Origin of the sequence: Mycolicibacterium chubuense, assembly GCF_001044255.1 — a bacterium.
Taxonomy (GTDB): Bacteria; Actinomycetota; Actinomycetes; order Mycobacteriales; family Mycobacteriaceae; genus Mycobacterium; species Mycobacterium chubuense.
The window spans coordinates 1-55,136 of sequence record NZ_JYNX01000063.1 but is presented as its reverse complement, the minus strand read 5'-3'; the positions used below and the strand labels follow the sequence as shown (position 1 = coordinate 55,136).

The 55,136-nt window shown below is 70.1% G+C and carries 55 protein-coding genes and 2 pseudogenes (1 of these 57 running past the window's edge); 29 read left to right on the top strand and 28 right to left on the bottom strand.

Going from position 1 to position 55,136, the window contains the following annotated elements:
- The 8 genes from esxG to MCHUDSM44219_RS23840 all read right to left on the bottom strand — a co-directional run.
- Positions 1–117, bottom strand: the beginning of a protein-coding gene (gene esxG / locus MCHUDSM44219_RS23875; protein WP_048420753.1) for a type VII secretion system protein EsxG. Its footprint begins 177 nt before the window's first position; only the first 117 of its 294 coding nucleotides appear in the window; its start codon is at positions 115–117; its stop codon lies off the left edge, out of view.
- On the bottom strand, positions 114–1,694 hold the full coding sequence (locus tag MCHUDSM44219_RS23870; RefSeq protein WP_048420752.1) for a PPE family protein: 1,581 nt from the start codon (positions 1,692–1,694) through the stop codon (positions 114–116). The genes esxG and MCHUDSM44219_RS23870 overlap by 4 nt, the downstream gene beginning before the upstream one ends.
- 1 nt (position 1,695) lies before the next feature.
- Positions 1,696–2,004, bottom strand: a complete 309-nt coding sequence (locus tag MCHUDSM44219_RS23865) for a PE family protein (RefSeq protein ID WP_048420751.1) — start codon at positions 2,002–2,004, stop codon at positions 1,696–1,698.
- On the bottom strand, positions 2,005–6,003 hold the full coding sequence (gene eccCa / locus MCHUDSM44219_RS23860) for a type VII secretion protein EccCa (RefSeq protein ID WP_048420750.1): 3,999 nt from the start codon (positions 6,001–6,003) through the stop codon (positions 2,005–2,007). It lies immediately after the preceding gene.
- A complete protein-coding gene (gene eccB / locus MCHUDSM44219_RS23855; RefSeq protein WP_048420749.1) occupies positions 6,000–7,502 on the bottom strand; it encodes a type VII secretion protein EccB in 1,503 nt (500 codons plus the stop codon). The genes eccCa and eccB overlap by 4 nt, the downstream gene beginning before the upstream one ends.
- A complete protein-coding gene (gene eccA / locus MCHUDSM44219_RS23850; protein WP_082162365.1) occupies positions 7,499–9,337 on the bottom strand; it encodes a type VII secretion AAA-ATPase EccA in 1,839 nt (612 codons plus the stop codon). Before eccA ends, eccB begins: the two co-directional genes overlap by 4 nt.
- 111 nt (positions 9,338–9,448) lie before the next feature.
- Positions 9,449–10,345 (bottom strand): SAM-dependent methyltransferase, encoded by an 897-nt coding sequence (locus MCHUDSM44219_RS23845; protein ID WP_048420748.1) that lies wholly within the window; start codon positions 10,343–10,345, stop codon positions 9,449–9,451.
- A gap of 33 nt (positions 10,346–10,378) precedes the next feature.
- Positions 10,379–11,218 (bottom strand): oxygenase MpaB family protein, encoded by an 840-nt coding sequence (locus MCHUDSM44219_RS23840; RefSeq protein WP_082162364.1) that lies wholly within the window; start codon positions 11,216–11,218, stop codon positions 10,379–10,381.
- An 87-nt stretch (positions 11,219–11,305) separates the two neighbouring features.
- Between MCHUDSM44219_RS23840 and MCHUDSM44219_RS23835 the strand changes: the two genes are divergently transcribed.
- The 3 genes from MCHUDSM44219_RS23835 to MCHUDSM44219_RS23825 all read left to right on the top strand — a co-directional run bounded on the left by MCHUDSM44219_RS23835 (position 11,306) and on the right by MCHUDSM44219_RS23825 (position 13,622).
- A complete protein-coding gene (locus tag MCHUDSM44219_RS23835; protein ID WP_048420746.1) occupies positions 11,306–11,932 on the top strand; it encodes a TetR/AcrR family transcriptional regulator in 627 nt (208 codons plus the stop codon).
- Between the two features lie 107 nt (positions 11,933–12,039).
- On the top strand, positions 12,040–13,080 hold the full coding sequence (locus MCHUDSM44219_RS23830; RefSeq protein ID WP_048420745.1) for a cupin domain-containing protein: 1,041 nt from the start codon (positions 12,040–12,042) through the stop codon (positions 13,078–13,080).
- Positions 13,081–13,127: 47 nt separating this feature from the next.
- Positions 13,128–13,622, top strand: a complete 495-nt coding sequence (locus MCHUDSM44219_RS23825) for a MarR family winged helix-turn-helix transcriptional regulator (RefSeq protein ID WP_048420744.1) — start codon at positions 13,128–13,130, stop codon at positions 13,620–13,622.
- Positions 13,623–13,624: 2 nt separating this feature from the next.
- Here the strand turns inward: MCHUDSM44219_RS23825 and MCHUDSM44219_RS23820 are convergent, their stop codons facing one another.
- Positions 13,625–14,206 (bottom strand): VOC family protein, encoded by a 582-nt coding sequence (locus MCHUDSM44219_RS23820; protein ID WP_048420791.1) that lies wholly within the window; start codon positions 14,204–14,206, stop codon positions 13,625–13,627.
- Positions 14,207–14,270: 64 nt separating this feature from the next.
- On the opposite strand from MCHUDSM44219_RS23820, the gene MCHUDSM44219_RS23815 reads away from it, so the two are divergent.
- The 4 genes from MCHUDSM44219_RS23815 to MCHUDSM44219_RS23800 are packed head-to-tail and all read left to right on the top strand — an operon-like array spanning position 14,271 to position 18,940.
- Complete coding sequence (locus MCHUDSM44219_RS23815; protein WP_048420743.1) at positions 14,271–15,383, top strand: alpha/beta fold hydrolase domain-containing protein; 1,113 nt, start codon at positions 14,271–14,273, stop codon at positions 15,381–15,383.
- The gene (locus MCHUDSM44219_RS23810; RefSeq protein ID WP_048420790.1) at positions 15,380–16,327 is read left to right on the top strand and encodes a 2-hydroxyacid dehydrogenase; all 948 of its coding nucleotides are present in this window, start codon (positions 15,380–15,382) and stop codon (positions 16,325–16,327) included. Before MCHUDSM44219_RS23815 ends, MCHUDSM44219_RS23810 begins: the two co-directional genes overlap by 4 nt.
- A 48-nt stretch (positions 16,328–16,375) precedes the next feature.
- Positions 16,376–18,571 carry an acyl-CoA dehydrogenase family protein gene (locus tag MCHUDSM44219_RS23805; RefSeq protein WP_048420742.1) on the top strand — a complete coding sequence of 732 codons (2,196 nt, stop codon included), beginning with the start codon at positions 16,376–16,378 and terminating at the stop codon, positions 18,569–18,571.
- A 39-nt stretch (positions 18,572–18,610) separates the two neighbouring features.
- A complete protein-coding gene (locus MCHUDSM44219_RS23800; RefSeq protein WP_048420741.1) occupies positions 18,611–18,940 on the top strand; it encodes a hypothetical protein in 330 nt (109 codons plus the stop codon).
- A gap of 7 nt (positions 18,941–18,947) precedes the next feature.
- On the opposite strand, the gene MCHUDSM44219_RS23795 is transcribed toward MCHUDSM44219_RS23800, so the two are convergent.
- Positions 18,948–19,727, bottom strand: a complete 780-nt coding sequence (locus tag MCHUDSM44219_RS23795) for an SDR family NAD(P)-dependent oxidoreductase (RefSeq protein WP_048420740.1) — start codon at positions 19,725–19,727, stop codon at positions 18,948–18,950.
- A gap of 29 nt (positions 19,728–19,756) precedes the next feature.
- Positions 19,757–21,451 carry a long-chain-fatty-acid--CoA ligase FadD2 gene (gene fadD2 / locus MCHUDSM44219_RS23790; RefSeq protein WP_048420739.1) on the bottom strand — a complete coding sequence of 565 codons (1,695 nt, stop codon included), beginning with the start codon at positions 21,449–21,451 and terminating at the stop codon, positions 19,757–19,759.
- Positions 21,452–21,506: 55 nt separating this feature from the next.
- Between fadD2 and MCHUDSM44219_RS23785 the strand changes: the two genes are divergently transcribed.
- The 7 genes and pseudogenes from MCHUDSM44219_RS23785 to MCHUDSM44219_RS31320 form a co-directional block, all read left to right on the top strand.
- A complete protein-coding gene (locus MCHUDSM44219_RS23785) occupies positions 21,507–22,745 on the top strand; it encodes a DNA polymerase domain-containing protein (RefSeq protein ID WP_048420738.1) in 1,239 nt (412 codons plus the stop codon).
- A 150-nt stretch (positions 22,746–22,895) separates the two neighbouring features.
- Positions 22,896–23,303: an STAS domain-containing protein gene (locus MCHUDSM44219_RS23780; protein ID WP_048420737.1), complete on the top strand. Its 408-nt coding sequence runs from the start codon at positions 22,896–22,898 to the stop codon at positions 23,301–23,303.
- Between the two features lie 126 nt (positions 23,304–23,429).
- The gene (locus MCHUDSM44219_RS23775) at positions 23,430–24,629 is read left to right on the top strand and encodes an acyl-CoA dehydrogenase family protein (protein WP_048420736.1); all 1,200 of its coding nucleotides are present in this window, start codon (positions 23,430–23,432) and stop codon (positions 24,627–24,629) included.
- Entirely contained in the window at positions 24,592–25,764 is a 1,173-nt protein-coding gene (locus tag MCHUDSM44219_RS23770) for an acyl-CoA dehydrogenase family protein (RefSeq protein ID WP_048420735.1), read from the top strand. Before MCHUDSM44219_RS23775 ends, MCHUDSM44219_RS23770 begins: the two co-directional genes overlap by 38 nt.
- A gap of 13 nt (positions 25,765–25,777) precedes the next feature.
- Positions 25,778–26,026: a hypothetical protein gene (locus MCHUDSM44219_RS23765; protein WP_048420734.1), complete on the top strand. Its 249-nt coding sequence runs from the start codon at positions 25,778–25,780 to the stop codon at positions 26,024–26,026.
- Between the two features lie 9 nt (positions 26,027–26,035).
- Positions 26,036–27,036 (top strand): annotated as a pseudogene (locus MCHUDSM44219_RS23760) (solute carrier family 23 protein); the annotation flags it as partial.
- Position 27,037: 1 nt separating this feature from the next.
- Positions 27,038–27,439 (top strand): annotated as a pseudogene (locus MCHUDSM44219_RS31320) (NCS2 family permease); the annotation flags it as partial.
- Here the strand turns inward: MCHUDSM44219_RS31320 and MCHUDSM44219_RS23755 are convergent.
- The 4 genes from MCHUDSM44219_RS23755 to MCHUDSM44219_RS23740 form a co-directional block, all read right to left on the bottom strand.
- The gene (locus MCHUDSM44219_RS23755) at positions 27,397–27,999 is read right to left on the bottom strand and encodes a TetR/AcrR family transcriptional regulator (RefSeq protein WP_048420733.1); all 603 of its coding nucleotides are present in this window, start codon (positions 27,997–27,999) and stop codon (positions 27,397–27,399) included. The pseudogene MCHUDSM44219_RS31320 and the gene MCHUDSM44219_RS23755 sit on opposite strands and share 43 nt — an antisense overlap.
- A 153-nt stretch (positions 28,000–28,152) precedes the next feature.
- A complete protein-coding gene (locus tag MCHUDSM44219_RS23750) occupies positions 28,153–29,025 on the bottom strand; it encodes a sugar phosphate isomerase/epimerase family protein (protein ID WP_048420732.1) in 873 nt (290 codons plus the stop codon).
- 5 nt (positions 29,026–29,030) lie between these two features.
- Positions 29,031–30,062, bottom strand: coding sequence for a Gfo/Idh/MocA family protein (locus MCHUDSM44219_RS23745; RefSeq protein ID WP_048420731.1), 1,032 nt, complete (start codon positions 30,060–30,062; stop codon positions 29,031–29,033).
- A 12-nt stretch (positions 30,063–30,074) separates the two neighbouring features.
- Positions 30,075–30,980 carry a sugar phosphate isomerase/epimerase family protein gene (locus MCHUDSM44219_RS23740; protein ID WP_048420730.1) on the bottom strand — a complete coding sequence of 302 codons (906 nt, stop codon included), beginning with the start codon at positions 30,978–30,980 and terminating at the stop codon, positions 30,075–30,077.
- 173 nt (positions 30,981–31,153) lie between these two features.
- On the opposite strand from MCHUDSM44219_RS23740, the gene MCHUDSM44219_RS23735 reads away from it, so the two are divergent.
- Positions 31,154–32,146 carry a LacI family DNA-binding transcriptional regulator gene (locus MCHUDSM44219_RS23735; RefSeq protein ID WP_048420729.1) on the top strand — a complete coding sequence of 331 codons (993 nt, stop codon included), beginning with the start codon at positions 31,154–31,156 and terminating at the stop codon, positions 32,144–32,146.
- 4 nt (positions 32,147–32,150) lie between these two features.
- Here MCHUDSM44219_RS23735 and MCHUDSM44219_RS31565 read toward each other — a convergent pair whose 3' ends face one another.
- Entirely contained in the window at positions 32,151–32,690 is a 540-nt protein-coding gene (locus MCHUDSM44219_RS31565; RefSeq protein ID WP_048420728.1) for a TetR/AcrR family transcriptional regulator, read from the bottom strand.
- Between the two features lie 56 nt (positions 32,691–32,746).
- Here MCHUDSM44219_RS31565 and MCHUDSM44219_RS23725 point away from each other — a divergent pair, with 56 nt between their 5' ends.
- The 3 genes from MCHUDSM44219_RS23725 to bluB are packed head-to-tail and all read left to right on the top strand — an operon-like array spanning position 32,747 to position 35,381.
- Positions 32,747–33,952, top strand: coding sequence for an MFS transporter (locus tag MCHUDSM44219_RS23725; RefSeq protein WP_048420727.1), 1,206 nt, complete (start codon positions 32,747–32,749; stop codon positions 33,950–33,952).
- 32 nt (positions 33,953–33,984) lie between these two features.
- A complete protein-coding gene (cobM, locus tag MCHUDSM44219_RS23720; protein WP_048420726.1) occupies positions 33,985–34,758 on the top strand; it encodes a precorrin-4 C(11)-methyltransferase in 774 nt (257 codons plus the stop codon).
- Between the two features lie 5 nt (positions 34,759–34,763).
- Positions 34,764–35,381 (top strand): 5,6-dimethylbenzimidazole synthase, encoded by a 618-nt coding sequence (bluB, locus tag MCHUDSM44219_RS23715; RefSeq protein WP_201778175.1) that lies wholly within the window; start codon positions 34,764–34,766, stop codon positions 35,379–35,381.
- A 6-nt stretch (positions 35,382–35,387) separates the two neighbouring features.
- On the opposite strand, the gene MCHUDSM44219_RS23710 is transcribed toward bluB, so the two are convergent.
- From MCHUDSM44219_RS23710 to MCHUDSM44219_RS23675, 8 genes are all read right to left on the bottom strand, one after another.
- Positions 35,388–35,912, bottom strand: a complete 525-nt coding sequence (locus MCHUDSM44219_RS23710) for a bifunctional adenosylcobinamide kinase/adenosylcobinamide-phosphate guanylyltransferase (RefSeq protein WP_048420724.1) — start codon at positions 35,910–35,912, stop codon at positions 35,388–35,390.
- The gene (locus tag MCHUDSM44219_RS23705; RefSeq protein ID WP_048420723.1) at positions 35,909–36,649 is read right to left on the bottom strand and encodes a cobalt-precorrin-6A reductase; all 741 of its coding nucleotides are present in this window, start codon (positions 36,647–36,649) and stop codon (positions 35,909–35,911) included. The genes MCHUDSM44219_RS23710 and MCHUDSM44219_RS23705 overlap by 4 nt, the downstream gene beginning before the upstream one ends.
- Positions 36,646–38,118, bottom strand: a complete 1,473-nt coding sequence (locus MCHUDSM44219_RS23700; protein WP_048420722.1) for a cobyric acid synthase — start codon at positions 38,116–38,118, stop codon at positions 36,646–36,648. The genes MCHUDSM44219_RS23705 and MCHUDSM44219_RS23700 overlap by 4 nt, the downstream gene beginning before the upstream one ends.
- Entirely contained in the window at positions 38,118–38,891 is a 774-nt protein-coding gene (cobF, locus tag MCHUDSM44219_RS23695; RefSeq protein WP_048420721.1) for a precorrin-6A synthase (deacetylating), read from the bottom strand. The genes MCHUDSM44219_RS23700 and cobF overlap by 1 nt, the downstream gene beginning before the upstream one ends.
- A gap of 23 nt (positions 38,892–38,914) precedes the next feature.
- A complete protein-coding gene (locus tag MCHUDSM44219_RS23690; protein WP_048420720.1) occupies positions 38,915–39,802 on the bottom strand; it encodes a LysR family transcriptional regulator ArgP in 888 nt (295 codons plus the stop codon).
- Complete coding sequence (locus MCHUDSM44219_RS23685; RefSeq protein WP_048420719.1) at positions 39,795–41,282, bottom strand: flavin-containing monooxygenase; 1,488 nt, start codon at positions 41,280–41,282, stop codon at positions 39,795–39,797. The genes MCHUDSM44219_RS23690 and MCHUDSM44219_RS23685 overlap by 8 nt, the downstream gene beginning before the upstream one ends.
- A gap of 54 nt (positions 41,283–41,336) precedes the next feature.
- On the bottom strand, positions 41,337–42,050 hold the full coding sequence (locus MCHUDSM44219_RS23680) for a cutinase family protein (RefSeq protein ID WP_048420718.1): 714 nt from the start codon (positions 42,048–42,050) through the stop codon (positions 41,337–41,339).
- Between the two features lie 92 nt (positions 42,051–42,142).
- A complete protein-coding gene (locus tag MCHUDSM44219_RS23675) occupies positions 42,143–42,952 on the bottom strand; it encodes a DUF5718 family protein (protein WP_048420717.1) in 810 nt (269 codons plus the stop codon).
- Between the two features lie 43 nt (positions 42,953–42,995).
- Between MCHUDSM44219_RS23675 and MCHUDSM44219_RS30080 the strand changes: the two genes are divergently transcribed.
- Positions 42,996–43,145: a hypothetical protein gene (locus MCHUDSM44219_RS30080; protein WP_157868784.1), complete on the top strand. Its 150-nt coding sequence runs from the start codon at positions 42,996–42,998 to the stop codon at positions 43,143–43,145.
- A 2-nt stretch (positions 43,146–43,147) separates the two neighbouring features.
- On the opposite strand, the gene MCHUDSM44219_RS23670 is transcribed toward MCHUDSM44219_RS30080, so the two are convergent.
- Positions 43,148–43,444 carry a DUF3618 domain-containing protein gene (locus MCHUDSM44219_RS23670; protein WP_048420716.1) on the bottom strand — a complete coding sequence of 99 codons (297 nt, stop codon included), beginning with the start codon at positions 43,442–43,444 and terminating at the stop codon, positions 43,148–43,150.
- Positions 43,428–43,832 carry a phage holin family protein gene (locus MCHUDSM44219_RS23665; protein WP_048420715.1) on the bottom strand — a complete coding sequence of 135 codons (405 nt, stop codon included), beginning with the start codon at positions 43,830–43,832 and terminating at the stop codon, positions 43,428–43,430. The genes MCHUDSM44219_RS23670 and MCHUDSM44219_RS23665 overlap by 17 nt, the downstream gene beginning before the upstream one ends.
- Positions 43,833–43,927: 95 nt before the next feature.
- On the opposite strand from MCHUDSM44219_RS23665, the gene MCHUDSM44219_RS23660 reads away from it, so the two are divergent.
- From MCHUDSM44219_RS23660 to MCHUDSM44219_RS29845, 3 genes are all read left to right on the top strand, one after another.
- The gene (locus tag MCHUDSM44219_RS23660; protein WP_048420714.1) at positions 43,928–45,145 is read left to right on the top strand and encodes a YihY/virulence factor BrkB family protein; all 1,218 of its coding nucleotides are present in this window, start codon (positions 43,928–43,930) and stop codon (positions 45,143–45,145) included.
- Positions 45,146–45,206: 61 nt separating this feature from the next.
- Positions 45,207–46,301, top strand: a complete 1,095-nt coding sequence (locus MCHUDSM44219_RS23655) for a YihY/virulence factor BrkB family protein (RefSeq protein WP_082162363.1) — start codon at positions 45,207–45,209, stop codon at positions 46,299–46,301.
- Positions 46,291–46,482 (top strand): hypothetical protein, encoded by a 192-nt coding sequence (locus MCHUDSM44219_RS29845; RefSeq protein WP_112744714.1) that lies wholly within the window; start codon positions 46,291–46,293, stop codon positions 46,480–46,482. The genes MCHUDSM44219_RS23655 and MCHUDSM44219_RS29845 overlap by 11 nt, the downstream gene beginning before the upstream one ends.
- Before the next feature lie 4 nt (positions 46,483–46,486).
- Here MCHUDSM44219_RS29845 and MCHUDSM44219_RS23650 read toward each other — a convergent pair whose 3' ends face one another.
- Positions 46,487–48,712: a glycoside hydrolase family 3 C-terminal domain-containing protein gene (locus tag MCHUDSM44219_RS23650; protein WP_048420713.1), complete on the bottom strand. Its 2,226-nt coding sequence runs from the start codon at positions 48,710–48,712 to the stop codon at positions 46,487–46,489.
- Positions 48,713–48,735: 23 nt separating this feature from the next.
- Positions 48,736–49,569 carry a GNAT family N-acetyltransferase gene (locus tag MCHUDSM44219_RS23645; protein ID WP_048420712.1) on the bottom strand — a complete coding sequence of 278 codons (834 nt, stop codon included), beginning with the start codon at positions 49,567–49,569 and terminating at the stop codon, positions 48,736–48,738.
- A 109-nt stretch (positions 49,570–49,678) separates the two neighbouring features.
- Between MCHUDSM44219_RS23645 and lysE the strand changes: the two genes are divergently transcribed.
- The 7 genes from lysE to MCHUDSM44219_RS23615 all read left to right on the top strand — a co-directional run.
- Complete coding sequence (gene lysE / locus MCHUDSM44219_RS23640; protein ID WP_048420711.1) at positions 49,679–50,287, top strand: L-lysine exporter; 609 nt, start codon at positions 49,679–49,681, stop codon at positions 50,285–50,287.
- 45 nt (positions 50,288–50,332) lie between these two features.
- On the top strand, positions 50,333–50,926 hold the full coding sequence (locus tag MCHUDSM44219_RS23635) for a TetR family transcriptional regulator (RefSeq protein WP_048420710.1): 594 nt from the start codon (positions 50,333–50,335) through the stop codon (positions 50,924–50,926).
- 84 nt (positions 50,927–51,010) lie between these two features.
- On the top strand, positions 51,011–51,139 hold the full coding sequence (locus MCHUDSM44219_RS31560) for a hypothetical protein (protein ID WP_109777937.1): 129 nt from the start codon (positions 51,011–51,013) through the stop codon (positions 51,137–51,139).
- A complete protein-coding gene (locus tag MCHUDSM44219_RS23630; RefSeq protein ID WP_048420709.1) occupies positions 51,136–52,248 on the top strand; it encodes a YeiH family protein in 1,113 nt (370 codons plus the stop codon). The genes MCHUDSM44219_RS31560 and MCHUDSM44219_RS23630 overlap by 4 nt, the downstream gene beginning before the upstream one ends.
- A 13-nt stretch (positions 52,249–52,261) precedes the next feature.
- Positions 52,262–53,215 (top strand): ABC transporter substrate-binding protein, encoded by a 954-nt coding sequence (locus tag MCHUDSM44219_RS23625; protein WP_162232103.1) that lies wholly within the window; start codon positions 52,262–52,264, stop codon positions 53,213–53,215.
- Positions 53,216–53,227: 12 nt separating this feature from the next.
- Positions 53,228–53,917, top strand: coding sequence for a queuosine precursor transporter (locus MCHUDSM44219_RS23620; RefSeq protein WP_048420708.1), 690 nt, complete (start codon positions 53,228–53,230; stop codon positions 53,915–53,917).
- 216 nt (positions 53,918–54,133) lie between these two features.
- Positions 54,134–55,136, top strand: a 1,003-nt coding sequence (locus tag MCHUDSM44219_RS23615; RefSeq protein WP_109777943.1) for an IS481 family transposase, incomplete at its 3' end; no start/stop codon positions are given.

Sequence of the window (55,136 nt, the reverse complement as noted above, 5' to 3'; positions counted from 1 at the left end):
GGCGGACTGCGCCGCCTGCTCGGCCTGGGCGATGGTGCTGCGCATCAGTGCCGCCTTGGCACCGAAGGCGCTCTCCGAGGCGATCAGCTGCGGAATGTGAGCGTCGAGCAGGCTCATGGGTTTTCCCTTCGGTGGTGGTGGTATTCCTCGGGTGGAGGTTCGTCGGCCGCCGGGTCCCACGACGCCGGCAGCATCGGGCTCGTGGGGCCGCCGCCGAACGGGTCGCCGGCCAGCGTGGTCAGACCGGCCGCCCCGACCGCCTCGGCGTCGAGGGTGCCGGCGAAACCCATCGGCCCTGCCCCGCGCGAGGAGGCGGTGACCTGCGGCTCGTCGGCGCGGGCATCGTCGCGCCCGGGTCCGTCCTCGGCGTCGAGGTAGGCATCGGCGTACCCGCGGCCCACCACGTCGTCCTTCTGCCGGCGGCGTCGGCGGCGCCGCTCGGCGGCAGAGGCGGCGATGCCTGCCGCGGCCGCGGGGATCGTGGCAGCGGGAGCCTGCGCGCCGGTGCGGTCACGCACCGTCGGGGTGAAACCCCCGCCCGGATCCTGACCGGCGACGACGTAGGGCACGAAGGGCGCAGCGGCGGCGGCCGGGGCGGCGGCGGTCGAGACCGGGCCGCCGGTCACCGTGTTCACCACGGTCGCCGCCGTGCCCGCCGGCGCGGGCGAACCGAACGCCAGCGGGGTCGGCTGCTGCTGCTCGGCACGGCCCGCGGGCGCCTGGGTGGCCGGCGCCTGTTCGGCGGGGGCGTCGGCGGGAGCGGCGGGCAGCTGGTCGAGGAGCTGCGCACCGACGCCGAGCACGATGGCCAGCGTGGTGGCCGCCAACGGCAACAGGAACAGCGACGGGTACAGGATCGAGGCGCCGATCCATGACACCGCCTGGTAGACGACGGCCAGCAGGAACGGCCCCCAGGTCACCAGCGCCTGCGCGGGGTTGGTGAGGAAGTCGGTGATCAGCGCGATGGTGTTGCCGATCGGGTCGCGCAGGAAGTCGAAGATCGGCTCGAAGAGGAACCGCAGGATCTCACCGTAGGCCCGGATGAGGTCGGCGATGATGTCGCTGAGGTCGAACGCCGCACCGGCCTGCGCGGCCTGCACCTGCGCGGCGGCACCTGACGTGTCGGCCGCCGCACGGCCTGCTTCCCCCACGCCGGGCAGGAGTATCGACGGTGCCGGCGTGGAGGTCGGGGTCGCGGCCAGTGCGGCGCCCGACACCGCCTGGTAGGTGCCCATGGTGGTGGCGGCCTGGATCCACATGCGCACGTAGTCGGCCTCGTTGAGCGCAATCGGAATCGTATTGACACCCAAGAAGTTCGTGCCCACCAGCACGGCGTGTGTGGCGTGGTTCAGTGCCAGCTCCGGCAACGTCGGCATGGTGGCCACCGCGCTCGCGTAGGCGGACGCGGCGGTCTCGTGCTGCGCGGCGGCGGCCGCACTATCGGCGCTGCGTTGCGCGAGCCAGGCCAGATAGGGCGTGTGTGCCGCGACGTACCGTTCCGAGCTCGGCCCCTCCCAGGCACCCGTCTGCACGGTTGCCAGGACCTCGGTCAGTTCTGCTGCCGCAGTGGCATATTCGACGCTCAGGGAATGCCATGCCGCCGCCGCGGCGAGCAGCGACCCCGGACCGGGTCCGCTGCTGAGCAGCGCCGAGTGCACCTCGGGCGGCAGCGCCATCCACACGGGGGCGGTCATGTCAGCCGCGCGCCATCAGGTAGGCCGATGCGGCCATCGCGTCGCCGCTGGCATAGCTGATCGCGGACTCCCCCACGCCGACGCCGGCGCGCCCCAGTTCGGTGACGCCCTGCGCGGCGGCCGCCTGGTGCTCGGCGCCGTGCGCGCTGAGACCGGCGGCGGTCTGCAGCGACACCGGGTCGGCGGCGGGCGGGACCACGGCGGTGACCGCAGGCGCCGCGGCGGCGTGCACGGCCGCCATCTTCGCCGCGAGCGCCTCGACGGCCGCGGCGGCCGCGGTGAGACCTTCGGGGACCACGCGCAGCGTCATCTACAGTTCCTTTCGTCGGTGTGCCAAATGTGCGCCGGAAGTCGATGAAACCGCCTCGGCTGCAAGCGGATCGACGAGCTGGACGAACATCGGCGCATCGGAGTGGTTGTCGTCGAGCAGCAGAGCGCGGCCGGCGGGGAGCCGGTGGAACCGATGCCCACGAATCTTGCCGCTCTCCTGCGGGTGACCGGACAGCATGAGCGTCGTCGCCTGCAGGTCGTTGAGTCGGCGCAGCAGCGGCGCCGTCATCACCGCGTGGGCCGCACCGGCGGCGCGCGCAGTGACGATCACCCGCAGGCCGAGATCGGCGGCCTGCGCCAGCAGCCCGTTCAACGCCGTCCACGGCCGCTGGCCGACGAAGGGGCCGCCGATGGCGGGCCCGTCCGGGATCTGGTCGACGTCGTCGACGATCAGATAGTGCAGGTGGCCGTCGCCACCGGCGCGGCGGAAATCCCACCCCTGAAGCTGCTGCGGGTTCAGACCCGCAGGGGGCCTGCGCTTCTCGAGCAGCCCCGACAGTCCCAGCATCGCGGGCAGGATTCGGTCGATGTTGGGGGTGTACTCGTTGTCCGGGAAGAGCGGCTCGTCGACGAGCTGCAGGCGCCGGTCGATGACCGTGAACGCCACCTGATCCGGACGCGAATTCTCCCGCAGGGTGCGGATGAGATGACGCAGCAGCGTGGTCTTGCCCGTCCTCGCGTCACCGAGGACCATCAGCAGCGGGTTGGCGGCGAAGTCGACGGTCACCGGCGCGAGGTCCTCCTCCCGCGCACCGATGACGACCCGTTCGGGCGCCGGGTAGAGCGGCCCGAGCTCGCCGGGTGGCAGGCTCGTCGGCAACAACCGCACCGGCGGTGCGCTGCGGCCAGGGTGGCGCGCATTGAGCTGCGGGATGGCGTCCAGCGCAGGTCGGGCGAACAGGAAGTGTTCGGCCGCCATGGTGAGGCCGCGGCCCGGCTGGTCGGCGGGCACGCTGTCGGCGGGCCGGCGCAGCGCACCGGCGACCCGCACATTGCTGTCGCGCGCGTCGGGCAGTTTGAGTTCCAGCCGCAAACCCAGACCGTCGCGCATGGCCAGCGGCAGCTCGAGCCAGTTCGGTGTCGTGACCACGACGTGGATGCCATAGGCCAGCCCGGTGTTGACGAGCTCGGTCACCCTGGCCAGCAACGGGTTTCGGGTGTTGAAGGTGTCGGTGTTGTCGCGGGTGAACGCATACAGGTTGTCGATCAGCAGGAAGACCTCGCCGTATCCGTCTTCGTGGTCGGCGCGCTCGGCGGCGCCGCGCTGCCGGCGCGCCCGCAGCAGCTGCTCGAGTTCGCCGAAGGTGCGCCGGATGCGCTCGGGTTCCAGTGGGGAGGCCACGCTGCCTACGTGGGCCAGGTCCTGGAGGTCGTGCAGCCGGCCGCCGCCGTAGTCGAGGCAGTAGAACGTCACGTCGCCCGGGGCGTGCAGCGCGGCGGCGGACATCACGAAGGTCTGCAGCGCGGTGGACTTCCCGGACTTGGGACCACCGTGGATCACGACGTTGGCCGCGGCGGACGTGGCGTCGAACACCAGGGGGTCGCGGCGCATCTCGAAAGGCCGATCGATCTCGCCGAGGGGCCAGCGCCACCGCCGCTCGCGAACACCGGCCCGGGCGAGCAATCCCTCGAGGGGGATCGGCTCGTCGAGCGGGGCCAGCCACAGCTTCGGCGCGCGGGGACCGTAGCGGGCGAGTTGGGCGCCGATCGTGGCGATCAACTTGCGCGGTGTGGGCACCTCGACGTCGGCGCCGTCGTCGACGATCACGGTGTCGGGCTCCGGCTCCACCCGGTCCGCGGTGAACAGCTGAGGCTGCGGAATCGCATGCACGACAACGGAACGGTCGACCCGCGGCGGCTCGTAGATGCCGTCGACGTACGTGCTGCGGAACTTGACCGGCCGGGCGCCGGGGGCGGGCACGAGGTAGCCGACCCCTTTGTGGTTGCGGCCCGGTTCGATGTGGAACGCGTCCTCCACGCCGATGATCTGGCGTGACACGCTCGGGCTCGCCACCTTCAGCCCGATCCGGTACGACGTGTTCTTGTCGATGTCCTTGATGCGGCCGACGTCGAGGGTCTGCGACGCGAACAGCAGGTGGATGCGGAACGAGCGGCCCTTGCGGGCGATGTAGTCGAACAGCTCGGCGTACTCGGGGTGGTCGGCCAGCATCAGCGTGAACTCGTCGGCCACCACCAGCAACGTCGGCATCGGCGGCAGGTCGACGGCCGCTCCGGCCGCAGAAGTGCGAGCGTTCTCGTACTCGGTCACCGAGGTGAAGGCGCTGCCCTGCACCCGGCGGCCCGCCTCCCTGAGCGCGTGCTCGCGCCGGGCCACCTCGCCGCGCAGCGTGTCGGCGAATCGGTCTGCCAGCGAGCGCTTTTCGGCCATGTTCGAGATCACGGCGACGACCTGCGGGAAATCGCGGAAGATGTCGGCTCCCGCCTCGCCTTTGAAGTCGGCGTAGATGACGATCAGCCGGTCGGCCGGATGCGTGGTCAGCAGCGCGAGCAAGATCGCCATCAGGGTCTGCGACTTGCCCGAACCCGTCATGCCGATCATCAGGCCGTGCGGGCCCATGCCGCCCTCGGCTTCGTCCTTCAGGTCGAAGATCAGCGGTTCGCCGGTCGCGGTGACACCGATCGGGACCCGCAGCTCGTCGTCACGGTTGCGGGGTGCCCACAGCGCCGCGACGTCGAGTGCGGACGCGTCCGGGATGCCCAGCAGTGTCGTGAAGGTCGCGCCGCCGGTGGTGGCGGACCGGCCGTGGCCGGGCTGCGAGTCCCACCGGGACAGGCGGCGGGCGAGGTGCCGCGCCTCGGCCGCGCCGAGCCGGTCCGCGGCGTCGACGAAGGGTGCCCAGTCCCCGTTCTGCCAGCGCTGGATCCGACCGTCGACGATGCGCAGGATCGGTCGGTCCGGGTCCGAATACTGTTCGCGGTGCGGCTCTTCGGCGGATCGATGGATCACGGTCACGCCCGCCAGGCCGCGGCCGACGAACGCGGCCGGGTCGACGTCCGGGTCGTCGAGCACGACGAGCAGATGTCGGGCGTCGGCGGTCCCGTTCCCCGTGAACGCAGGCCGGCCGGTCAGCGCCGGGGCCAGCGTGCGGTGCAGTTCGGCGGCGTCGGACGCGAGGTGACGGGCCGGGCCGACCCCGTCGGCCTGGCCGGGGATGTCGGCGTGCGGCAGCCATTTCAGCCATGACCAGGCATCGGATTCGAGGGCGGCGCCGGCGAACGCGATACCGAGGACCGACGGGTCGTGCCACGTCACCGCCTGCGCGATCCAGGCCCGCAGCGCCTCGGCGACCTCGTCGGGGTCGCCGAGGACGGTGATGCGCGCGATCGCGGCCAGGTCGATCCCGGTGGGGGCGGCGTGCAGCGTGCGCTGGGTATCGAGCAGTCCGCGAAGGGTGCTGTGCGACACCGGTTCCAGGTCGATCTCATCGGCGGTGTCGGTGACCCGCAGGGCCGCATCGAGCGGCTGATCGTGCAGACCGGCGCGCAGCACCAGGTAGTCGGCGTCGTGCGGGTCGCGTTCCCACTGCCGGCGGGTGCCCGGGACGGCGGACAGCGCGACGGGATCGGGATGCGACCACTCCAACGCCGCTCGCTGCTCGTCGGCGTGGGCACGGACGTTGTCCCGGATCACGGACAGGTACCGCAGATAGTCGGCCCGTTCGGCGTCGACCTCCTCGGTGCGCATCTTGTTGTCCGAGCCGCGGTACAGGGCGGTGGCGGCCAGCAGCAACACGAACGGGAAGAACAACGTGGTCGGTGAGATCAGCCGCAGACCCGTCGCGACCAGCGCGACGATCATGCCGACGATGAGGATCACGATGAGATAGGGCAGCGCCCGGCGCAGCAGGGAGGGCGGCACGACGCGCGGCAGTTCCGGCGGCGGCTCGATGGTGATCGTGCCCTTCCGGGTGACCGGTGGCCGCACCCGCTTGCGGTGCTCGAAGATCAACCGGCTCATGGGGTCTCCATCCGGGCCGGCGCGGGGTCGGGCGCCAGCGAGTCGTGGGCGAGCAGCGCGTCGGTGCGCGACAACGTCGGTCCCGCCGCGAACTGCGAGAGCACCGCCCACGGGATGGGCAGCGGCGCGGCCTGAAGCCCCAGTGCCGCGGCGGTGTCCTCGCCCTCGACGCCGAAGCGCACGCCGGTGTCGCTGACCCAGAACTGCGCACCGTCGCTGTCGACGAAGTAGCCGCGGCCCGGGGGCAGCACCACCCTGTCCGCGGGGCCGCCGGGCGTTCCGGAGCTCACCAGCTCCACCGCGCGTAGCCCGTCGGGAACGGGCAGCGCCGCCCCGTTCAACAGCGTCAGCGAACTGGTCTCGGCCCCTTCGGGTTTGGCCCACGACGCGCAGATCACCGGGGCGGACGCGGTGTCGGCCAGGGTGACCGGATCGGACGGGTACACGCTGAGGTCGATGCCGCGGGCAGCCGGCAGGCGTGCCACGTCGTCGGCGCCGAGGCGCGGCGGCTGGTCGAGGCCGTAGGAGTCGGTGTTGCGCAGAATCGCGGCCACCACCGGTGAGACGGGTTGCAGTCCGTCGGCGAGGACGACGTAGTGCCGCAGCGTGTTGTCGGTGTCGTAGGAGACGACCACGGCGCCGACGGGCACGGGCACCGGCAGGGGCAGTGGGGATGGGGCGCCGGCACCGGGGATGACGGGCGCCCTCAGCGGCGGGGCCTCCGGGATGGCGTTGAACAGTCCGCGCGCGATCGGCGCCGGTGCCGTGTCCGTGTCGCCGAGCCCGAGGCCGCCGGTGACCGCGCGGTCGGCGAGATCGATCGCGCTGCGCCTGCCGTTCCACAGCAGCCAGGTGCGGCCGTCGTTCTCGGCGAGCACCGCGTGGCTGCCGGGCAGCGCGGCCGCGCGTTCGCCGCCCTCGGCGGGCGGGCCCGCGATCACGGTGACACCGGTCGACGATCCGGCGGCCGCATCGCACACCGACCAGTACGCATCGCGCGTCTCGTTGGGGGACATGCGTTCTGGCGCGCCGGGGATGCCGAGCATGTTGCCGCGCGGGAACCGGTCGAGCTCACTGGTCTTGACCAGGGCCGGGTTGTCGGGCCTGCCGGTGATCAGCCGCGCGGAGGTCAGGTTCAGCACCGGGTGCAGTTGGTCACCGAGTTTGACGTAGAGCGCCGCGGTTTCCCGGTCGGCCAGCACCGGGTCGGTGCCCACCGCCCCGCCGGGGCGGATCAGCGAGAACAGGAAGCAGCCGATCAGGCCGGTGACCAGGATCAGCGCCCCGACCAGCACGGCGCGTGACTGGCTGCGCAGCGGGTCGACGAGCATCCGGGTGTCGTGCAGCGCGACGCCGGAGGCGATGCGGCGCATGACGAATCGCCATCCGGTCACCTGGTGACGGGTGACGAAGCCGCGCCGGCGCGCGGCGGGATCAGGGTTCTCGCGGGCCGGCGTGCGCGAGGTGAACGAGCGCCGGTCGGGCTGCGGTGAGGTCACGGCGCCACCGTCAACCCGAGTCCGCGCAGCAGTGGCGCGGCGGAGGCGGCGACGTCGGCGGCGGTGATCGTCATCAGATCGTCGTCGGTGAAGTCGTCGGATTCGGCGTGGTCGAGCCGGTATTCGCGCTCCTCTTCGGAGCGTTCGACGAGGTTGCGCACGAACCGTCCGTTGCCGGCGATGTCGAGGCTGCGCCGCGCCACCCCGTTTCCGTCGGGGGTGGTCGCTTGCGCGAGGTGGCCGAACAGGCGTTCCATGTCGGCGCGGGCCTGCTCCTCGAAGCAGGAGTCGCGCTTTTCGGCCATCCGCGTGGCGATCTCGACGAGTTCGGCGGCCGAGTAGGACGGGAAGTCGATGCTGCGGGTGAAGCGGGACCTCAAACCCTCGTTGGTGTCGAGGAACATGTCGAGGTCCCTGCGGTAGCCCGCGACGATGACCACCAGGCGGTCGCGGTCGTTCTCCATGCGGGCCAGCAGGGTGTCGATGGCGACCAGCCCGAAGTCGTTCTTGGCGCCGGTGGACACCAGCGCGTACGCCTCGTCGAGGAACAGCACGCCGTCGAGCGCGCTGTCGATGATCGCGTTGGTCTTGGCCTCCGTCTCCCCGATGTGCTGCCCGATCAGGTCGGCGCGGTGCACCTCGCGGACGGTCTCCTTCTTCAGCAGGCCGAGCCCGCAGTAGATCTTGGCGACGACGCGGGCGATGGTGGTCTTGCCCGTGCCCGGCGGGCCCGCGAACACCAGGTGATTGGTCCGCTGGGCCACCGCGAGGCCGCGCTCCTGGCGCCGGATCGCCATTGCGACAGAGCTTTTGAGGCGCGCGACCTGGTACTTGACTTCCTCGAGGCCGATGAACTCCGCGAGCTCGGCCTCGGCCTCGGCCAGCAGGTGCGCCTTGCGGTCCTTGGCGCCCGGGTCGACGAAGTCGGCCTCCCCCGGCTCGGTCTGCGGATCCCACGGATTGCTGCGGGCCTCGATGCGGGCGGCGGTGGTGGTGACGATGCCGTAGGTCCCGTCCGACAGCGCGTCCTCGATCGCGGTGTTGTCCGGGTTCGCGGCGTAGAGCTCCTGCAGCAGCTCGAGGGCGTCCTCGTCCTGCCCCTGCGCGCGCAGGCACAGCGCCTTGGCGAACGCCCCGTCGACCGCGGCCTGGGCGATCGGCCCTTTCGGACGGTCGAGGTGGGACAGGGCGGGAGCGAACATCCCCAGCCGGGCCAGCGTGACGCCGAGGGCGATCCGCACGGCGTGGCGGTAGGTCTCGTCGAGCGACTCGTCGGCCACCACCGGCGTGAGCAGCCGCACCACGTCGGCCCAGCGCGCCGTCCGGTAGTGCAGCACCACCCGGACCCAGCGAGCCGGCAACCATCCGGGCCGGTGCTCGAGCAGCTCACCGACGAGTTGGTCGGCATCCGCGTAGCCCGCGGCGTCCCCCAGACAGACGGCGTAGGCGAGGGCGAAATCATCGGCAGTGGTGGCACGGAAGCGCAGGTAAAGCCCGGTGTCGTAAGCGAATCCGAGTGCCCCGGGGGCGAGCCCGGTCTCGCGCTGGAGAGCACCTGCTGTGGCGCGGGTCTGCCAGACGTTCGCGATGACCCGCGGCGAGACGTCGCCGGCGGCGGCCAGTCCCGTCCAGGCGTCGCACTGATCGTGGGCCATCCTCGTCAGTGCGCTGAAGCCGGCCCGGGCTGCGCTCAGGTCAGCCGGCCGGCGCCGGTCGTACACGGACAGGCCCAGCGCGCGGCAGCAGGTGGCGAAGCGGCTGACGACCTCCGGGTCGGGCCGGGACGCGAGGACCGCCACCGGATCACCGGCAGCCGCGAGCGTGTCACGTCCCATGTCTCCCCGTTGGTTATGGTTGCCTTAGCTAACTCGCGCTGAAGTTAGCATTGCATAACCTCACTGTCGAGAGGCACGGGGTGCGGTGACCCGGTGAGCCGGGTCACCTCGTCAGCGCGGCTTGACCGCCCTGACCAGGCTGGTCGTGCTGATCATCGAACCCGCCTCGGAATCCGGTGCGGGCACGGGCCGACCGAGCTCGGCAAGCAGCGTGGACAGCGGCGCGGCCGTGGCGTTCCAGCCGTGCTCCCCGAACCACTGCGCCGCGGGCCGGTGCTGCTCGTTGTAGACGAGAGTGAAGAACAAACCGTCCTCGCCCCGGGCGCGTTCCTGATCGCGGGCTTCGCGGAAGGCCTCACTGTCCATCGGGGTGGATTCTTCGACCGCGACCTCACTGCCCGGCGCAGACAGCGCGGCGATGCCGGCGAACAGATCGTCCTGCACGGTGGCGGGCAGATAGATCAGCAGTCCCTCGGCGATCCAGGCCGACGGCTCGGCCGGATCGAAACCGGCATCACGCAGTGCACCGGGCCAGTCGTCGCGCAGGTCCACGGGGACCTCCACGCGGGCGGCCCGCGGCGTGGCGCCGTAGTCGGCGAGCACCTGGCGCTTGAACTGCAGCACCCGGGGTTGATCTAGCTCGAACACCACGGTGTGCGCCGGCCACGCCAGCCGGTAGGCCCGCGAGTCGAGACCCGCCGCCAGCAGCACGATCTGGCGGATACCGGCAGCCGCCGCGGCGGTGAAGTAATCGTCGAAGAAGCGCGTGCGGGCAGCTTGGTAATCGACGAAGCGCTCACCCCACGGCGTCGCGAGTTTGTGGTCGGGTGCGGATCCGTCGAGCAGCGCCGCCCATTCACCGCCGACCGCGCGGCAGAACACCCCCGCGAAAGCGTCCACCGCAACGGGATTCGTCTTGGCGGCCTCCAGCGCGCGGGCGGCCGCGACGAACAGGGCCGTCGAGCCGACGCTTGTGGTGATGTCCCAGGTGTCGTTGTCGCTTCGCACCGGTTCGGTTATACGCCCCGATCCTGACAGAATTCAGACCAGCGGACGTCCGGTGCGGATCCGCCAGTCGACGTCTCTGAGCAGGAGGTTGAACGGGAACTCGCGCACGACGCGCGGGGAGACCGCGGTCACGGTGCGCAGTACCGTGATCAATCGGTCGAACCGCTTCTGGCGCTTGGCATCCCAGGGCAGCCGCATCTCGTCGCGGAAGCGCTGCGGCAGGAAGCCGGTGGTGATCAGCAGGGCCGCGTCCTCCGACCAGCGTTGCAGCGGCCCCGGCAGGCGCACCCCCCGCACGCGCGACGCCGCGATGGGATAGAGGTACTCCCGCACGGTGTCGTCGATGTGCACCTTGTCCAGCGACTCCTGCCAGTAACGGTCGAACGCCGCGCGGTCGGCCGGCCACATGTCCTCGGGCACCTGCAGCATCGTGCCGAGTTTGCGGCCCTGCACGAACAGCCGGTCGGCGGTCTCGTCGTCCAGTTCGCCCACGAAGAGCCGGTGCACGTCGACGACCCCCTTGTACAGGCACGCCCCGACCCACAGCTGCAGGTCCTTGTCGAACGCGTGGTAGGAGACCGGGCTGGAATCGAGCGAGTACACCTGCGCGTGCGCCCGGTTGACAGCACGCCGGAACGCGGCTTTCTGCGCGTCGGTGCCGTTGGTCGAGACCGCCAGGTAGGTGAAGGTGGTCCGCGCCCGCTTGATCGGGTGCAGGTCGACCCGGCCGCTGTCGACCCGGCTCTCGAGGACGCCGTACCCCACGCCGGGCCGCGCGAGCTGCATGATCACGTTCGCGGGACCGGCCAGCAGCCCGAGGCCGAGCATCCCGTCGCCCGTCGTCGTCGCCGTCATCGAACCATGCACAGTCATCGACCGCTCCTCTCGCACCCACGCCGAAACTGCGAACGTGCGTTTCCTGATTCTGGTCGCGACGTCGGCCGGGTGTCAAGATGGGGTATGGCCCAGCTCCGCCCGTACCGCGGCGTCGATGCGCAGCAACGGATGGCGCAGCGTCGGCAGCGGCTGCTCGAGGCCGGTCTCGATCTGCTCGGCGGCGGACCCACCCCCGTGGAACTCACGGTGCGCGCGATCTGCGCGCAGTCCGGCCTGGCGGCCCGCTACTTCTACGAGAGCTTCACCGACAAGGACGCGTTCGTCGCGGCGGTGTTCGACCGCGTGGTGGGCGACATCGCGAGCACCACCCAGGCCGCGATGGCGGCCGCCCCGCCCGCAGAACAGAACCACGCGGCCATGGCCAACATCGTGCGCACCATCGCCGACGATCCGCGGGTGGGCCGGTTGCTGTTCAGCGCGCACCTGGCCAACCCGGTGGTGGTTCGCAAGCGTGCCGAGTCCGGTGCCCTGTTCGCGCTGCTGTCCGGTCAGCACGCCAGCGCCGGACTCGACATCGAAGCCAACGAGCGGATCGCGGCCGCCGCGCACTTCGTCGTCGGCGGGGTCGCACAGACGCTGAGCGCCTGGCTGGTCGACGATCTGCGAGTCACGGCCGCGCAGTTGGCGATTCAGCTCGGCACACTGATCGACCAACTCGCCGACCCGCGCCTCTACACCGAGGACGGATAGTCAGAGGTACCGCTAGCGGTAATCGGATTGGCGGCCAGCGTCCATGACACCAGCGGACGGGTCGGTGAGGGTTGTGGTGGAGGAAGTTCCACCGCAGGAGGATCATCATGACGACACCGCCGACCACCTTCACCACGTCCTTGCACGAGGGCGACATCGTCGAGGAGAACGACTTCGGTTCGATGCGCCGCGTGAGCGCCGAGCACCTGCCGGTGCTGAAGAACCTGTCGATCAAGCGCCTCGTCCTGAACCCGGGTGCGATGCGCACCCCACACTGGCACGCCAACGCCAACGAACTCACCTACTGCGTCGCCGGCATCGCGCTGGTGTCGGTGCTCGACAACCACAGTCGGTTCAGCACCTTCACCGTCACCGCCGGCCAGATGTTCCACATCGACTCCGGCGCACTGCATCACATCGAGAACATCGGCGACGGCGTGGCCGAGTTCGTCATCGCCTTCCGCAACGAACGGCCCGAGGACTTCGGTCTGGGCGCGACCTTCGGGGCGTTCACCGACGCCGTGCGGGGCAACACCTACAGCCTGCCGGCCTCGGACCTGTCGGTGCTCCGGCGCAGCACCGTCGACCGCAAATTGGCCGCCCGCAGCGGTGCTCCCGAGATTCCCGCCGTGGCCCACTTCGACGATCCCCACACGTTCGACATCGAGGCGCAGGCGCCCGGTCTGAACTACGCCAGCGGGTCGGCCCGATTCGCCCGCGACCAGTTCTGGCCCGCCCTCAAGGACATCTCGATGTACAGCCTGCGCGTCGCCGAAGACGGCATGCGGGAACCGCATTGGCATCCGATCACCGCCGAGATGGGGTATGTCCGCCGGGGTGAGGCACGGATGACGATCATGACGCCTGAGGGCCGTCTCGACACTTGGACGATGAAGGCCGGCGACATGTACTTCATCCCGCGGGCCTACCCGCATCACATCGAGAACATCGGCAGCGACGAGTGGCACTTCCTGATCTTCTTCGACCAGCCGTTCCCCGCCGACATCGGTTACCGGGCATCGGCGAGCGCCTACAGCCGCGAAGTGCTCGCCGCGACGTTCGAGACCCACATCGACGATCTGCCGGAGTTCCCGTTCACCCCGGCCGATCCGCTGATCGTCAGCCGCGTCAACCCGGTCGACGCCTGAGCGTTGGCCATCCCCTTGCTTCGGGGTCGAAGCACTAAGGTGGCGGGATGGCGGACTCCCTGAACCCGGAGCAGATGCACACCTACTTCGCGTTGATCGAAGCGGTGAGCCTGCTGCAGTACGCGGTAAGCCAGCAGCTGCAGGCCGAAGGTGGGCTGAGCTACGTGCAGTTCGAGATTCTCGCCACCCTCGCGACCGCCGAGGGCCGTGCGCTGACCATGACCGATCTCGCGGACGGCGTGGTGTACAGCCGGTCCGGCCTGACCCATCAGGCCGGACTGCTCGAACGCGACGGGCTCATCACCCGGCGGGCCAGTCCGGATGACCAGCGCGCGACGGTCGTCGACATCACCGCGGCCGGCCGGGAGCGGGTCGCCGCGGTCCTCCCCGGCCACATCGCCGTGGTGCGCGAATTGCTGTTCGAGCCGCTCTCGGAGCGCGATGTGCGCACGCTGGGCACGCTGATGACCCGCGCCCGGGACCACATGCGCTCGCGGCCGCCACGCTCGGCGGCGCCGCGCAGATCCAGGCGCGCCGGCTGACGTCAGGGCTGCGCGGCGGCGGGCACCCGGCGATCGGCCGCGGTCTTCGGCGTGGCCATCGCGTCGTCCGAGGTGAATTCCTTGGTCCAGCAGGCGAATTCCAACGTGATGCCGTCGGGATCGAGGAAGTAGAACGAGCGCACGTAGACGCCCGGGTGCAGCGTCGCCGACACCTGCGCCGGGCTCTCGTCGTGGTTGAGCACCGGACCGACCCGCACGCCCTTGTCCTTGAGCTTCTGCCGGTAGGCGTCGAACTGCTCGGCCGGCACGTGGAACGCCAGGTGGTTCATCGTGCTCACGGCGCTGACGATGTCACCGATGCCGGGGATCGCCTCCGGCGAGGAGATACCCGGCACCCGGTCGGGCGCCTCGGCGAACCAGAAGAACGCGACGCAGTCACCGTTGCCGGCGTCGAAGAAGAAATGCTGGCCCATCCCGCCGGGCAGATCCAGCGACTTGATCAGCGGCATGCCCAGCACGTTGCTGTAGAAGTCGACGGTCCTGGCCATGTCCGAACACACCAGCGCGACGTGGTTGATGCCGCCGAGGTGGAATTCGGTGTTGGTGTTCTGCGGCTTGATCACGATCACGCCTCCCTCGATCCGCTTCGAATCTAACATCGGGTCAGCGGGAAGGGGCCGGACATCGATGAGCGACATCATCCGCGAGTTCGTCGGACTGGACTCGACCACCGCGCACCGGGCAGGCTCCGGCGGACATCCGTGCCAGGGCCTCTACCACCGGAGCGCAGGGCCGCGACCCACGGTGGCGGTGATCGCGACGCACTACCAGATCGACTTCTCCGAGCACTATCTCGCCGAGCATCTGGCGGCGCGCGGCATCGGCTTCCTGGGCTGGAACACCCGCTTCCGCGGGTTCGAGAGCAGCTTCCTGCTCGACCACGCGCTGGTCGACATCGGCGTCGGGGTGCGCTGGCTACGGGAGGCCCAGGGCATCGAAACCGTGATCCTGCTGGGTAATTCGGGTGGCGGTTCGCTGATGGCCGCCTACCAGGCCAACGCGGTGCATCGGCACGTCACCCCGCTGGCGGGCATGCGGCCCGCTGCCGGACTCGGCGACCTGCCCGCCGCCGACGGGTACGTGGCCAGCGCCGCACATCCGGGCCGCCCAGACGTCCTGACCGCCTGGATGGACGCCTCCGTGGTCGACGAGAACGACGCCGTCACAACAGATCCCGATCTCGACCTGTTCGATGACCGCAACGGTCCGCCCTTCTCCGCGGAGTTCGTCGCGCGCTACCGCGCCGCGCAGATCGCCCGCAACGACGCGATCACCGACTGGGCGGAGGCCGAACTGGCCCGGGTGCGGGCCGCCGGATTCTCCGACCGTCCCTTCACCGTGATGCGGACGTGGGCCGACCCCCGGATGGTCGACCCGACCCTCGAGCCGACCGGGCGGGAGCCCAACTCCTGCTACGCCGGCATACCCGCCAAGGCCAACCGCTCCACGCACGGGATCGCCGCGGCCACCACCCTGCGCAACTGGATCGGCATGTGGAGCCTGCGGCACGCGCAGACCCGGGCCGAGCCGCACCTGAACCGTATCGACTGCCCGGCGCTGGTGATCAACGCCGAGCGGGACACCGGTGTCTATCCGTCGGACGCGGAGCGGATCTTCGCCGCGCTGGCATCGACGGACAAGACGCGGTGCTCGATCGACACCGACCACTACTTCACGACGCCGGGGGCGCGTGAGGACAAGGCCGATACGATCGCCACGTGGAGCGCACGCCGCTGGTGAGAGTCCTGGCCCACTTCGTCCCCGGTGACAAGGTGTCGGCTTTCCTTGCCCCGCATCAAGATTGGCTCGACATCCGGTACTGCGCCGAGGACGACGACGCGACGTTCTACCGCGAACTGCCCGAGGCCGACGTGCTGTGGCACGTGCTGCGTCCGCTGTCCGCGCAGGACATCGCCCGGGGCACCCGGCTGCGCCTGGTGCACAAGCTCGGCGCGGGGGTGAACACGATCGCCGTGGAGGCCGCCACCGAACGCGGGATCGCGGTGGCGAACATGCCGGGCGCCAATGCGCCCTCGGTCGCCGAGGGCACCGTGCTGCTGATGCTCGCCGCGCTGCGGCGCCTGCCCGCGCTCGACGCCGCCACCCGCGCCGGCACCGGGTGGCCGTCGGATCCCTCCCTCGGGGAAACCGTCCGTGACATCGGTGGCTGCACGGTCGGACTGGTCGGCTACGGCAACGTCGCCACGCGCGTCGAACGCATCGTGACCGCGATGGATGCCGCGGTGGTGCACACCAGCACCCGCGACGACGGCACCCCCGGCTGGCGCAGCCTGCCGGACCTGCTGGCCGAGAGCGACATCGTCTCGCTGCACCTGCCGCTCACCGACGCGACCCGAGGTCTGCTCGGGCGCGAGGCACTGGCTTCGATGAAGCCGGACGCCGTGCTGGTCAACACCTCCCGCGGACCCATCGTCGACGAGGACGCGCTGGCCGATGCCCTGCGCGCCGGCTCGCTCGCCGCGGCCGGACTGGACGTGTTCGCGGTCGAGCCGGTGCCGGCGGACAACCCCCTGCTGACCCTCGACAACGTCGTGCTCACCCCGCACGTGACGTGGTACACCGCCGACACGATGCGGCGTTACCTCGAGGTCGCCGTCGACAACTGCGAACGACTCCGTGACGGACGGGACCTCGCCAACCTGGTGAACCAGGTGGAAGGGTAACCTCGGACCAACCAACCGGTTAGCCAGCAGCCCAACGGAGGGTCCGCCATGCCCATCGCCATCCTCGAAGAGCACAACGACCTCGCCGACTCCGTGCGGTCGTTCGTCGCGCGCGTCGCGCCGTCGGAGGTCCTGCACGAAGCGCTCGAGAACCCGATCCCCAATCCGCCGCCGTACTGGAAGGCCGCTGCCGAGCAGGGCCTGCAGGGTGTCCATCTCTCCGAGGACGTCGGCGGTCAGGGGTTCGGCATCCTCGAGCTGGCGATCGTCGCCGCCGAGTTCGGCTACGGCGCGGTCCCCGGCCCGTTCGTCCCGTCGGCCATCGCCGCCGCGCTGATCGCTGCGCACGACCCGAAGGCCGAGGTGCTCACCGGCCTCGCCTCGGGCGAGGTCATCGCCGCCTACGCCATCGACTCCGGCCTGACCGCGACGCGGCACGGCAACGGACTGGTGATCCGCGGTGAGGTCCGCGCCGTACCCGCGGCCGCGCAGGCGTCGGTGCTGGTGCTGCCCGTGGCCATCGAATCCGGTGAGGAGTGGGTGGTTCTCGACGCGGAGGCGCTCGAGATCGAGCCGGTGCCCAGCGTCGACCCGCTGCGCCCGGTGGCGCACGTGCGCGCCAACGCCGTCGAGGTCGGCGACGAGCGGGTGCTGAGCAGCGTCAGCCGCGATCTCGCCCGCGCACTCATCACCACCGTGCTGTCGGCGGAGTGCATCGGTGTGGCCCGCTGGGCCACCGACACCGCGTCGGAGTACGCCAAGATCCGCGAGCAGTTCGGCAGGCCGATCGGCCAGTTCCAGGCCATCAAGCACAAGTGCGCCGGGATGATCGCCGAGACCGAGCGCGCCACCAGCGCCGTGTGGGACGCCGCGCGCGCGATCGACGAAGAGCTGCAGGGAAGTTCGGAGAAGCCGAGCGCGTTCGAGTTCGCGGCAGCCGTCGCCGCGACGTTGGCGCCTGTGGCCGCGCAGCACTGCGCGCAGGACTGCATCCAGGTGCACGGCGGCATCGGCTTCACCTGGGAGCACGACACCAACGTCTACTACCGGCGCGCGATCGTGCTGGCGGCCGCATTCGGCCGGCACGCCGACTACCCACAGAAGGTGGTCGACGCCGCGACGTCGACCGGCATGCGCTCGATCGACATCGACCTGGATCCCGACACCCTCAAGCTCCGCGAGGAGATCCGCGCCGAAGTCGCTGCGCTCAAGGCGATTCCGAAGGAAGAGCGCAACACCGCGATCGCCGAGGGCGGCTGGGTGCAGCCGCACCTGCCCAAGCCGTGGGGACGGGCGTCGAACCCGATCGAGCAGATCATCATCGCCCAGGAGTTCTCCACCGGCCGGGTCAAGCGGCCGCAGATGGGCATTGCCGCGTGGATCATCCCGTCGATCGTCGCCTACGGCACCGAGGCGCAGCAGCAGCGCTTCCTGCCGCCGACGTTCCGCGGCGAGATGATCTGGTGCCAGCTGTTCAGTGAGCCCGGCGCCGGCTCCGACCTGGCGAGCCTGACCACCAAGGCCACCAAGGTCGACGGCGGCTGGCGCATCACCGGGCAGAAGATCTGGACCACCGGTGCGCAGTTCTCCGCGTGGGGTGCGCTGCTGGCCCGCACGGACCCGAGCGCGCCCAAGCATCAGGGCATCACGTACTTCCTGCTCGACATGAAGTCCGAGGGCGTGGAGGTCAAGCCGCTGCGCGAGCTGACCGGCAACGCGATGTTCAACACCGTGTTCATCGACGACGTGTTCGTGCCCGACGACATGGTCCTCGGCGAGGTGAATCGGGGCTGGGAGGTCAGCCGCAACACGCTGACCAACGAGCGGGTGTCGATCGGCAGCAGCGAGCCGCCGTTCCTGGCCAGCCTCGACCAGTTCGTCGAGTTCGTCCGCGACGGGCACTTCGACCAGATCGAGCAGAACGAGGCGGGGCGGCTGATCGCCGAGGGGCACGCCGCCAAGCTGCTGAACATGCGCTCGACGCTGCTGACGCTGGCGGGTGGGGATCCGATGCCCGCGGCCGCGATCTCCAAGCTGCTGTCGATGAAGACCGGACAGGGCTACGCGGAGTTCGGGGTGTCCTCGTTCGGCACCGACGCGGCCGTCGGCGATCACGGCCAGCCGTCGGGTAAGTGGGCCGATTACCTGCTGGCCGGGCGCGCGACGACGATCTACGGCGGCACCTCGGAGGTGCAGCTCAACATCATCGCCGAGCGGCTCCTCGGACTGCCGCGCGATCCGTAACCCGCGTTTCCGCGCGGGCCGCGCGGGAACCCCACAGTCATGACCAACGACCGCGACTTCACCGAGAAGCGGTTCGACAGGCCGGGGACGACGGGCGCGGCGGTCGCCTACACCGCCGCGGTCGTCGCGCTGGCCGCGCTGGCGTTCGCGTTCTTCGCGTTCGGCGCCCGCGACTCCGTCTACGCCGCCTCACTGGTTCCGGCGTTCTTGTTCCTGGGCGGCCTCGGCGCCTTCATCCGCACCTACCGCGAGTGGAAGGCCGAGCGCGGCTGGGCGGCGTGGCAGGGCGCCGGCTGGTTCCTGATGCTGTTGATGCTCGTCACCCTCGCGGTGCCGGGCTCGGCGATCATGGCCGGCGCCGTCGAGTGACCGACGGTCAGGGCAGGATCGCGTCGACGTAGCCGCCGTCGACCCGCAGCGCACCACCGGTGGTCGCGGACGCCAGCGGGGACGCGAGATACACGACCATGTTGGCGATCTCCTCGGGCTCGATGAGCCGCTCCAGCAGGGACTGCGGGCGGTGCAGCCGCATGAACTCCCGCTGCGCCTCGTCCCACGGGAGGGACTTGTCGACCAACTGGTAGACGAAGTCCTCCACACCGGCGGTGTGGGTGGGCCCGGCGATCACCGAGTTGACCGTCACCCCGCTGCCCGAGGCGTCCTTGGCGAACCCGCGCGACAGCGCCAGCAGCGCCGTCTTGGACACGCCGTAGTGGATCATCTCCGCGGGCGTCACGACGGCCGAGTCGCTGGCGATCTGCAGCACCCGGCCCCAGCTACGCTCCACCATCCCCGGCAGGTACAGCCGGATCAGCCGCGCTGCCGACAGGACGTTCACGTCGAAGTAGGTACGCCACTGCTCGTCGGTGATCTCCCGGGCCGGCACCGCACCGAAGATGCCCAGGTTGTTGACCAGGATGTCGACGTCGGGCACCTCGTCGCGCAGCGCCTGCGCACCGTCGGCGTCCGCGACGTCGGCGGCCACCCCGACGACGTCGCCGTCGAGCCGGGCGACGGCGTCGTCGACCCGGCCGCGGTCACGGCCGTTGACCACCACCCGCGCGCCGGCATCGGCGAGCCCCTTGGCGATGGCGAACCCGATGCCCTGCGTGGACCCGGTGACGAGTGCGGTCTTGCCTGTCAGATCGATGTTCACGAAGGGGTACTACCACCCGACGACGCCGGCTATTCCGCGTCCAGCTCCCGGAGCTCCCGCTTGAGGATCTTGCCGGTCGGGTTGCGCGGCAGCTCGTCGAGGAAGATGACCTCGCGGGGCACTTTGTAGCGGGCCAGATTCTCCTTCACGTACGCCTTGATCGCGTCCTCGTCGATCGAGGCGCCCTCGGCCTTGACCACGAAGCAGCGCAACCGGTGGCCCCACTCCTTGTCCTCGACACCGAGCGCGGTCGCCTCGACGACCTCGGGGTGCCCGCTGACGAGATCCTCGACCTCGGCGGGGAACACGTTCTCGCCGCCAGAGACGATCATCTCGTCGTCGCGGCCACTGACGTAGAGCAGACCGTTCTCGTCGAAATAGCCGACGTCGCCCGACGACAGCAGGCCGTCGATGATCTGCTTGCCACCTCCGCCGGTGTATCCCTCGAACGGGAAGAAGCTGCCGACGAAGATCCGGCCGACCTCACCCTGCGGCAACTCGTTGCCGTTGTCGTCGAAGATCTTGACCTTCATCCCCTTGACCACCGGGCCGACGGTGGCCGGATTGATCGAGAGATGTTGCGGCCCAGCGATGGTCGCGAAGGACACCTCGGTGGAGCCGTACAGGTTGTAGATCACCGGGCCCAGTTCCTTCAGCGCCCTGGTGGCGAGTTCGGCGCCGAGCTGCGAGCCGGACACGAACACGATGCGCAGCGACGACAGGTCGGGCTTCGGCGAGGTCTTGTCCAGCTCGTCGAGCATCCGCGACAGCATCACCGGCACCACCACGCACGCGGTGGCCCTGTGCTTCTCGATGTCGGCGAGCACCGTGGCCGGTTTGAATCGCCTGCGCAACACCAATGTCGAACCGAGCATCATCGCGACGGTGGCGTGCAGGAAGCCCAGCGCGTGGAACATCGGCGCGGGCAGTGAGGTGACCTCCCCGCCCTTGAACGGCACCGACGACAACACCCCGCCGATCGGAGCCAGCGACGGCGGGGCGCTGCGGTTGGCACCCTTCGGCGTGCCGGTGGTGCCACTGGTCAGGATGATGATCGAGGAGTGCCGCGACACCTTGGGCGGCGGGTTCGAGCTGGTGCGCGCGATCAGTTCCTCGAGGGTCTCGTCGGTGCTCGCCGACGGCTCGTCGGGCTTGTCCGGGTTGACCCCCAGCGCCCGCAGCTTGCCCAGTGCGGGCTCGGCCTGCGAGACCGCGGCGGTGTACTCGTCGTCGTAGATGACGAGCTTGGCGCCTTCACGCTCGGAGACCTCCTTGATCTGAGGTCCGGAGAACTCGCTGTTGAGCAGGATGATCCGGGCACCGGTCTTGGCCACGCCGAACCACGACACCAGGAACCACCGGTGGTTGCGGGCCAGGATCGCCACGCCGTCGCCGCCTTTGACCCCTTTGGCGAGCAGCCCGTTGGCCACCGCGTTGGCAGCGTCGTCGAGCTCCTTGAACGTCATCTCACCGAAGTCGTCGATGACGGCGGGCCGGTGCGGGGTGCGGCGGGCGTTGAGCGCGGGGATCATGCCGATCTCTCCCCAGCGCCGGATGTCCGCGACGAACGCGGCGATGTCCTGCGGCGGCTCCAGTTTCAGCGCGCCGGCCTCGAACATCTTGCGGGCGTAGTGGAGTTCGGCCGTACCCCGGTCCCGGTACTTGCCGACCGACTGGTGAACCTTGTCGAACGCCTGCGACGGCAGGTCGGTGAGCTTGGACATGGGTCAACTTTATGTGACGACGGTCGCAGTGCGGCCGGGAACCTACGATGAAGGAATGGCTGCTCGGGAGTCTTTCGAGATCGGCGGGCAGCGGGGGCCGATCACCAATCCGGACAAGATCGTCTTCGGCGACCTCGGGGTGACCAAGGGCGACCTGATGGACTACTACAGCGCGGTCGCCGAGGGGGCGCTGCGCGGCGTCGCCGACCGCCCGATGATCCTCAAGAGATTCGTCAAGGGCATCGCCGAGGAGGCGGTGTTCCAGAAGCGGGCCCCCGAGAAGCGGCCCGACTTCGTCGACGTCGCCGAGCTGAAGTACGCGTCGGGCACGTCGGCCAAGGAGGCGGTGCTGCACAGCCCGGCCGGGTTGATCTGGGCGGTCAACCTCGGGTGCGTCGACCTCAACCCCCACCCGGTGCGCGCAGACGACCTGGAGCATCCCGACGAACTGCGCGTCGACCTCGACCCGATGCCCGGGGTGGGATGGCGACAGATCCTCGACGTCGCGTTCGTCGCGCGGGAGGTGCTCGAGGACCACGGCCTGGTGGCCTGGCCGAAGACGTCGGGCTCGCGCGGGTTCCACATCTATGCGCGCATCCACCGCCGCTGGCCGTTCAAGCTCGTCCGACTGGCCGCCGAGGCCGTCGCCCGGGAGGTCGAACACCGCGCTCCCGAATCCGCCACCGCGCGATGGTGGAAGGAAGAGCGCCACGGCGTCTTCGTCGACTTCAACCAGAACGCGAAGGACCGGACCGTGGCGTCGGCCTACTCGGTGCGCGCCACCCCGGACGCACGGGTGTCGACGCCGCTGTTTTGGGACGAGGTCGCCGGATGCCGGCCCGAGAGGTTCACGATCTCGAGCGTGCCGCGCCGCTTCGCCGAGCACGGCGACCCGTGGGAGGGCATGGACGACACGGCCGGCGGACTGGAGTCGCTGCTCGAACTGGCCGAACGGCTGGGCCCGGCCGAGAAGGCCCCGCGGGGCGCGCACCGCTCGACCGACGGCCGGCGCCGATCGACCAAGCCTCTGATCGAAGTGGCCCGCACCAAGACCAAGGACGAGGCGATGGCCGCCCTCGCGCAGTGGCGGGACAAGCACCCGGAGGCCGCCGAAAAGCTCGAGCCGACAGACATTCTCGTCGACGGTATGCGCGGCCCCAGCTCCATCTGGTACCGCATCCGGATCAACCTCGAGCACGTCACCGAGGCGCAGCGGCCACCCCAGGAGGATCTGCTGGCCGACTACAACCCCTGGGTGGGCTACACCGGCTCCCAGCAGCAGCGCCGCGGATGAAAGTTACCGGCGAGTTTGCTGGCGGCCCTGAAAGCAGTTCTTAGCGAAGTATTAGTCGTTACTCCCCACCGCCTTAAATTGGCTCACTACCTTGAGTCATGTCAGGCCCGACGACGGGCTTGGATCAGCACTTGATCGAGGGAGGCGGCGATGTACGGCAATCCGACGTTTGATTGCGGTGGCGCCGACATTCGTGCGCACTGCCGCCAATTGGCCACCGTGGTCACGATCAGGGGCGCGCTCAGCGATGCCAACATCGCCCGCGCCACCGAGTACACGCGCCGCTTCGTGCTTGCGGAGAAGCCGTTCGTGCTCGACCTCAGCGAGATCACTTCGTTTGACACCGAAGCGATTTCACTCCTGTTCACCGTGGACGACGCCTGCAGCGCCGCCGGGGTCGAGTGGTCGATGGTGGCCAGTCGCCCGGTCGAGCAGACACTGCGTGCGCACGGCATCGACTTCGATGCCGCCGGCTCGGTTCCCGAGGCCCTCAATCACTTCGCCGACGCGATGGTCGCCCGGCGTCAACTGCTTCCTCTTCTCACCAAGACTGCGTAAGGATCACTGTGTTACTTGATGTTCGCTGGCTCCGGTACCTCCTCCAGCGTCGCCACAGGTTCGAGGCCCAGCGCTTCGCGCTGACTGCCGGCTAGACGTTCTACCCGGGATCGCTAAGGTGCTCTCATGGGCACTGCCGTCGATGCTGACCGGGTAGCCGAAGCCGCGCACCGGGTGGTCGCGGAACACGATCCGCGTACGGTGCCGATTCCTGAATTCCTCGGCGCGTGTTTTGACGCCGGCCTCTCCTGGGTGCACTTTCCCGAAGGTTTCGGTGGGTTGGGCGTCTCGCGGGGCCTGCAGGCCGTGGCCGACCGCATCCTCCAAGGTGCCGGCGGCCCCGTGCCGCTGGGGCTGAATCCGATGGGCTACGGCATGGCCGCGCCGACGGTGCGGGAACACGCCCAGACCGACGACGTCCGCCGCCAGCTGCTGCGGCCCCTGGCCACCACCGAGGACATCTGGTGTCAGCTGTTCTCCGAGCCGGGCGCCGGTTCGGACCTCGCGGGCCTGGCCACATCGGCGGTGCCCGACGGCGACAGCTGGATCGTCAATGGCCAAAAGGTCTGGACGAGCCTCGCGCACCGCGCCCGGTGGGGGCTGCTGCTCGCCCGCACCGATCCCGACCTGCCCAAGCACAAGGGGCTCACCTACTTCGTGCTCGACATGCACGCCCCCGGCGTCGAGACCCGCCCGCTGCGGCAGATGACCGGGCATGCGGAGTTCAACGAGGTGTACATCAGCGACGCCCGCATCCCGGACACCCACCGGCTCGGCGGCGTGGGTGACGGCTGGCGCGTCGCGATGACCACGCTGATGAACGAGCGCAGCGCGCTCGGCGCGAGCGGCAGCAGGCGCGGCGCCGGCACGATCTCCGACGCGGTGACGCTGTGGGCGTCGCGTCCGGACCTGCACACTCCTGTGCTGCGCGACCGGCTGACCAGCCTGTGGCTGCGCGCTGAGGCTCAGCGACTCACCTCCGAACGCTCCCGCGCCACGGCGACGATCGGCGGACCGGGACCGGAGGGCTCGATCGGCAAGCTCGTGGGCGCCGAACTCAACCAGCACATCTACGAGTTCTGCATGGACCTGCTGGGCCCCGAGGGCGTTCTCTACGACGGCTACGGAATGGGCCGGAACTCCGATGGCGACCCCGACGACTACCGCGGACCGATCCAACAGCGGTTCCTGCGCAGCAGGGCCAACACCATCGAAGGCGGGACCTCAGAGGTGATGCGCAACATCCTCGGTGAGCGGGTGCTCGGACTGCCGGGCGACCTGCGGGCGGATGCAGGAATGGCGTGGAAGGAGATCCCGCGTGGCTGAGGAGCTTGCGGGCGACGAGTTCGTGTTCACCGACGAACAGCAGCAGTTGCGGGCCGCGGTGCGTGGCTTCTGCGCCGAGTACGTCGACGAGCGGGTGATCCGCTCGGCGATGGATTCCGATCCGCCGTGGGACGCGAAGGTCTGGTCAAGGCTGGGTTCGGAGCTCGGCGTGCTGGGCCTGGCCGTGCCCGAGTCGGCCGGCGGGGTCGGCGGCACGCTGATCGACCAGGCGGTGGCGGTCGAGGAACTCGGCGCCGCGCTGGCGCCCGGACCGCTGTTCGGCACGGTCTATCTGGCGATCCCCGCGCTGGTCGCCGCATCCGAGACTTCCGAGCTGCTCGGTCCGCTGGCCGACGGGACACTCACCGCCGCCTTCGCCATCGGGGACGTCACCGCCGCCCGTGACGGCGACGGGTGGACACTCACCGGCACCGTCGAGCGCGTCGTCGACGCCGGGGCCGCCGACGTCGTGCTGGTCGCCGCGGACGCCCCGGACGGCACTGCGCTTTTCGCTGTCGACACCGATCACCCTGGGGTGCAACGGATCCCGCTGACGACGTTGGACCCTACGCGTCCGCAGGCGACGGTCGGCCTGGTCGACGCGCCCGGGCAGCTGATCGCCGGGCCCGAGGAAGCGGACCGGGTGATCGCCCACGCGCTGCACGTCGGCTCGGCACTGCTGGCCGTCGAGCAGGTGGGCGCGGCGCAGCACCTGCTCGATCTGAGTGTCGACTACGCGAAGAACCGGCTGCAGTTCGGCCGCCCGATCGGCTCCTTCCAAGCGGTCAAGCACCGCCTCGCCGACGCGCTCGTCGCCGTCGAGCATGCGCGATCGACCGCGTACCACGCGATCTGGGCGCTGACCGACGGCTCGGACGACCCCGCGCTGGCCGTCAGCATCGCCCAGGCGATGTGTTCGGCCGCGTTCACCCGGGTGGCCAACGACACGATCCAGGTGCACGGCGGCATCGGCTTCACCTGGGAGCACCAGGCCCATCTGTACTACAAGCGGGCCTACACCGATGCCGCGCTGCTCGGCAGCGCAGAGGACCACCGGGCCCGCGTCGCTGAGCTGGTGCTCGACGTCGCGCCCGACAAGGCCGCGCCGCGCGTTGCCACCGGCATGCCACGTTGAGAGGGGACGGGAAGTGACTGCGACACAACGACTTCTGGGGGTGGCGGCGGCCGCCGCGGCGGCCGTGGCCGTTCCGCTGGCCATGCTCGCCGGCCCCGCGCCGCAGACCGCCTCCGCACAGCCGCCGGGATCGTGTCCGCCCGGCGAGACCGGCGTGATCTACGGCTGCACCCCGTTCTGCCTGCCCGGCAAGGCCCTGGATCTGCAGACCGGTCTCTGCCTGCCGGTGTCGCCGCCGCCACCGCCCGCTCCCCGGTACTGAGAGCCGCGCATGAACCGAGTGGACCGCTTCTTCGAGATCACGGCCCGCCAGTCCACCGTGGGCACCGAGCTCCGCGGCGGGCTGGTCACGTTCATCGCGATGGCCTACATCGTCGTGCTGAACCCGATCATCCTGTCCAGCCCGAAGGACGTCACAGGCCAGTCGCTGGACTTCGCGCAGGTGTCGGCGACCACCGCACTGGCGGCCGGCACGATGACGATCCTGTTCGGACTGATCGCGCGGCTACCGTTCGCGTTCGCCGCGGGCCTGGGCATCAACTCGTTCCTGGCCACCACGGTCGTCGGCCAACTGACGTGGGCCGAGGCGATGGGCCTGGTCGTCATCAACGGCGTGATCATCGTGCTGCTGGCCGTCACCGGATTGCGCCGTCTCATCTTCGATGCGGTGCCCATGCAGCTCAAGCTCGCGATCACCGCCGGCATCGGCCTGTTCATCCTGTTCATCGGATTGGTCGACTCGGGGTTCATCGCCTCGACCAAACTGGCCTCTCCGCCGGTCGGGCTGGGCGCGGGCGGACTCGGCTCGCTCACCACGGTGCCGACGCTCGTGTTCGTCTTCACGCTGCTGCTCACCGGCATCCTGGTGTCCCGGCGGGTCCGGGGCGGCATCCTGATCGGCCTGGTGGCCGGCACCGTCGTGGCCGTCGTCATCGAGGCGATCTGGCACCTCGGTTCGGCGACCGAGAAGCCGGGCGGTTGGTCGCTGTCGGTGCCGACGCTGTCGGGGTCGCCGTTCGCGGTGCCGGATCTCGGCCTGGTGGGCGACTTCAGCCTGAACAGCTTCAGCCGGATCGGCGTCATCGCCGCGGTGATCCTGATTTTCACGCTGGTGTTCGCGAACTTCTTCGACGCGATGGGCACGATGACGGGCCTGTCCCGTGAAGCGGGACTCTCCGACGCCCAGGGCACGTTCCCCCGGTTGAAGTCCGCGCTGATCGTCGAGGGTGCCACTGCGACTGGCCGAATCGGCCGGATACATCGCCACGGGTCNCAGACGTGTGCTCTTCCGATCTAGGGCGCCCGGACCGGGCTGGCCAACCTGGTGACCGGCGTGCTGTTCCTCGCGGCGATGTTCGTCTCGCCGCTGGCCTCGATCGTGCCCACCGAGGTGGCGGCCGCGGCGCTGGTGATCGTCGGCGCGATGATGGTGTCGCACCTGCGGCACATCGACCTGTCGGAGTTCTCGGTCGCCCTGCCGGTGGTGCTCACCGTGGCGGTGATGCCGTTCAGCTACTCGATCGCCAACGGCATCGGGGTCGGCTTCATCTCCTGGGTGGTGATGCGCACCGCGGCCGGCAAGGTGCGCGAGATCAGCCCGCTGCTGTGGGTGGCCGCCGTCGGGTTCGCGATCTACTTCGCCCGCACGCCGCTGGAGTCGCTGCTCGGGGTGTGACCCGGGCCCCGCTCCGCTGCCACGCCGAGGATGACCGCGCGGATCTGCCGGGCGATGTCGTCGCGGCTCATCGAATCAGGTGAATCGTTGGCGAACCCGAAGACCAGCCCGCCGAGGTAGGCCAGCAGCACCGAGGTCTGCTCGTCGCACAGGGCGCGGTCGACGGGGGCGCCGTTGCCGGTCTGGATCGCGACGACCAGACGCTCGGCCAGGGCCCGGTAGCTGTCGGCCATCTGCTGGAACTCCGAGGCGATCCCGGTGTCGCGACGGGCCGACATCGTCAGCTCGAGCCGGGCGCGGGTGCGGGAGCGTTGCGGCTCCTCGCGGATCGCCAAAATCTGGCCGGCCAGCGTGCGGGCGATGGCGGTGCCGGTGCTGTTGGGTGCGTCCTTGAACGCCTCGGTGAAGGCCTCGGCGTCGTAGCGCACCAGCTGGTCGGCGACGCCGTGCAGCAGCGCCGCGCGGGTCCGGTAGTAGAACGACGTCGTGCCGTCGGGCAGCCCGGCATGCCGGTCGACCTTCAGGTGGCTCAGCCCGCGCGGACCCTCGTCGGCGAGCAGCTCGATCGCGGCGTCGCACAGGAGGCGACGCCGCTCGGCGGCATTGTGTTTCCGTTTGCTCTCAACACTGGCGATCCTACGTCCGACGTGCCGAAACTGTATTCCTCGTGGTGTATTCCGTGCATTCGGCGCGTGGAATACAGTTTCGGCGGGTCAGCGGTATGTGTTGACGTACTCGGTCATCGTGGCGAGCTGGTAGCGCGAGACATCATGGGCTACTTCGTCTTCGGCGAAGACGCTGGACACCATCACGGTGTCGTCGCGGTCGTAGAAGCCGAGCTTGGCCAGTCCGCCGAAGAACTCGTCCCAGTTCACGTCGCCGTCGCCGATCTTGAGATGCTGGTGCACCCGTACCGGGTTGCCCGGCGGGTTGGTGATGTAGCGCAGGCCGTGGCTGCGGTGGTGATCCATGGTGTCGGCGACGTGGACCAGGCGCAGCTTCTCGCCCGCGGCGGCCATGATCTCTGCCATGTTGCCGCCCATGTGGAAGCCGTGGCAGGCGACGTAGACCATGCCGATGTTCGGCGAGTTCACGCCGCGGATGATGCGGACCGCCTCGAGCCCGTCCTCGACGAAGTCGTCGGGGTGCGGGTCGATGCGCACGTCGATGCCCTCCCGCTCGAAGATCGGCACGAGCTCCTCCATCGACCGGAAGAACGCCCGCTCCGATTCCTCGGCCTTCTCCGGCCGTCCGGAGAACTCGGTGTTGATCACGTTGACGCCGAGGTCGACGGTGATCTGCACGACGCGCTTCCAGTTGCGCACCGCCGCCTCCCGCGCGTCCTCGTCGGGACCCGACCAGCGCAGCACCGGCAGCACCGACGCGATGCCGACCCCGGCGTCGGCGCACGCCTTGCGGAACGTGGCGACCAGCGCGTCGTCGGCGCGCGGATGGTTGAAGAACGGGATGAAGTCCCGATGCGGGGTCAATTGCAGGTACTCGTAGCCCAATTCGGCGACCAGCGCCGGGAACTCGAGCAGCGAGTGGTCGTGGTGGAACGGGGTCGGATCGAGGGCGATCTTCACTGTTGTCAGGCTCCCGGGATCGAGGCGCGGTCGACCATGTCCACCGCGACGGGTTGTCCCGTCTGGAGGGCGCGCACGCCCGCTTCACAGACGGCGGTGGCGGCGTAGCCGTCCCATGCGGTCGGGCCGTCTGTGTAGACCCCCGTGGCGCCACCGGACTGCACGGCGTCGACCCACCGCTGGATCTCGGTGTCGTAGGCGCGGCCGAAGCGCTCTGTGAAGCTCGGGGTGATGGTGCCGCCCCAGGTTCCCGGGGCGCTCTTGCGGACCAGGCCGACGTCGAGACCGATGATCGCGCTGCCCTTTTCGGCGACGAGTTCGGTGCGGACCTCGTAGGCGACGCCGGTGGTGACGAACAGTTCGACGTCGACGTGCTTACCACTGACTGTGCGCATGATCGCGATCTGCGGATCGAACAGACCCTCGCGCGCAGCCGGATTCGGCGTCGGCGTGACGATCTGGATCGAGGTGATCTCCTCACCGAGCAGGAAGCGGGTCACGTCCACCTCGTGCACGAGCGAATCCCGCACCGTCATCACCGAATCGAAGTGGTCCGGGACGGCGGGATTGCGATGTACGCAGTGCAGCACCAGCGGGGTGCCGAGCTCACCGCCGTCGAGAAGCGTCTTGAGGCCGGCGTACTCGTCGTCGAAACGGCGCATGAATCCGACCTGGATCAGGCGCGTGCCCAGCTCGGCCTCGCGGCGCACCACCTCGAGCGAGGTGTCGACGTCGGTGGTCAGCGGCTTCTCGCACAGCACCGGCTTGCGGTGCTCGAGGCAGGCCAGCAGCTGCTTCTCGTGCGTCGGCCCCGGGGTGGCGAGCACGACGGCGTCGACGTCCGGGTCGGCGATCGCGTCGAGTGGATCGGAGATGGCGCGGCACCCCGGGATGCCGGCGGCCACCTGCTCGGCCTTCTCGGCCACGTAGTCGTTGACGACGGCGACGCGGGCGCCGGAGATGCGGGAGGTGATCCGGGCGACGTGGTCGGCGCCCATCACTCCGACGCCGAGGACGGCGATGCGCAGGTCGGACATGACTTTCGGCTCCTAACGGAAGGTGACGGAGGGGATCCCGCACGACCCGAGGTAGCTGCGGGTGCGCTGGGCGATGGGCAGCGGAGCGTCGACCTCGCAGGGGTACATGTCCTGCTCGACGATCGCGAACACGTCGATGCCGAGGCGCTCGATCTCGGCGAGCAGTGATGGCATGTCGGGAATTCCGCGCGGGGGCTCGGTCATCGCGCCGAGCTTGACGGCCTCCCCGAACGGCAGGTCCTCGGCCTCGACCCTGGCTCGTACCTCGGGGTCGACCTGCTTGAGGTGCAGGTAGCCGATGCGTTCGGGTGCCCTTCGGATGATCGCGATGTTGTCCCCGCCGCAGTAGGAGATGTGACCGGTGTCGAGGCACAGGTTGACGAACTCGCCGTCCGTGCCGTCGAGAAACCGGTAGACGTTCTCTTCGGTGTCGACGTGAGAGTCGGCATGGGCGTGGTACTGCGCTCGCACACCGTAGGTCTCGAACATCGCCTTGCCGAGTTCGTTCATGCCCTGGGTCTTCCTGCGCCACTGCTCGGCGGTGAGGACCCGGTCCTCGAGGACCGCACCGCTGGACGGATCACGCCACATCTCGGGGATGACGACCACATGCGTGCCGCCGACCGCGGCGGTCAACCGGGCGACGTCCTCGACTTGGGTCCACACGGCATCCCAGGAATCGTCCTGGTGCAGATGTTCGAACACGGTGCCGGCCGAGAGCTTGAGGCCGCGCGAGCCGAGCTCGGCACGAAGCTTCTCCGGGTCGGTGGGCAGATATCCGTAGGGGCCCAGTTCGATCCACTCGTAGCCGGATTCGGCGACCTCGTCGAGGAAGCGGTGATACGGCGTCTGCTGTGGATCGTCGGGAAACCAGACGCCCCACGAATCAGGGGCGGAGCCGACGCGGATGGTGCTCATACGGGAGTCCTCTCAGTGATCCACGACGAGACGCCCGAGCCACCTCGCCTCTTCGACTAACGCGCGTTAGTAACGCGCGTGAGGTCTACTATGAACCGCGCCCCGTGAACGTGTCAACCGTCACTCCTGTGGAGGATCCCGCTGTGAGCACACCCCGCCCACGCCGTCCGACGATGGCCGACGTCGCCGAACGCGCGGGGGTGTCGCGCACGCTGGTGTCGTTCATCCTCGACGGCAAACCCGGCGCCAGCGCGGAAACCCGGCAGCGGGTGCTCGCGATCGCCCGGGAGATCGGCTACCGGCCGGACTCTGCGGCACGTCTGCTGGCCCAGGGGCGCAGCCGCACCCTGGGCGTGATGACCGACGTACGCCAGCTCTTCCAGGCCGAGCTGGTGACCGAGATCTACCCTGCCGCAGAACATCTGGGCTACGAGGTGCTGCTGTCGGCGAACCTGCCGGATCGTACCGAGGGTGCGGTGGTGGATTCACTGCTCAGCCACCGCTGCGGGGCGCTCATCCTGCTCGGCCCCAACGAGGAGCCGGCCTTCTTCCGCGAGCTCGCGACGCGGGGTCCGGTGGTGGTGGCCTGCCGGCGACTGCCGGGGCTGACCGCGAACACGCCATTGGCGACGGTGCGCACCAACGACGCCAAGGGGATCCGGCAGGCGGTCGACTACCTGGTGGGGCTGGGTCACCGCCGCATCCACCACGTCGACGGCGGCACCGACCCGGGCTCGGCAGACCGGTCACGGGCGTACAAGTCCGCGATGCGCGCGCACGGCCTGGCCGACGAGATCACGGTGATTCCCGGGGCGCACAACGAGGAGGCGGGCGCGGCCGCCGCGCGCGCGATGCTGGCCGAACCGTCGCTGCCGACGGCGGTGCTGGCGGGCAACGACCGCTGCGCACTCGGCATCCTCGACGTGTTCACCCGTGCAGGTATTGCTGTGCCCGAACAGGTTTCGCTGGTCGGTTACGACGACAACCGGCTGTCGGAGAACCCGCGCATCGATCTGACCACGATCCACCAGGACGCACCCGAGATCGCCCGCAACACCGTCGACCTCGCGGTGCAGATGCTCGTCGACGGTGCCCCGCGGACGTCGGACGTCGTGCTGGAGCCGACGCTGATCGTGCGCGGGACGACGGCGGCCCCGCGCGGATGAGTGCTCAGGACCCGGCTGCCGAGGCGATCATCCGATCGATCACGGCGAGCAAGCCCTCGTCCGCGGCCGACGGGGCCGGTTGCCCGCCCAGCGCGCGGTGCAGCGCGTTGTAGTAGAGGCCGTCGCCGATCAACTTGACGGCCCGGGCGGTGTCCAGGTCGCCGATCGCCTCGTGCAGGATTGTCAACCATTCCTCGGCGGCGGCCTCGATCGCCGCCCAGGCCCGCGCGTCGCCGGCCTGCCGGAGGCGGGAGACCGCCACCAGCACCCGATCCAAGGGCGTGCCCGCGTAGTGGGAGGACCGGACGTAGTAGCGGGCCGGGCCTTCGGCGGCGGTGCGCATCACCTGCGCGTCCTCGGCGGCCAAGACCGTCAACCGTTCGCACACCGCCGCCGCGAGCTGGTCCTTCGACGGGAAGTGGTACAGCACGCCGCCCTTGGACACCCCGGCGCGTGCCGCCACCGCGTCGATGGTGGCGAACCGCTCACCCTCTTCCGCCAGCAGGTCTGCGTAGGCATCGAGGATGCGATCGCGCGAGGACATGGGGTCAGCCTAAAACTCGGTGGTTTACTGCACCGTCTGGACGGTACAGTCCGGGCATGCGGACCTTCCGTGCTCTGTTCCGGGTGCCGCGCGTCCTGAACATCACGGCCGCGCAGCTGTTCGCGCGGCTACCGCTGGGCATCCTGTCGCTCGCCGTGTTGGTGCACGTCGAGCACCACACCGGTTCGTATACGCAGGCCGGTGCCGTGGTGGCGTGCCTGACGGTCGGCGAAGCGGTCGCGATGCCGGCCACCTCGAAACTCGCCGGCAGGGGCAGTCGAACGGCGCCGACGCTGGTGGTCTGCGCGGTGGTCAACGGGCTGAGCATGCTGGCGCTGGCGGTCACCACGGCCTCCGGTGTCCCGCTGATGGCGCTGGGGCTGCTCGTGGGCGCGTCCGTGCCGCCGCTGATGCCGGTGGTCCGGGCGCTCTACCCGCAGATGCTGCCCCGCGACGGCGTGCGGGCGCTGTTCGCCCTCGACACCACCGCGCAGGAGGTGATCTGGGTGGTCGGCCCGGTCGCTGCGATGACGCTGTCGACGCTGGTCTCGACCGCGCTGCCGCTGATCGTGTCGGCGGCGATCACCCTGGCGGGGACGGCGTGGTTCCTGGTGAGCGCGCGAGGGCTGCGTCCCCGGGGCGGGCCGCGCACCGGCGCCGGCGGCCGGGTGCTGGCCCGCCGCAGCGTGCTGCTGGCCATGGTCGCGGGGTGCGCACTCGTCGGGTCTTTCACGGCGCTCGAGGTCGGGGTGGTGGCCCAGCTCAGCGGCGACGGGATGACCGCGGGCGCGGCGATCGCGCTGGCGAGCGTCGGCTCGGTGGTCGGCGGACTCACGTGGGGACACCGCCGCCTGGGGCTGCGCGGCATCGTCGCCGCCCTGACCGTCGTGGCGGTGGGAACGGCGTTGTTCGGGCTCACCCATGTCCTCGTGCTGCAGTTCTGCGCGCTGTTCGTGTCGGGTCTGGGATTCGCCCCCGCGATGTCGGCGCTGTACTTCATGGTGTCCCAGGACACCGACGAGAGCGTGGCCACCGAGGCGTTCGGCTGGCTGCACAGCGCCGCACTGGTCGGGGGCGCACTGGGCACCGCGACGGCCGGGATGGCCGCCGATGCGCGCGGCGCTTCGGGCGCGGTGGCGGTGGGGACGCTGTTCGCCGTGGTCGCCGCGATCAGCCCGCTCGCTGCGCGCGCCACCGGCCGGATCGGCGGGCTCGTCGACGCGGAACCGCTCGCTCACCCGACAGTAGGTTCGTCGCACTGACGGCTGGCGGCGGGACTTAGACTGCTTCAACGATGGACGACGACCCCGCAGTGCAGTTCGTCGGCGCCGGCCCGGGGGCCGCGGATCTGCTGACGGTGCGGGCCACGCGGATGCTCGCCGACGCCGACGTCGTGCTCTACCCGGGCAGCTATCTCGACCCCGAGGTGCTCACGCACTGCTCCCCCACCGCCGAACTCGTCGACACCGCCGAACTGGACCTCGACGCCATCGTCGACCGCCTCGTCACCGCCCATCGTGCCGGGCGCCGCATCGTGCGGCTCGTGTCCGGGGACCCGTCGGTGTACTCGGCGGTCTCCGAGCAGACCCGCAGGCTCGACGCGGCGGCCGTGCCGTGGACCGTCACCCCCGGTGTGCCCGCCTACGCGGCCGCGGCCGCCCGCGTCGGCCGCGAACTCACCGTCCCCCTCGTCGCGCAGTCGGTGGTGTTGACCCGCACCCAGCTGCGCTCGACCGCGATGCCCGACACCGAGTCACTCGCCGCGTTCGCGGCGACCCGTGCCACGTTGGTGCTACACCTGGCCGTCACCCGGATCCGCGAGCTGATGGCAGAACTAGTACCCCAGTACGGTTCCGACTGCCCCGTCGTCGTGGTGTACCGCGCCTCCCAGCCGCAGGAGACGGTGCTGCGCGGCACGGTGTCCGACATCGCCGACGCGGTCGAGGCCGCTGGATTCCGGCGGGCCGCGGTCATCCTCGTCGGCCGCGCCCTGGCCGACCGGCCGGACCCTTGCGCCGGCGAGAGCCATCTCTACGACCCCGCCCGCGACCGCTCGGCCCGCCCGTGACCGACCTGTACGACGTGATCGGCCGGCGCCGCGACACGCGCCGGGAGTTCACCGGCGAGCCGGTCCCCGACGACGTGCTGGAGCGGGTCCTGCTCGCCGCCCACGCCGCGCCGTCGGTCGGCATGAGCCAGCCGTGGGACTTCGTGCTGGTGCGTTCCCCGCAGACCCTGCGCACGTTTCGCGAGCACGTCGCCGCCGAACGCGAGGTGTTCGCCTCTACACTGAACGGCGAACGTGCGCAGACGTTCTCGCGCATCGCCATCGAGGGGATCTGCGAATCCGGCCTGGGCGTCGTGGTCGGGTACGACGCGACGCGCGCCGGACCGCAGGTGCTCGGCCGCCACGCGATTCCCGATGCCGGGCTCTATTCGGTCGTGTGCGCGATCCAGAACCTCTGGCTCGCCGCCACCGCCGAAGGCCTCGGCGTCGGCTGGGTGTCGTTCTACCGCGAGGACTTTCTGCGCGGGCTGATCGGCATGCCCGACCATGTCCGTCCCGTCGCATGGCTGTGTGTCGGGGCGGTCGCCGAGCTGCCCGACGTGCCCGACCTCGAGCGGTTCGGTTGGCGCGCAAGGACTTCCCTGGACTCGGTCGTCCATCAGGAGACCTACCGCGCCCGCTGAGGTGCGCTACAGCCGGAGCACGCGGCCGGCGATCACCAGGTGCACCTCGTCGCAGACCTCGGCGACGCGCTGGTTGACCGTGCCCAGCAGGTCCCGGAACAACACCCCCGAGCGGTGCGACGGCACCACGCCGAGCCCCACCTCGTTGGTGACGATCACCGCCTGCGGCACCTGCGCCAGCGCTGCGCACAGCGCGTCGACCCGCGTCCCGACCAGGTCGTGGGCGTCGACCGACCTCGCCTCCCACAGGCCCTCGTCGTCGATGACGGCCACCACCCAGGTGCTCAGGCAGTCGACCAGTACCGGTCCGGCGGCGGCGGCGAGGGTGCCGGTGAGGTCAGCGGTCTCGACGGTCTGCCAGTCGGGTGAGCGCCGGGCGCGGTGCGCGGCGACGCGGTCGTCCCAGTCGGGATCGCTGCCGTCGGCCGCGCGGCCGGGCGCCACGTAGGTGACGCGACCGGCGTCGGCCAGCAGCGCTTCGGCGTGCCGCGACTTGCCGGACCGGACGCCGCCGGTGACGAGGATCCTCACCGGGTCATCGTAGAGAGCGCGCGGACCCAGTCCACTGCGTCGGCGACGTCGGTGACGGTGGCGACCCCGGGCGGGCGGGCGGGGCGGCGCACGATGACGACGGGGACCCCGAGCTGCTGCGCGGCGTCCATCTTCGGCCAGGTGTACTCACCACCGGAGTCCTTGGTGATCAACACGTCGCTGCGGTGCTCGCGCATCAACGCCAGCTCCCCGGGCAGCGCATACGGGCCCCGGCTGGTGATCAGGCGCCACCGCGGCGGCAGCACGTCGTCGGGAGCCTGCACCACGCGGGCGAGAACGTCGTGTCCGCTCAGGGCGGGGAGGAAGCGTGCGAGCTCCTGTCGCCCGACGGTCAGGAACGGCCGGCGCCCCAGCCGGGCGGCCAGCGTGGCGGCGTCATCGTGGGAGTCCGCCCAGTGCCACGAGTCGCGCGAGCGCTCAGCCCAGCCGGGCCGTTCCAGCCGCAGCAGGGGCACGCCGCCGGCGCCGCAGGCTTCCATCGCGTTCCGCGAGATCGTCTTCGCGAACGGATGCGTCGCATCCACGACCGCGTCGAACTCGGCCAGCGTGGAACGCAAGCCGTCGACGCCACCGAAACCGCCGATGCGGACCTCACCGACAGGCAGGCGGGGGTCGGCGATCCGGCCGGCCAGCGACGTCGTCACCTCCCCCAGCGGGGCGAGCTTCTCGGCGAGCTCGCGGGCCTCGGCGGTGCCGCCGAGCAGCAGGATCCTCACGGGGCACCCGGCGGCAGGAACGGCAGGCCGGCCGGCGCACCCCGGTGGGCGAGATCGAGCAGCGCGTCGACGTCGAGGTGTTGCTCGACCAGGTCTCCGAGCAGGTCGATGCGCCGCTCGCGGGCGTCGGGGAAGGACACCCCGGACGCGGCGATGCCGAGCGTCTCTTCCAAGAACCGCGCGCGCAGCGCGTCGCCCTCCAGGGCGCCGTGCCACATCGTCCCGAACACGGGGCCCTGGCGCACGCCACCGAGGAACTCCTCCGCGGCGCTCAGCGCCGTGATGCGGCCGTGGTGGATCTCGTAGCCGGACGCCGGCGTCCCCGCCCATGCACCGGTGGGTAGCCGAAGTGCCTTCTCTGCAACGAAATCGGTCTCGACGTCGAGCAGACCGAGACCGTCGACCTCGGTGGCCGTCCCTTCCACGCCCGCGGGGTCGCGCACCGTCCGGCCCAGCATCTGAAAACCCCCGCAGATGCCGAGCACCGGCTTGCCCGCAGCGGCGTGGGCCAGCACGGCGTGGTCGAGTCCGCGGGAACGCAGCCAGGCCAGGTCGGCGACCGTGGACCGCGTGCCCGGCACCACGATGAGGTCGGCATCGGCCAGAGCGCTGGGGTGCGAGGCGAAAACGACGTCGAGATCGGGTTCCAGACCCAGCGCATCGACGTCGGTGAAGTTGCTGATGCGCGGCAGCCGGAGGACCGCGACCCGGCGGGCGCCTGACCGCGGTGAGCGCCGGCCGGCGAGTTCCAGCGCGTCCTCGGAATCGAGCCAGACGTCGGGTTGCCAGGGCAGAGTTCCGAACACCGTTCGGCCGGTGAGCTTTTCCAGATCAACGAGGCCCGGCTGCAGAAGTGCCAGGTCGCCGCGGAACTTGTTGACGACGAAGCCGGCGACCAGGTCCTGATCCTCGCGGGACAGCAGCGCCACGGTGCCCAGGAACGCCGCGAACACCCCGCCGCGGTCGATGTCGCCGACCACGACCGTCGCCATCCCGGCGTGGCGGGCCAGTCCCATGTTGACGTAATCGCCTGCGCGCAGGTTGATCTCGGTCGGACTGCCGGCGCCTTCGGCGACGACGACGTCGAAGCGTGACGCCAGGTCGTCGTAGGCGGTGTGGGCGGCCACGGCCAACGCGCGCCGGCCCTCGAGCCAGTCCGACGACGACACCTCGCCCCAGGGTTTACCCATCAGTACGACGTGGCTGCGCCGGTCACTGCCCGGCTTGAGCAGGACCGGGTTCATCGCCGCCTCCGGCGCGACCCGTGCGGCCACGGCCTGAATCCATTGCGCGCGGCCGATTTCCACGCCGCCGGCCGGCCCGGCGCAGACCATCGAGTTGTTCGACATGTTCTGCGCCTTGTACGGCGCGACCCGGATACCGCGGCGGGCCAAGGCCCGACACAGCCCGGTGGTCACCAGGGTCTTGCCCGCATCGCTGGTGGTGCCGGCGATCAGCAGCCCGGCCATCAGGGCTTCCTGAGCAGGAACAGGTCCATCACCCAGCCGTCGACCGCCTCGGCGGCGGCCCGGGCCTCGGGCAGCGCGGGCAGCACGTCGCCGAGCCGCCCGGTCAGCAGACGTTCCCCGGAGGCGCCGAGGTTGGCGCCCCACCAGATCGTCCAGTCGTGCAGGCCGGTGAAGTCGAGGCGCTGCGGCGGCGGGTTGAGCATCGCGACGAGGTTGTCGACGCCGGCGCCGACGGCCTCCTGCAGTCGCCGGCCGGTGGTGATGTGGACCGACCGGCCGACCTCGTGCAGCACGATGCGGTGCCGGGCGGCCAGCAGCGAGGGCGCGCTGATGCCGGGCAGCACGTCGTAGTCGACGTCGACCTGTCCGCGCAGGAGAGCGCGCACCTTGTCGACGACGCGGATCGTCGAGTCGTACAGCGACGGGTCGCCCCACACCAGGAACGCGGCCGTGCCGCCGCGGCGGCGCAACACCTCGGCGTAGCGCTGCGCCCGGGCGTCGTGCCAGTCGGTGACGGCAGATTCGTAACCCGGGGTGCTCAGCCCGGTCGAGCGGTCCCGCGGCGGGTCGGACACCGCGATCACCTCGGCGGGCCCGCGCGGACCGGGGTGGGCGTCGACGATCGCGCGGCGCAGCGCGAGCAGCGGATCGTCGTCGGACTTCTTGGCGGCCAGAACGTAGTCAACCGTCCGCAGCGCCTCGGCGACCTCGTACGTCACGTGCTCAGGCCCCATCCCGACGCCGAGGATCCGAACCCTGACCGGCGCATCCATGCCCCGATTGTCCCTGGCCCGAGTCAGCGGGACCGGAGCAGGTCCGCTGCGGCCGAACAGACGGTGTCGGTCACCAGGTCGACGGTGGGGCTGTCGAGCTTCCAGCACTGCCAGTACAGCGGCACGTCGAGGTGCTCGTCGCAGACGCGCACGAACGTGCTGTCGATCAGCTGCTCGGGATACATCCCCCACCCCAGGCCGGCGTGCACGGCCGCACCGAAGCCCGCTGCGGTCGGCACGTAGTGCACGGGGCGCCGGAGCACCGTCCCGAACGCCTTGCGCAGCAACTGGTCCTGCAACGCATCGTCGCGGTTCCATGCCAACGACGGTGCGCGCCCCGCAGCGTCGGCGGTGAAGCCGTCCGGCAGATGCCGCGCGACGAAGTCGGGCGTGGCCACCGGCCGGTAGCGCATGATGCCGAGCGGACGCACCCGGCAGCCCGGGACCGCGGCGCGTTCGGTGGTGACCGCACCCATCACGACACCCTCGCGCAGCAGGCGCGCGGAGTGGTCCTGATCCTCGATGCGCAGATCGAGCAGCGCCTCGGTCAGCCGGTCGAACACACCGGTGAACCAGGTCGCCATCGAATCCGCGTTCACGGCCAGCGCAATCCGCGGCCGCTCGGCGGAGCCGCCCCGCATCTCGGCGAGCGCCTCGGCCTCCAGCAGCGCGGTCTGCGCCGCCAACCGCAGGAGCGGAACGCCCGCAGTGGTTGCGACACAGGGCTTCTCACGCAAGATCAGGACCTGGCCGACGCGCTGCTCCAGGGCCTTGATGCGCTGACTGATCGCCGACGGCGTGACATGCATGTGCGTGGCCGCCGCGTCGAAGCTGCCGAACTCCACGACCGCCGCGAGCGCGGCGAGCTGACCGCTGTCCACCTGCACCGTCACGCGAACGATGCTAGCCATCGGCTGCGCGCAGCAGCTCCCAGTGCTCCTGCTCACGGGTGGTCAACGCATTCGACGTGATCGCGCCGAACGCCGCCGCGTCGCGGGCGAACGCGGCCGCGGCGCCGGGCAGGGCGTCGGGACCCTCGAGCCGGAAGCAGTTGGGGGCCAGCGGCCCGAACAGCAAGGCACGCTGCAGGTCCGGCCAGGTATCGAGGTCCGGCTCGCAGCCGGCGGCGCGCGCGAAGGTGAGGACCGCGAGGTTCATCCGGGTCTTCTGCGGCAGACCGCGACGCTCCCGGTACGCGTCGATCGACGCCCGTTGCGCGACGGGATCGGGCGGCGGGATCACCCCGCCCCAGGTGTAGGCGATCCAGCGAGCCTGCAGTTCCAGCGGCACGAAATAGCCGCCCGACTGATCCCACATTCCGACGAACGCCAGGCCCGGCAGATCCGGGTGGAAGGTGTACCGATCGGCGTCGAGGTGGACGGTGTCGAGATCGACGGTGGCCCTGATCTCGTCGCCGAGAAACGGGAGGTCGAGCGCGAACCCGGTGCCGAACACGATGCCGTCGAACGCCGCGGTGCTGCCGTCACCGAATGTGACGTCGCGCCCGGACACCGACGTCAGCCACGGCCGGATCCCGATCCGGCCTTCGGCAACGAGCGGAAGGTAGTCCTGGCTGAGCGTGACCCCGGCCGCGAACAACGACGGGTCCGGGCGCGGCGCCCCGTACTGCTCGGGGCTGCCACCGGCGTCGGTCACGATGTCGCGCAGCTGACGGTCCACCGCCGACCTCGGCAGACGCTCGTCGGCCAGCGCGCCGTACCGGGTGAAGATGCGGTGATCCGACGGGACGCCGGCGGCGAACTTGGGCAGGACGTAGCGCTGCCGCCGCTGCGTCACCACCACGGCCTCCGCGCCGCCCTGCGCGAGCTCGGCGGCGATCTCCAATGCGCTGACCGCGCACCCGCCGACCAGCACCCGTTTGCCGCGATAGCGATCGGCGCCGCGGTAGTGGAACGTCGATGTCACCCCCTCCGGGCCGGCGAAGGAGTCCATTCCGTGCACCGTCGGCACCGCCGGGGTCTGGAAGCGTCCACTGGCCACCACGACCCTGTCGAAACTCTCTGCGCCGCTGTCGGTTTCGACAGTCCATCCGCGGGCGCCCCGACTCAGTCGGGACACCTTGGTGGACAACCGGATTCGGTCGACGAGACCGAACGTGTCGGCGTAGCGGATCAGGTAGCGGCGGATGTCGCCGGCGGCGAGGAACGTCTGATCGCCGTCATGCGGGAGATCGCTGAACGCCGTCAGGATGCGGCTGGTGTTTGTGTAGAGGCCCGGCCAGACACCGCTGGTGCCGTCCAGACCGCTCCACTGGCCGCCCAGCGCCGCCGCCTGCTCGAACAGGTGCGGCTCGAAACCCTGAGCGGCGAGCCAGCGCGCGGTGACCAAGCCGCCGGGGCCCGCCCCGATGATCGCCACAGTCGTCGCCACAGGGGCACTGTCGCACGCCGCGCGGTGGCTGCGGACCGCATTGGTCGAAGGGGGTCAGCCCGCGGTGCCCGAGGCGTTGACGAGGACGCCGGCCGGGGCGCCGCCTGCGAGCCGTCCCGCGGCGAAATCAGCTGCCTGCGTGACCATTCCGGATTCCACATAGTGGCTGTGGGCCGGCCGGTCGTCGCCGGTGGAGCAGACCGGATCGGCTCCGTTGCACAGGTCGATGGTCTTGGCGCCGTAGAGGGGACTCGACGTGGTCAGGACGCGCCCGATGCGGCCCGAAGGGTTCCCGAAGACCGCGACGGCGGCGACATGGTCGGCGACCGCGGCCGGCATCGGACGTCCGAAACCGAACGTGGCGGCCGGATCGCCGGTGATCAGATCCACCACCGCCGCGCCCTGCGAGTACCCGCCCACCACGATGCGGGTATCGGGGCAACGGGCGGCGGTGGCCTGGATCTGGGCGCTGGCGTCGTCGGCGCCGGCGGGCGCGGACTGCAGGAAGTCGTACGAGGCAGGGTAATTCACCGCGGACGCGGTGACGGTGCGGCCGCCGAGCTGGTCGCGCAGGTCGTCGACGAACGCCGCGCCCACCCGGCCCAGACCTGCCGGTTCGGCAGTGCCGCGGGCGAACACGACCTGCACGTCGGGACACGCGTCGGCGGCGTCGGCGCTCGCCGCACCGGGACCGATCAGCCCCGCCGCAGCAGCCGCCCCGATCGCACTCAACAGCAGGGCCCGCCGCACGGTGCGCTGATCGGTCATGTCGGTCTCCTCCGTCGTGGCCGCCCCTGCGGCATCACCAACAGGAATGCCTCCGACCGCGCAGAAATTCCACCGACGATCCGAGCGGACCGCTAACGCACCGTCTGGCGCAGCTCCGCGGCGTCGTCGCTGTCGGTGTCGTAGACCCGCACGATCGCCTGATCGCCGGCCTTGAGGAAGGTGCTTTCGCCGAGCTCGGTGTAGCGGGTGGCGCCGATGCCGATGAGCACGTGTTCGGGGTGGCCACTGGCGACCATCAGCGCTCCGACGTCCTCCAGAGGGGTGTCCGGCGAGCCCTTCTGGTTGGCGAGCCGCTCGACGATCCAGTCGAGGAGGACCTCGCCGTAGTACGAGTAGCCGATCAGGGGGCTGTCGACGCCGTAGGCGTGCTCCTGCCCGTCGGAGTGCAGGAGGCAGACCAGGCGCAGCGACGCGGTCGGCCCGTCCGGGGTGAGATCGCTGATCTCGAAGAACGACTCCGAGACACCTTTGGAGGCCGGCCCCCAGTTCTTCTTGTGGCTGATCTTCTTGGCGCCCGGCCGGCGGATCGAGCAGTCGTTGAAGGCGCCCAACGCGAACGGCTGCAGCGTGACGACGGTGTCGCCCTGCCACACCACCCGGCACGCCACCCCGACCTCGGGTTCGATCTGCAGGTTCAGCGGACCTGAGAACTCGGGGCTCTCGGCGGGCAGCTCGATCGCGTCGTTGGACAGCGGGAACTCACCGAGGAAGCCCTCCGCGCCCGGCGCGTACCACGGGAAGATGCCCTTGGGTGCGGTTCCCTCGCTGGCCACATTGACGAAATCGACGGCCTCCCCGGCCTGTTCGAGGTGCCCGGCGAAGTTGCCCGCCACCCCGAAGCCGAACCAGTTCCGCATCTCGCGCAGGGGGATCTCGATCACGGTGGGTCAGCGTACGCCGGGCCGCTAGCCTGGGAGTGAGTCGGTGCTGCTCGACACCGCGGGAGGGAACGACATGGCCAAGGAACCGTCAGAACAGGACGACAAGGACAGGCCCGGACCGGCCGATCACGGCCGCGAGGGCGGCATGGCGACCCGCGAGAACGCGCCGGAGTTGACCGAGAACGACGACTGAGCTCAGCGCCGGCGGCGCAGCCAGATCAGCACGCCCAGCGTCGCGGCCGCAGCGAGCAGCACACCCACCGGAACGGCAGGCTTTTTCTTGGCGGTGTCGAGCGCGTCGTGGCTGCGTTGTGCCACAGCCTGTTTCGTGTCGGCGACCTTCTGCTGGGCGCGACCTTTGACGTCGAGTTTGTCGGAGAGCGCCCCGACTGTCTCACCGAGTTCGGCGCGGGTGCGCTCGATGTCGGCCTGCAACTCGTCGATGCCGGCGTCCGGACCCGGCTCGGGCCGAGGATCAGGCGGTGCTGCCATGACGGGCTCCCTTCAACTCGGCGATGTCGGTCTTCACGCTGTCGACCGACACCGCAGCCGGTGGCGGCACTTTCTCCACCTGCTTCTTGCCGACAAGCGCGGCGATGCCCGCCGCGGCGAACAGCACCACCGCCACGATCACCGCGGCCGCCCACACGGGCAGCACGAGGGAGAGCGCGGCGACAGCGCCTGCGATGAGGGTGGCCAACCCCAGGACTGCGAGCAGTCCGGCCGCGCCGGCCAGGCCGGCACCCACGCCGGCGTGTTTGGCCGACTCCTGCATTTCCTTCTGCGCCAACCGCAGCTCGTCACGAATCAGGCGTGACGTCTGCGAGGACAACTGACCCAACAGCTCCCCGGTGGAGGGCTCGGTCTTCGGTTCCGTCATTGTCGGGGAGTGCCCGTTGCGTCACCGGACAAACGCCGACCGGGCCGCGCTCTGATCTGACGTTTCGGGCCGCTGCCCCGGGGAAGACCGCCCGGATGCAGCAACAGCTCACGCCACCCCGCCCGCGGCGCAGCCCCGCCGCGCTGGCCGGCGCGTTCCTGGTCGGCCTGGCGACCGGAGCCCTGACGACGCGCAAGAGCTCCGACGAGCGGCCGGGGCCACCGCGCGCCACCGGTGCCGTCGGCGCCACTCCCACCGAACACGCCGACTCGCCGGCGGAAACGCTCGAGGACCGGCCCGACGCCGACGACCCCGGCAAGCCCGACTCCCCCACCGAACTGACCCGGCCGTCGCTGCTCTACGTGCTGCGCCAGACCGCCGGCGAATTCACCCGCGACCAGTGCATGGACCTGGCCGCCGCGCTCACCTACTTCGCGGTGCTCTCGCTGTTCCCCGCGCTGCTCGTGGTGATGTCGCTGCTCGGCGTCGTCGGTCAGGGCGAGCGCACCGCCGACACCATCCTCGGGATCGTGGACGACGTCAGCCCCGGCGCGGCCGTCGACGTCCTGCGCCAGCCGATCGAGCAGCTCGTCAATGCACCGTCGGCCGGGATCACGCTGGTGGTCGGCATCCTCGGTGCTCTGTGGTCGGCATCGGGCTACGTCGGCGCCTTCGGCCGCGCGATGAACCGCATCTACGAGGTCGAGGAGGGCCGCCCGGCGTGGAAGTTGCGGCTGCAGCAACTCGCGCTGACGTTCGCCGGACTGATCGTCGCGGCGATCGCGGCGCTCCTGCTCGCGGTCAGCGGACCGGTCGCGGAGGCGGTGGGCGGCTCCCTCGGCATCGGGGAGACCGGGTTGACGGTGTGGAACATCGCCCGGTGGCCGGTGCTGCTGCTGCTCGTCGTCGTAGGCGTGGCGACGTTGTACTCCAACGGCCCCAACGTCCAGCAGCCGAAGTTCCGCTGGATCAGTGTCGGGGCAGCCATCGCGATCCTCACCTGGATCGTCGCGTCGCTGCTGTTCGGTGTCTACGTCGCCAACTTCGGCAGCTACAACAAGACCTTCGGTACGCTCGCCGGCGTCATCGTGTTCCTGCTGTGGCTGTGGCTGACGAACCTGGCGCTGCTGTTCGGCGCCGAGGTGGACGCCGAACTCGAGCGCGGCCGCCAATTGCAGGCCGGGATCGCCGCCGAGGACGACCTTCAACTGCCGCTGCGCGACACGAAGATGATCGACAAGAACGCCGCCAAGGAGCACGCTCTGCGCCAGCGCGGCCGCACGCTGCGGCGCTCACGGGGAAAGCGGGCATGATCGCCCAGGTGAGCGGGTATCCCGGCATCGGCGCAGGGCCGCACAGGCGTGGGAGGTCACGATGGTCGGGTGGCTGGACCGCTTGCAGCAACGCAGCCGGGCGGCGGGGTTCGCCATCGCCGTGGTCTACAAGTACGTCGACGATCAGGCCGGCTACCTGGCCGCGCTGATCACCTATTACGCGTTCGTCTCGCTGTTCCCGCTGCTGTTGCTGTTGACCACGCTGCTGGGCGTGGTCCTCGCGGGCCGGCCGGAGTGGCGCGAGCAGATCGTCAACGCAGCCATCGACCAGTTCCCGGTGATCAGCGACCAGCTCAGCCGGCCCGAGGCCCTCAGCGGCGGCACCACCGCGGTGATCATCGGCATCGCGGGCGCGCTGTACGGCGGGCTCGGCGTCGGCAACGCCCTGCAGAACGCGATGAACACCGTGTGGGCGGTCCCGCGGTACACCCGACCCGACCCCATCAGAGCGCGCCTGTACAGCCTGGTGCTGCTGATCGTGCTGGGGTCGGCGGTCATCGGGACGACGGTCCTGACCGCCGTCGGCAGGGCCTGGGCCGGCCTGGGGTTCCTCGGCACCGTCGGCGTCGTCGTCGCGTCCCTGGCGTTGAACACGGCGGTGTGCGTCGCCGCGTTCCGGGTGACCACCGTGCGGTCGCTGAGCTATCGCGACGTCCTGCCCGGGGCGCTCACGGCCGCTGTGGTCTGGCAGATGCTGCAGTGGTTCGGCGCGGCGTACGTGGCTCACGTGCTGGGCACGGCCAGCGCCACCAACAGTGTGTTCGCGATCGTGCTGGGCCTGCTGGCGTTCCTGTATCTGGTGTCGACGTCGCTGCTGGTCTGCGCGGAGATCAACGCCGTACGGGTGGATCGGCTGCACCCCCGGGCCCTGTTGACGCCGTTCACCGACAACGTGGAACTGACCGAGGCCGACCGCAAGATGTACGCCGGACAGGCCGAAGCGCAGCAGGCCAAGGGGTTCCAGCGCGTCGACGTCACCTTCCACCAGCCCGAGCCCGAGCCCGACGACGCCGGCGTTTGCCGCCCTGACGGCGAGGGTATGGCCGAGGCACATCCACGAAGCGGAGGCCACACTCATGAGCGTCACCACCCGAACGCGGTCGGCGGCCCGGCTGGGCCTGAAGGTGCAACGTAGGGTCGCGCTGGCCCAGTTGCTGTTCTGGCCGACGGTGATCACGACGGGAGCGCTGCTCGGGGCGCTCGTGATCGCGGGACGCCGACGCGGCCGATCGTCGGGTTCTGAGTTCGTCCCCGCCACGGGCGCGGGGGCGGCCGAGGCGCTGCCGGTGCCCGACAGCCCCGCAGCGACGGCGTGACACCCTAATCCGCGGGTCGCTCGGCCGTCCCCAGGAGGGCGTCGATCATCGCGGGGTCGACTTCCGCTCCGGCCGCCGCGGCGAACACGCCGGCTCGCCCGATCGGGATTCCCTCGAGCATCCGGGCGATGTCGACTCCCTCCGGCATGATCCCCGCGGAGCCGCCGCCATCCGGCATCGCCGAGGCCATCGCACCGGCCAGCGCGGGTCCGGCCACCGGGTGCGCCATCACCTCGCCGATCGACGACATCCGCGTCAACGGCAGGCTCACGTCGTCCCCGGCGACATCGACGCGCAGCGAGGCGCGCACGTCGCGACTCGACGCGGCGACGTCGACGGTGTACGTCCCATTCTCGACGACCCAGCCGTCGACGCGAATGTCCCAGTACGCCAGGTCTTCCCGCCGGATCGTCACCCGGACCCGGCGCGTCTCACCGGGCTCGAGTGGCACGGAGGCGAACGCCTTGCACTCGCGCGGGGCCCGTGCCACGGCACTGTCACGCAGACCCGTGTAGACCTGCACGATCTCCCGTCCGGCCACCGCACCGGTGTTCGTCACCGACACCTCGACGGTGAGATCGCCGGCATCGTCGACGATCGCCGACGCGTCGCGGTAGTCGAAGGTGGTGTAGCTCAGCCCGTGGCCGAAGGGGAACGCGACATCGAGGTCGCGCGCGTCGTACCACCGGTAGCCGACGAAAAGCCCTTCGCCGTAACGGACATGGCCGTGCTCACCGGGGAAATCGAGATAGGCCGGGGTGTCCTGCAACCGCAGCGGAATCGTCTCGGTGAGCTTGGCCGACGGATTGACCACACCGAACAGCACGTCGGCGAGGGCGCCGCCGCCGGCCTGGCCGAGCAACCATCCCTCGAGCAGCGCGGGCACCTCCTCGGCGAACGGCAGCGCCACCACTCCACCGTTGGACAGCACCACCACGGTTCGCGGGTTGGCCGCCAGCACCGCGTCGAGGAGCGCCAATTGCTCTGCGGGAAGGTCGATGTCGTCGCGGTCGTACCCCTCGGACTCCGCCGCTTCCGGCAGGCCCAGGAACACGACGGCGACGTCGGCCGCCGCGGCGGCGGCGACGGCGTCATCCCTCGGGTCGCCGGGATGATAGGTGACGGTTGCATTGGCCAGACGACGAATCTCGTCGAGAGCGTTGTCGAGCCGGGTGGGATTGATCCTCGACGAGCCGCCGCCCTGGTAGCGGGGCTCCGCGGCGAAGGCGCCGATGACGGCGACGCTGGTGTCGGGGCGCAGGGGTAGTAGGTCACCGTCGTTGCGCAGCAACACGATCGACCGCCCTGCGGCCTCGCGGGCCAGCGCATGGTGGGCGTCGGTGTCCACGGGCTCGGCCGATCGGCGGTCCGTCCTCTCGATCAGCTGCAGCACCCGCGCGGCGGCTTCGTCCACCCGCTGCGCGTCGACGGTGCCGGTCTCGACGGCAGCCAGGATCGCCGCATCTCCGGCGCGGGTGGGGCCGGGCATCGCCAGGTCCAGGCCGGCGGCCAGCGACGCCGGGCGGTCATCGGCAGCGCCCCAGTCCGACACGACGACACCGTCGAACCCCCACTGTTCCCGCAGCACCGTCGTGAGCAGCCACCGATCCTGCGCGGTGTAGACGCCGTTGATGCGGTTGTAGGAGCACATCACCGTCCATGGCCGCGCCTCCCGCACGACGTGGGCGAAGGCCCGCAGGTAGATCTCCCGCAGCGGGCGCGGATCGATGTCGGCGCTGACCCGCATCCGGTCGGTCTCCTGGTTGTTGGCCGCGAAGTGCTTCAGCGATGCGCCCACCCCGCGGCTCTGGATTCCGGCGACCATCGCCGCGCCCAGCACGCCCGAGACCACGGGATCTTCGGAGAAGTACTCGAAGGTGCGCCCGCACAGCGGTGTGCGCTTGATGTTGACGCCCGGACCGAGCAGCACCGCGACGTCCCGGGCGGCGGCTTCGGCGCCGAGGGCCGCACCGATCCGTTCCACCAGGACGGGATCCCAGGAGCAGCCGAGGGCGACCGCCGGAGGAAAGCAGGTCGCCGGCTCGCTGTCACCGATGCCGAGGTGATCTGCGCCGGCCCGCTGCTTGCGCACGCCGTGCGGCCCGTCGGTCAGCATGATCGATGGAATGCCTACGCGCTCAATGGCTTCGGTGTACCAGAAGCTCGCGCCGCTGGTCAGCGACACCTTCTCCTCGAGCGTGAATTCGGCCGGGTCCGGCAAGGAGGTCATGCCTCCAGGGTGCCTCAGCCGCCTCAGGGGGTCTCGAACTCGATGCGGACGAAGTCGGTGACCGCCTCGAAACCGATGCGCTGATAGATCGCGTTGGACACGGGGTTCGCCAGGTCGGCGAACAGCACCACCTCGCGGGTTCCGCTGCGATGCGCGAGCCGGGCGGCCGCGGCCGTCACCGCGGAACCGAAGCCCTGCCCCCTGGCCGCGGTCGGCGTGTAGACCGGCCCGATCCGCGAGACGCCCGACGCCGGGGCGCGCAGCATCGCCATACTCACCGGCTCGTCGTCCCGGGTCCACAGCACGAACCGGTCCCCGATGTCGGCGGCGTGCGCGACGAACCGGGCTCCGGCGGCGTCGTCGCGGGGTTCGTTGAAGGTCTCGACGAAGAAGTTCTCCACCCAGTCGACGAGCACAGTGTGATCGTCCGCGGTTGCGAGACGATCGGCGCCGCGCACACCGGTTGGCGGCGCCAGTGTGCCCAGCCGGTAGAGCCGCTCACCCAGGTCGACGTGCCCGGCCCGGCCGGTGGCCTCCTGCCAGGCCGCCGCAAACCGTGTCGCGGTGCCCCGGACACCGCGGATGCCGTCGAGATCGGGGTGCGTCTCGGCGAGGCGTTCGGCCGCGCGCTCGGTCGCGGCCCCCGCCAGACCCGTGACCAACAACGGATACGGCGGCGTCTGCAGCGCCGCCCCGACCACGGTGTCGCCGACGTGCACCGTCACCATCGTCGACCGGGCGGGTATTCCCGCGCGGAGCGCCGTTAGCTCGATCGTGTGCAGGACGGGGTCACGGCGGTACAGCGGCCCCGCGTGCGCCAGGAACGCCTCGAGATCCTCGTGCAGCTGTGCGTTCATCACCTCAGCATGGGCACCCGGTCAGGGCCCGTCGAATCATTAACCTTGCTAAATCTGATGAAGAATCTTTAGTTTTACTGTCAGAATCATCGCCTCTAGCGTCAAACGCATGACCCCCGCCGCGCTGATCGTGCTCAGCGGCTTCGCCACCACGATGGCGCTGATCGCGGCGATCGGGGCCCAGAACGCGTTCGTGCTCCGCCAGGGCATCCGCGGCGAACACGTGCTGCCGGTCGTGGCCGTCTGCACCGTGTCCGATCTGGTGCTCGTCGCCGCCGGTATCGCGGGATTCGGCGCCCTGGTCAGCACCCATCCCGACCTGGTGACCGTCGCGACCTATGGCGGCGCCGCGTTTCTGCTCGGCTACGGCCTGCTCGCGGCGCGACGGGCGCTGCGGCCGGGAACGCTGACGCCGTCGGATGCGCAACCCGCTCGCCTGGCCGGCGTGCTGGCCACCTGTCTGGCGCTGACGTTTCTCAACCCGCACGTGTACCTCGACACCGTGGTGCTCCTCGGTGCGCTGGCCAACGAGCACCGCGACGGGCGTTGGCTGTTCGGCATCGGTGCGGTGACCGCCAGCGCCGTCTGGTTCACCGGGCTGGGATTCGGCGCCCGAAGGTTGCGGCGCTACTTCGAATCGCCGCGAACATGGCGGCTGCTTGACGGCGGAATCGCGGTGATGATGATCGCGCTGAGTGTGACACTGGTCCTCACCTGATCCAAACCGCGGTTGCCGCCCCTCGACTACGAGACAATCGATGGTATGAAGCCGGGCAACTCCGAAGGGCTCCGGGAACGCAAGAAGAGACAGACCCGTGAAGCGGTCCGCATCGCTGCGTTTCGGCTCTTCGAGAAGAACGGCTACCCCAACACCACGATCGAGCAGATCGCCGAGGCGGCCGACGTCTCGCCGCGCACCTTCTTCCGCTACTTCCCGAACAAGGCCGCGTTGCTGATCCCCGATCAGCTGATGGAACCGATCGTCGCGCTGTTCCTCGCCGCGCCCGCCGAACTGTCTCCGATCGCCGCCTACCGGCACGCCCTCGAGCAGGTCTTCAGCGGCTTCGCCGGGTCGGAGTGGAGTGATGAGATGGCCCGCCAGCGGCTCCTCTACACGCTGCCGGAGGCCGGCGGCGCCCTCTATCACGAGTACATCCACACCATCGAGCTGATCACGGATGCACTCGCCACCCGGCTGGGCCGGCCCGTGGACGATCCTCGGCTGAGGATCACCGCCGGCGCGATGACCGGCGTGATGATGGCTGCGCTGCACGGGACCCCGATGGCTCCCGACGCCCTGTTCGCCGGGCTGGACTTCCTCGACGCCGGCCTGCCGCTCAACGCGGCCGAGAAGTGACGCCCCGCAGACCGTTTCCGCGCTTCTGTTCGCCCTGATCGCAACCGCTGACATCGGTGCCCGCCGCACCTAGCGTCTGCGGCCATGCCCGAACAGCCCGACGCGCCGCCTCACGGCCGGCGACTCAATGAGGACTGGCTGGCCGTGATCGTGGGCCTGGCCCTGCTGACCCTGGTGCTGATCGGCGCCCTGCCCGGCAGCGTGATCCCGTGACCGGCCAGGCCACCGACGCCCCCACCCGGCCCCGGTCGTCCGGCGTCGCGTACGCCGTCGCCGGTGTCCTGGTCGTGATCGTCCTCGGCGCGGCCACCCGGTTCCTCGAGCAGCAGGTCCCCCGCTGGGCCGCCGGGACCGGGTTCGCGGGGGTGGCGAAGTCCATCGAGTTCCCCGTCTACGCGATCGCGCTCGGGCTGCTCGGCAACGTCGTGCTGTCCCGGTTGGCGCTGCGGGACGCGCTGTCGGCGGGCTTCCGCACCGAGTTCTTCATCAAGACCGGTCTCGTGCTCCTCGGGGCGTCGATCAACCTGAAAGTCCTCGCAACGGCCGCGGGCCCGGCGATCATCCAGGCGTTGCTGCTCATCACCATCGTGTTCGGTTTCACGTGGTGGCTGGGCGGACGGCTCGGCATCGAGGACAAGTTGCGCGCGCTGCTGGCCTCGGCGGTGTCGATCTGCGGGGTGAGCGCCGCGATCGCCGCCGCCGGCGCGGTGCAGGCCAGACGCGAGCAACTCGCGTACGCCGCGTCGCTGGTGATCGTCTTCGCGCTCCCGTCGATCTTCCTGCTGCCCTGGCTGGCAGGTGTTCTCGGGCTGTCCGACGCGGTGGCCGGAGCCTGGATCGGCGGCAACATCGGCACCACCGCCGCGGTCGCGGCCTCCGGCGCGATCGCCGGAGAGGACGCCCTGCAGATCGCCACCATCGTGAAGACCACGCAGAACGCGCTGATCGGCGTGGTCGCGATCGCGCTGACGGCCTACTTCGCGCTCAAGGTCGAACGCCGCAGCTCCAGCGAGGCCCGCCCGACCATCGGGCAGTTCTGGGAGCGTTTCCCCAAGTTCGTCCTCGGCTTCGTCGCGGCGTCGGTCATCGGCACGCTGTACCTGCAGTGGGGCGGCGACAAGGCGACCATCACGACCGTCAACGACCTGCGCACCTGGTTCCTGATCTTCGCGTTCGTCGCGATCGGCCTGGAGTTCTCGCTGCGGGGCCTGCGCGAAGCGGGATGGCGACCGATCGCCGTCTTCGCCTCGGCCACCGTCGTCAACATCGTCGTCGCGCTCGGACTGGCCCTCGTGTTGTTCGGAAACTTCACGGTCAGCTAGCTATTCTCGCCGGGTGCCCGAGTTGTGGTCCCGGCGGAACGTCCTGGGGATGGCCGCCGCGGCGGCGTTGCTGACCGCCTGCAGATCCGAGAAACCGGGCGCCGTCGCCTCCGACGGCTCGGTCACCGTCACGCACGCGTTCGGCGAGACGACGATCACCAAGCCGCCCACCCGCGTCGTCAGCGCCGGCCTCACCGACGCCGATTTCCTGCTGTCGGTGGGGGTCGTGCCGGTCGCCGTGACGGACTGGTTCGGCGGCGAGCCGTTCGGCGTGTGGCCGTGGGCGCAGGCCCGGCTCGGCGGCGCAACGCCGGCGGTGCTCTCGCTCGCCGACGGCATCCCGGTCAAGGAGATCGCCGCTGCCCGACCGGATCTCATCGTCGCCACCAACGCCGGCCTGGACGCGGACACCTACACCGCGCTCAAGGCGCTCGCCCCGACGATCCCCCAGTCCGGCCGCGATGCGTTCTTCGAACCCTGGCGCGATCAGGCCGACCTGATCGGGCAGGCGACCTACCACCACGAGGACATGACCAAGCTCGTCGCCGACGTCGACGCGTCCTTCACGAAGGTCAAAGACGACCATCCCGCGTTCGCCGACCGGAAACTGCTGCTGCTCGACGGCCGGCTGGAGGCCGGCGGCGCCCGGGTCAGCGGGCCGGCCTGGCGGCGTGAATTCCTGACCGCGATGGGCCTCACCCTCGCCGACGCCGACGGGCTGATCCCGCGGGACCGACTGACCCAGGTACTCGACCAGGCCGACGTGGTGATCTGGACCACGGAGAACGACGAGGAGCAGGCCGCGCTGCTGGCCGACCCCGCCGTCGCGCAGTCACGCATCACCGCGCGGAACCGCAACGTGTTCACCGGCAAGGAGCTGGCCGGCGCGATCGCCTACGCCTCGACGCTGTCCTACCCGGTGGTGGTCGACAAACTGCCGCCGATGATCGCGACCGCGCTGGGCTGATCTAATGGGCCGGTGACCGAGCAGCCCACCGACCTGGATCGACACGCCAGCTTCGCCCGCGTGGGCTCGGCCTACTATCCGATCCTCGTCGCCGTGTTCACCGCGCTGGTGATCATCTCCAACGTCACCGCCACCAAGGGCGTCGCGTTCGGGCCGATCATCACCGACGGCGGCTTCATCGTGTTCCCCCTGACCTACGTGATCGGCGACGTGCTCAGCGAGGTGTACGGGTTCAAGGCCGCCCGGCGTGCCATCTTGACGGGCTTCGCAATGAACATCCTTGCCGCCCTTGCCTTCTGGGTGACGATCTACCTCCCTGCGGCCGACTTCTACACCAACCAGGAACACTTCGAGAACGTCGTGCACGCCTACACCCAGCTGATCGTCGCCGGGCTGGCCGGCTTCATCGTCGGGCAGACCCTCAACGCGTGGGTGGTGGTGGCGATCAAGGAGCGCACCAAGGAGAAGCACCTGTGGGCGCGGCTGGTCGGCTCGACGTTCGTCGGCCAGCTCGGCGACACCCTGGTGTTCTGCACGATCGCCGCCAGCGCGATCGGCATCTCCACCTTCAAAGACTTCGCCGTCTACACCGCGCTGGGCTGGTTCTACAAGACCGCCGTCGAGGTGGTCATGCTGCCGGTCACCTACCGGGTGATCGCCGTGATCAAACGCAACGAGCCGACGTACCAGCTGGTGGGTTAACCCACCTCGATGTCCAGGGAGGTTGTCCCTCCCGTTATCGGTGAGCCTGTGTGACAGGGAAGGCCTCCGGTTGTGAAGTGGAGCTGTCTAGGAACCGCTTCACCNGATGTCCAGGGAGGTTGTCCCTCCCGTTATCGGTGAGCCTGTGTGACAGGGAAGGCCTCCGGTTGTGAAGTGGAGCTGTCTAGGAACCGCTTCACCAACCAGGAGGCCTTCGTGTCCCACGCTAACGCTGCTCTGACCCCGCGCGCTCGATTGAGGCTCGCCCGGCTCGTCGTCGAGTCCAACTGGACCTACGCCGCTGCCGCCAAGATGTTCATGGTCGCCCCACGCACGGCCAAGAAGTGGGCCGACCGGTTCCGCGCCGAGGGTGTCGCCGGGATGGACGACCGCAGTTCGCGACCACACCTCACCCCTACCAAGACCAGCCAGCAGGTCATGCGGCGGATCGTCGACGTGCGGTGGCGCAAGCGGTTGGGACCGGTGCAGATAGCCGGTCAACTCGGAGTGCCGGCCTCCACGGTGCATGCGGTGTTGACCCGGTGTCGGATCAACCGTTTGTCCTATATCGACCGCGTCACCGGTGAACCCATTCGACGCTACGAGCATGACCATCCGGGCTCGTTGATCCACGTCGACGTCACCAAGTTCGCCAACATCCCCGACGGCGGCGGCCATAAATTCCTGACTCATCAACAGAGCAAGCGCAACGCGCGACAAACGGCCCGACGCACTGGCGACCGCGGTGATCGCGCCCACCAATACCGGCCGAGAATAGGAATTGCGTTCCTGCACACCGTGATCGATGATCACTCCCGCGTGGCCTATGCCGAAATCTGCACCGACGAAACAGCGGTCACGGCGATCGGTGTGCTGCGGCGGGCCGTGACCTGGTTCGCCGAGCGGGGCGTCATCGTCGAACGCGTCCTGTCCGACAACGGATCGGCCTACCGGTCCTACGCCTGGCGCGACGCCTGCGCCGAAATGGACATTATCCCGAAGCGGACCCGTCCGTATCGGCCTCAGACCAACGGCAAGATCGAGCGATTCCACCGCACCCTGGGCGACGGTTGGGCCTACGCCCGGCTCTACCAATCGACCGAAGAACGCAACACCGCCCTACCGGGTTGGCTGCACTTCTACAATCACCACCGAGCCCACTCCGCCATCGGAGGACAGCCACCGGTCACCCGACTGACCAACCTCCCTGGACATCACA

Excerpts from the sequence above, each read along its gene's own strand:
- MCHUDSM44219_RS23870 (WP_048420752.1), bottom strand. The coding sequence starts at position 1,694 with ATGACCGCCCCCGTGTGGATGGCGCTGCCGCCCGAGGTGCACTCGGCG.
- MCHUDSM44219_RS23865 (WP_048420751.1), bottom strand. The coding sequence starts at position 2,004 with ATGACGCTGCGCGTGGTCCCCGAAGGTCTCACCGCGGCCGCCGCGGCC.
- eccCa (WP_048420750.1), bottom strand. The coding sequence starts at position 6,003 with ATGAGCCGGTTGATCTTCGAGCACCGCAAGCGGGTGCGGCCACCGGTC.
- eccA (WP_082162365.1), bottom strand. The coding sequence starts at position 9,337 with ATGGGACGTGACACGCTCGCGGCTGCCGGTGATCCGGTGGCGGTCCTC.
- MCHUDSM44219_RS23840 (WP_082162364.1), bottom strand. The coding sequence starts at position 11,218 with ATGACTGTGCATGGTTCGATGACGGCGACGACGACGGGCGACGGGATG.
- MCHUDSM44219_RS23835 (WP_048420746.1), top strand. The coding sequence starts at position 11,306 with ATGGCCCAGCTCCGCCCGTACCGCGGCGTCGATGCGCAGCAACGGATG.
- MCHUDSM44219_RS23830 (WP_048420745.1), top strand. The coding sequence starts at position 12,040 with ATGACGACACCGCCGACCACCTTCACCACGTCCTTGCACGAGGGCGAC.
- MCHUDSM44219_RS23825 (WP_048420744.1), top strand. The coding sequence starts at position 13,128 with ATGGCGGACTCCCTGAACCCGGAGCAGATGCACACCTACTTCGCGTTG.
- MCHUDSM44219_RS23815 (WP_048420743.1), top strand. The coding sequence starts at position 14,271 with ATGAGCGACATCATCCGCGAGTTCGTCGGACTGGACTCGACCACCGCG.
- MCHUDSM44219_RS23805 (WP_048420742.1), top strand. The coding sequence starts at position 16,376 with ATGCCCATCGCCATCCTCGAAGAGCACAACGACCTCGCCGACTCCGTG.
- MCHUDSM44219_RS23800 (WP_048420741.1), top strand. The coding sequence starts at position 18,611 with ATGACCAACGACCGCGACTTCACCGAGAAGCGGTTCGACAGGCCGGGG.
- fadD2 (WP_048420739.1), bottom strand. The coding sequence starts at position 21,451 with ATGTCCAAGCTCACCGACCTGCCGTCGCAGGCGTTCGACAAGGTTCAC.
- MCHUDSM44219_RS23785 (WP_048420738.1), top strand. The coding sequence starts at position 21,507 with ATGGCTGCTCGGGAGTCTTTCGAGATCGGCGGGCAGCGGGGGCCGATC.
- MCHUDSM44219_RS23780 (WP_048420737.1), top strand. The coding sequence starts at position 22,896 with ATGTACGGCAATCCGACGTTTGATTGCGGTGGCGCCGACATTCGTGCG.
- MCHUDSM44219_RS23775 (WP_048420736.1), top strand. The coding sequence starts at position 23,430 with ATGGGCACTGCCGTCGATGCTGACCGGGTAGCCGAAGCCGCGCACCGG.
- MCHUDSM44219_RS23770 (WP_048420735.1), top strand. The coding sequence starts at position 24,592 with ATGCAGGAATGGCGTGGAAGGAGATCCCGCGTGGCTGAGGAGCTTGCG.
- MCHUDSM44219_RS23745 (WP_048420731.1), bottom strand. The coding sequence starts at position 30,062 with ATGTCCGACCTGCGCATCGCCGTCCTCGGCGTCGGAGTGATGGGCGCC.
- MCHUDSM44219_RS23740 (WP_048420730.1), bottom strand. The coding sequence starts at position 30,980 with ATGAGCACCATCCGCGTCGGCTCCGCCCCTGATTCGTGGGGCGTCTGG.
- MCHUDSM44219_RS23735 (WP_048420729.1), top strand. The coding sequence starts at position 31,154 with ATGGCCGACGTCGCCGAACGCGCGGGGGTGTCGCGCACGCTGGTGTCG.
- MCHUDSM44219_RS31565 (WP_048420728.1), bottom strand. The coding sequence starts at position 32,690 with ATGTCCTCGCGCGATCGCATCCTCGATGCCTACGCAGACCTGCTGGCG.
- MCHUDSM44219_RS23725 (WP_048420727.1), top strand. The coding sequence starts at position 32,747 with ATGCGGACCTTCCGTGCTCTGTTCCGGGTGCCGCGCGTCCTGAACATC.
- cobM (WP_048420726.1), top strand. The coding sequence starts at position 33,985 with ATGGACGACGACCCCGCAGTGCAGTTCGTCGGCGCCGGCCCGGGGGCC.
- MCHUDSM44219_RS23700 (WP_048420722.1), bottom strand. The coding sequence starts at position 38,118 with ATGGCCGGGCTGCTGATCGCCGGCACCACCAGCGATGCGGGCAAGACC.
- cobF (WP_048420721.1), bottom strand. The coding sequence starts at position 38,891 with ATGGATGCGCCGGTCAGGGTTCGGATCCTCGGCGTCGGGATGGGGCCT.
- MCHUDSM44219_RS23690 (WP_048420720.1), bottom strand. The coding sequence starts at position 39,802 with ATGGCTAGCATCGTTCGCGTGACGGTGCAGGTGGACAGCGGTCAGCTC.
- MCHUDSM44219_RS23680 (WP_048420718.1), bottom strand. The coding sequence starts at position 42,050 with ATGACCGATCAGCGCACCGTGCGGCGGGCCCTGCTGTTGAGTGCGATC.
- MCHUDSM44219_RS23670 (WP_048420716.1), bottom strand. The coding sequence starts at position 43,444 with ATGGCAGCACCGCCTGATCCTCGGCCCGAGCCGGGTCCGGACGCCGGC.
- MCHUDSM44219_RS23665 (WP_048420715.1), bottom strand. The coding sequence starts at position 43,832 with ATGACGGAACCGAAGACCGAGCCCTCCACCGGGGAGCTGTTGGGTCAG.
- MCHUDSM44219_RS23660 (WP_048420714.1), top strand. The coding sequence starts at position 43,928 with ATGCAGCAACAGCTCACGCCACCCCGCCCGCGGCGCAGCCCCGCCGCG.
- MCHUDSM44219_RS23655 (WP_082162363.1), top strand. The coding sequence starts at position 45,207 with ATGGTCGGGTGGCTGGACCGCTTGCAGCAACGCAGCCGGGCGGCGGGG.
- MCHUDSM44219_RS23650 (WP_048420713.1), bottom strand. The coding sequence starts at position 48,712 with ATGACCTCCTTGCCGGACCCGGCCGAATTCACGCTCGAGGAGAAGGTG.
- MCHUDSM44219_RS23645 (WP_048420712.1), bottom strand. The coding sequence starts at position 49,569 with ATGAACGCACAGCTGCACGAGGATCTCGAGGCGTTCCTGGCGCACGCG.
- lysE (WP_048420711.1), top strand. The coding sequence starts at position 49,679 with ATGACCCCCGCCGCGCTGATCGTGCTCAGCGGCTTCGCCACCACGATG.
- MCHUDSM44219_RS23635 (WP_048420710.1), top strand. The coding sequence starts at position 50,333 with ATGAAGCCGGGCAACTCCGAAGGGCTCCGGGAACGCAAGAAGAGACAG.
- MCHUDSM44219_RS31560 (WP_109777937.1), top strand. The coding sequence starts at position 51,011 with ATGCCCGAACAGCCCGACGCGCCGCCTCACGGCCGGCGACTCAATGAG.